Origin of the sequence: Stenotrophomonas sp. GD03958, assembly GCF_029839005.1 — a bacterium.
GTDB lineage: Bacteria > Pseudomonadota > Gammaproteobacteria > Xanthomonadales > Xanthomonadaceae > Stenotrophomonas > Stenotrophomonas hibiscicola.
This window is the reverse complement of record NZ_JAOBZT010000014.1, coordinates 1-57,671: the sequence shown is the minus strand read 5'-3', so window position 1 is coordinate 57,671 and position 57,671 is coordinate 1. Positions and strand designations below refer to the sequence as shown.

The following is a 57,671-nucleotide window of genomic DNA, read 5'->3' as shown; positions in this document are numbered from 1 at the left end:
ATGAAGCGCTGGACGCGGGTGCGCAGCTGTTGATCAGCACCGGCGCGGTGTCGGCCGGCCGCTACGATTTCGTTCCCGACGCGCTGCGCGGCCGGGGTGCGCGCATCGTGTTCCACAAGGTGGCGATCCGCCCCGGCAAGCCGTTGCTGTTTGCGGTGCTGCCCAATGGCGCGCTGTATTTCGGCCTGCCCGGCAACCCGGTCTCCGCTGCCGTGGGCCAGCGCTTCTTCATCGAGCCAGTGCTGCGCCGCCTGCTGGGGCTGGCACCGGAGCCGGTGTTGACATTGCCCCTGCAGGCCGACGTGCGCACGCCGCCGGGCCTGCGCTTCCACGCGCGGGCGCGGGTGGAAGTGGACGCGCAGGGCCGCCTGAGTGCGCGCGTTCTGGCCGGGCAGGAGTCGTTCCGTTTGATGTCCATGCTGCAGGCCAATGCCTGGGTGGTGCTGGAAGGCGAGGGCGGCGTGGCCGCTGCCGGCACGCCAGTGCGCGTGCAGGGCTGGGGTCACCAGGACCCGGTGCAGCTGGCGAGCCAGGAGCCGTAATGAGACAGGTAAATCTGCAGTTGTTCGGCGCGTTCTCCGATCTGGATGCCAGCCGCGAGATTGCCGTGGAGGTGGCCGGCGGCACCGTGGCCGATCTGCGCCAAGCGCTGCGCGAGCTGCTGCCGCTGCGTTGGCCGGGTTTCCGTGCCGGGCTGCTGGATTACTCGGCGTTCGCCGACCAGCAACGCGTGCTGCGCGACCACGAGGCGTTGCCCGACGATGGCCGGGTGGCGATCCTGCCGCCGGTGAGCGGGGGCTGAGCGATGAGCGAGACGATCATCGCGAAGGTAGTGGACCGCGCGCAGGCGGCGATCGATCCGGCCGAAGGCGTCGCGGCGGTCTCCGATCCGGGCTTCGGCGGTATCGATGTGTTCATCGGCAAGGTGCGCGACGTCAATGTGGGCCGGCGGGTGACCGGGATCACCTACGACCTGTTCGAGCCGCTGGTGCTGAACGAGTTCAAGCGCCTGGCGGCCGAGGTCGAGGCTACGTTCGGTCCGAAGCTGAAACTGTATGTGGCCCATGCCAAGGGGCGACTCGGCATCGGCGATGTGGCGGTGGTGGTGGCCGCCGGCAGCCCGCACCGCGACGAGGCGTTCCGCGCGTGCCGGCAGCTGATCGAGGTGGTGAAGCACCAGTGCCCGATCTGGAAGCAGGAGCATTACGAAGACGGCGACAGCCAGTGGAGCGAGGGTTGCAGCCTGTGCCATGTGGACAGCGAAGCTTTGCACTCCCACGACCACACCCATGACCATGGGCATTGACCGCGCCCTTCGGGAGGGCGCCGGGTCCAGTAGATCCACGCCATGCGTGGATGAGGCGTTCCCGATGAATCCGGCCGACGCAGCCACGCATGGCGTGGCCCTACTGCGATGAGCATCAACGGCATCGTGCTGGCCGGTGGCCTGTCCAGCCGGATGGGCCGCGACAAGGCGCTGCTGCCCTGGCAGGGCCGCACCCTGCTGGAACACATGCGCGGCGTGTTGAAGCAGGCGGGCGCCGGGCGGGTATGGGTGAGCGGCAACTACCCGGCGTTCGGCGGCGTGCCGGACTGCGTGGCACGCTGCGGCCCGCTGGGCGGGCTCTACAGCGTGGCGATGCAGATGCCTGACGGGCCGGCCTGGGTGGTGCCGGTCGATACGCCGCGGATGACGCCCGCGCTGTTGCTACGTCTGCAGGCCTATCAAGCGCGCGCCTGCACGGTATTCGACGATGAACCGTTGCCGATGCGGTTGCAGATCGATGATCATTGCCGCCGCGTGCTGCGGGACTTGATTGATGATCCGATGGCGCTACGTTCACTGCGCGCCCTGCAGGAACGCCTGGGCGTGACCCGATTGCCATTGGCACCCGAGGATCAGGCGTTGCTGCTCAACTGCAATACGCCATCAGAGTGGGAGTCCATCACAGCATGAAGGTCCAGCTGCAACAGCAATCGATGCGCCTGCGCGTGGATGAGGAAGAGCTGGCACGCTTGCTGGCCGGCGAGTCGGTCGAGAACCTGACCCGCTTCGGCGGCAGCGGCGGCTGGGGCGTAGCGCTGTCGCTGCATGCCGGCGATCAGGCGGTGCTGCTCGATGGCGGGACATTCTGCCGGTTGGTACTGCCGCGCCAGGCCGTCGAGTCGCTGGCGGGGAGGCTGCCCTGCCGCGATGGCCTGGGCTTCGGTATCGCGTTGGATGACGACAGCATGCTGCAGCTGCAGTTCGACGTGGACGTGCGCGACAGCATGCGGCAGCGTGGCCCGCAGCGGCGTTCTGAACCTGCGCCCGAGTAGGCGCAGGTTGCGCAGGGCCGGGTGGTGCGCTGTCGTATGATGAGGGCCTTCGTTACTGCGTCGCTGCAATGCCCCTGAACCCCTCCGCTCCGCCCGCGTCCCGACCGGCCACGCCCAATCCGGCAGCGGCCGACGACGGAGACGCGCTGCACTTCTGCAGCACCTGCGCGTTCTCCGATGCCTGCATGTCGCAGGGCTACGACAAGACAGCGCTGGGCGAACTGCATGTGCTGGTCGACCACGTCGGCCCGTTCCAGGCCGGCGACTACCTGTTCCGTGCAGGCGATCCGTTCGACTCGATCGCAGCGGTCCGCGCGGGCATGGTCAAGACCTATGTCGATGACAGCCAGGGCAACGAGCAGGTGCTGGGGTTCAGCCTGCCGGGCGAGGTGATCGGGCTCAATGCCATCCATGGCGCGCGCTTTCCCTGCAACGCCGTGGCCCTGGACACCGTCTACCTGTGCCGGATCTCGTTCCCGCGATTGAGCCTGCTGGCCACCCGCATGCCGGGGCTGCAGGCACGGCTGTTCAGCCTGCTCAGTGCCGAGATCGGCAAGGTGGCCACGCTGGCTGCCAACCATCGCACCGAGGAGCGCATGGCGGCGTTCCTGCTGGATCTTTCCGAGCGCTATGCCCGGCGCGGATTCTCCGCCACCCGTTTCAACCTGAGCATGGCCCGTACCGAGATTGCCAACTACCTGCGGATGGCGCCGGAGACGGTGAGCCGGGTGCTGCGCCGGTTGAGCGACGAGGGTGTGATTGCGGTGAACCAACGTGAGATGCTGTTGCTGCAACCCGAGCGGCTGGCGGAACTGGCCGTGGCTCGGGAATCCGGACTGGACTGATCAGGCAGGCGAGGGGCCGACCCATGATGCGAGCGGGGCTGTTGGTGCTGGGAATGCTGGCTGCAGTGCCGGCCTGGGCGGCCGAGTTGACGGTGTCGGCGGCATCGAGCCTGACCGAGAGCTTCCGCGAACTGGGCAATGCCTATGAGAAGGCGCACCCGGGCACCAGGGTCGATTTCAACTTCGCCGCATCCGGCGTGCTGCTGCAGCAGATCAGCCGTGGCGCACCGGTGGATGTGTTCGCGTCGGCCGATGAAACCACGATGGACCAGGCCCAGCAGCAGGACCTGCTGGCGGCCGGTACCCGCGAGGTGTTCGCGGTGAACGCACTGTGGGTGGTGGTGCCGCCGCAGGCCAAGGCTGCGCCGCGTACCTTGAAGGACCTGGCCGGTGCCGGTGTGCGGCGCGTTGCGCTGGGCAACCCGGACAGCGTGCCGGTCGGCCGCTATGCCAAGGGCGCGCTGGAAGCTGCGGGCCTGTGGCCGTCGGTGCAGGGCAGGATCATCACGACGCAGAACGTGCGCCAGTCGCTGGATTACGTGGCGCGCGGTGAAGTGGATGCCGGCTTCGTCTATGCCACCGATGCACAGGCGATGCCCGACCGCGTGCGCCGTGCCTTCGCGGTTCCGTTGGCGGGGCGCATTGCCTATCCGCTGGCGGTGACCAGGGCCAGCGCGCAGTCGGCCGAAGCCAGGCGCTTCACCGCCTTCGTGCGTTCGGCGCAGGGCCAGGCGATCCTGGCCAAACATGGGTTCGGCAAGCCCTGACGCATGGATCTGGACTGGAGCGCACTGGGGTTGTCGCTGAAGGTGGCCGGCTGGGCCACCGCGATCAATCTGGTGCTGGGCGTTGCACTGGGCGCGCTGCTGGCGCGGCGGCGCTTTCCCGGCCGCGAGCTGCTGGATTCGCTGCTGACCCTGCCGATGGTGCTGCCACCGACGGTGCTGGGCTATTACCTGCTGGTGCTGATCGGCCGCAACGGCCCGATCGGCGCGTGGCTGCAGTCGTGGTTCGGCATCAACCTGGTGTTCACCTGGCAGGCCGCGGTGATCGCCGCGGCGGTGGCTTCGCTGCCGCTGGTGTTCAAGCCGGCACGCGCGGCGTTCGAGGAAGTGGACGGACAGCTGGAGCAGGCCGCGCGCACGCTTGGAGTGTCCGAAGCAGCGGTGTTCTTCCGCGTCACGCTGCCGCTGGCGTGGCGCGGCATTCTTGCCGGCCTGCTGCTGGCCTTCGCACGCGCGATGGGTGAGTTTGGCGCGACGCTGATGGTGGCCGGCAGCATTCCGGGCCGGACGCAGACGCTGTCGATCGCCATCTACGAGGCGGTGCAGGCCGGTCAGGATGGCAAGGCCAATGCGCTGGTGATCCTGACTTCGGTGGTCTGCATCGTGATCCTGTTGCTGGCTGCGCGGCTGGTGGGCGGACGTCGCCGGGAGCTGCGCGATGTGGCTTGACCTGCAGGTGCAGCGCCGCCTGCAGGCGGCCGGCCAGGATTTCGTGTTGGACGTATCGCTGCAGTGCACGCAGCGCCAGGTGGTGCTGTTCGGGCCTTCAGGCGCCGGCAAGAGCCTGACCCTGAAGGCGGTGGCCGGGCTGCTGCGGCCGTGCCAGGGCCATGTGCGCCTGCAGGGGCAGACCCTGTTCGACGCGGCCACCGCTGTGGATCTGCCGCCGCAGCGCCGTCGGCTGGGCTACGTGTTCCAGGATTACGCGCTGTTCCCGCACCTGAGCGTGCGCCAGAATGTGGCGTTCGGGCTGCAGAAGGGATGGCTGAATCCGCGGGTCGGCCAGCGTTTCGATGTGGTGGAGCAGTGGCTGCACGCATTCCGCATCGACACGGTGGGCGATCTGCTGCCCGCGCAGGTCTCCGGTGGCCAGCGCCAGCGCACTGCATTGGCGCGCGCCCTGGTGACGCAGCCGCAGGCGCTGCTGCTGGATGAGCCGTTCTCCGCACTGGACCATGACCTGCGCCACCACCTGCGTCAGGAGCTGGAAACGGTGCTGGACCGGACCGGCATCCCGTTGCTGTTGATCAGCCATGACCCGCAGGATGTGGCCATGTTCGGCCAGCAGGTGGCGCGCGTGGTGGACGGCCGCATTGTAGGCAATTGACCCGTGATGGACGCACCGGCGATGGTTGGTCACATCTGATGGTAGTGCCGGCCGCTGGCCGGCAACCGTGACGTCCGGAGCAGCCGGTCAGCGGCCGGCTCTACCGGTTCAAGGTCCGTGCGGTCCGGTGGCCATGGATCAGTACAGCTCACAGTGCGTGCGGCCTTCACCGCGCAGCGCGTCCCAGCGCCCTTCGCCAGCGATGTCATCGATGGCCTCGCGCACCGCGCTTTCCAGGTGGCGCTTGTTGCCGCACAGGTACAGATGCCCACCGCGGGCCAGCACATCGCGCACTTCATCGCTGCGCTGCCGCAGTACATGCTGCACATAGACCTTTTCGGCGCCATCGCGCGAGAACGCGGTATGCAGGCCGGCCAGCACGCCCCGGGTATGCCAGTCCTGCAGCTGGTCCCGGAACAGGTAGTCGTGCTTGCTGTGCTTCTCGCCGAACACAAGGTGCACCTCGCGTTCGCAGCCGTTGGCCTGCAGCTCCTGCATCAGTCCCATCAGCGGTGCAATGCCGGTACCGGTACCGACCAGCAGCAGCGGTGCCTCGCCGGTATCGGGTAGGTGGAAGCCAGGGTTGGAACGGCAGTACACACGGGCGTGGTCGCCACCGTGCAGCAGGCTGCCGGTAGCGGTGCCGAAGCGCTCGCGGCCGCGCAGGGTGTAATGCACTTCGCGCACGCACAGGCTCAGCTGGTCGTCGCACGGGTGCGAGGCGATCGAATAGGCACGCGGCAGCCGCGGTGACAGCAGTTCGCGCAGCCGGGCAAGTGGCACGCTGTCCGGCGTAGCGTGGTCCTGCAGCACGTCCAGCAGGTCCAGGCCGTGCAGGTAGGCCTCCAGCTCGCGCTTCTGGCTGACCTTCAGCAGGCCCTTCAGTGCCTCACTACCGCCCAGCCGGGCCAGTTCGCGCAGCACGCCCTTGCTCAGCAGGCGCAGCTCGCGGTCATGCAGGGCGGCCACGGCGGTGGTGTCGCCGTACCAGGTGGCCAATGCCTTCAGCAGGGCAGGATCGTTCTCGGGTACTACGTGCAGGGTGTCGCCCGCGCGATAGGCCATGCCACTTCCGGCAATGTCCAGCTGCAGGTGCCACGCGGCCGGGTCGCTGCTGTTCAGGCGGCGACGTTCGAGAATGGGGGCGGAAAAGGCATTGTCTTCGCCATAGGCGGTGACCTGCAGGTGCAGGTCTTGGCCAGCGCTGAGGTCGCCACCCAGCACCTGGCTTAGCACCGGCTGCCATTGCTGGAAGAACTGCTCGTAGCCCAGGTCGGCATCCACCCGGTGCAGCAGCGGCTGCGCCTGGCGCTCGCTCAGCGCGGCATCCAGCGCCTTGGTGAAGCCGCAGAAGCTCGGGTAGCCGGTGTCACCGAGCCCAAACACGGCATAGCGCAGGCCGCTCAGCGTCGGGGTCTGGCGCAGGGTTTCGAAGAACCGCTCGCCATTGGCCGGCGGTTCGCCATCGCCGAACGAGCTGGAAATCGCCAGCAGCACATCGCCGTGGCCGAGACTGGCCACGTCGATGTCGTTGAACGGGAGCACCTGCGGCGCGTGCGGCTGCAGGTCCGCGCCCAAGCGCTGGGCCAAGGCGCGGGCATTGCCCGACTCGGACGCGAAACCCACCAGCAGGCGGCTGAAGGGCGTACTGGTCGGGAGGGCGTTCACGCGGCCTCGTAGAAGTCGTCGAACTTTTCCTTGCTGAACTCGACCAGGTCGTAGTTCTGCATCAGGTCGTTCACCACGCGGCGGATGCTGATGTAGGAGGTTATGTTGCCGTTGGCGTCGAACAGCGGCTGCACGGTGGTGTCGACCACGTAGAGCACGCCGCCCTTGCCGAGGTTGGGCACGATCCCGGTCCAGGTCTTGCCGGCCTTGATGGTGTCCCACATGTCCTTGTAGACCGCCTTGGGCACATCCGGATGGCGCACGATGCTGTGCGGCTGGCCGATCAGTTCCTCGCGGGCGAAGCCGGTGAGCGTGCAGAACAGGTCATTGGCGTAGGTGATGTTGCCCTGCAGGTCGGTGGTGGAGATCACCATGACGTTCTGCAGCGCATTCAGGAGCTGGGCGTTGTCGGGGGAGTAGTTCATCGCGGGGGTCCTTGTAGAGGCCGGCAGCGCCGGTGTGTTCGGGTCCTGCATAGGAATACTCCCGCGTGGCGGCGGGCGATTTGACATTGGTCAAGCGCGTGGCGCGAAGGCCTGCGACCGGGTGTCGCAGGGAGAATCTCTGTAAAGCCGAGCCCATTTTCGGCTCGAGCGGCAACGGGACTGCCCGCAGCCGAGCGTGGGCTCGGCTCTACAGGAGAGGCACGGGCGGCTGGCGGGCGTACCTCATGCGTACTGAGCTCATGACGCCTTGTCACAAAGAAATCGCCATGGCTTCACGGTTGATTGATCGCATGGAGGGCTATTGTCGTCCTGAGCCTCTCGCTGGCGTCCCCCACGTCCTGCGTCGACTTCCTTCCCAGCACCAGCGCCCGTCCGGGCGCCGCTGGCGTCTGTCTGCCTGAAGCATCCGAGATCATCCCCATGGCCCGCGCCGCCCAGTCCGCTTCACCCGTTGCGATCTCTCCGGTCACGCCCGTGCCGATCGGCACCCGCCGCGGCCACTCGCAACCGCTGGAGCTGCCGGAACTGGTGCAGCGGGTGTTGTTCGTTGCCACCGAGATGGCGGACTTCGTCAAGGCCGGTGGCCTGGGCGACGTAGCTGCGGCCCTGCCGCGTGCGGTGCGCGGTGCGTGTGATTCGCGCGTGCTGCTGCCCGGCTACCCGGAGGTACTGCAGCGCCTGCCACAGTTGCAGCGGGTGGGGCAGGTCAGCGCGCGGGCCGGCTTGCCAGCGTGCGCGATCGGCATGGCGGTGCAGGCCGACGGCCTTCCGATCTATGTGCTGCTGTCGGCGGAGCTGTACGAGCGTGAGGGCTCGCCCTACGTGGACGGGCAGGGGCAGGAGTGGAAGGACAACGCGGTTCGATTCGCCACGCTTTCGCATGCGGCTGCGGAGATCGCGGCAGGGCGTGCCGGGCTGGACTGGTCGCCGCAGCTGCTGCACCTGAATGACTGGCCGGTGGCCATGGCGGCCGCCTACGTACGTTGGGACCGGACGGCCGTGCCGACTCTGCTGACCATCCACAACCTGGCTTACCAGGGGCTGTTCCCCTACGCGCTTGCGCCGGTGCTAGGCGTGCCGGCCGAACACCTGGATGAACTGCACTTCCATGGGCAGATGTCGTTCCTGCAGGGCGGCATCACCAATGCCACGCGCCTGAACACGGTCAGCCTGCGCTATGCGCAGCAGATCACCGCCCCGGATGACGGCTGCGGGCTGCATGACCTGTTGGCGCGTCGCGCAGCCGGCGGGCACCTGAGTGGCATCGTCAACGGCATCGACGCCAGCTGGGACCCGCGCCGCGACATCCATCTCAAGGCCCACTTCGGCATTGGCGAGTGGACCGGGCGCGCCACCAACGCCCATGCGGTGCGCAAGGCGTTCGGGCTGGCGCCGTCGACCGGGCCGCTGTTCGCGGTGGTCTCGCGGCTGGTGCACCAGAAGGGCCTGGACATCACCTGCGACGTGGCGCCACAGATCGTGGCGGCCGGCGGCCAGCTGGTCATCATCGGCGGTGGCGAGCCGCAGGTGGAAGCGCAGGTGCAGTCGCTGGCCCGGCGCTACCCGGGGCGGGTGGGCGCCTTCATCGGGTTCGAGGAAGCGCTGGCCCGCCAGATGTTTGCCGGCGCCGATTTCCTGCTGATGCCTTCACGCTTCGAACCCTGCGGACTGAGCCAGATGTACGCGCAGCGCTTCGGCTGCCTGCCCATCGCACACGCGACCGGCGGGCTGGTGGATACCGTGGAGGACGGCGTGACCGGTTTCCTGTTCCATGGCGCCAATGCCGATGGCCTGCGCCGCTGCGTGGAACGGGCGATGCGCACCTTCCGCCTGCCGGGGCTGCTGCAGGCCATGCGCCGCGCGGCCATGCTGCGGCCAGGTGGCTGGGATGCGGCAGGGCGCGCCTACCTGGCGTTGTACCAGCAGACCTGCCAGGTGGCCGCATGAGCCACGACAGCCTGCATCTGGCCGCCCTGGAGGATGAAACCATCGCGGAGGCGGGATTGGAGCAGCGTGTCGCGCCGGCGCTGGAGGACCTGGTCCATGCACGCCCGGCCGATGCATTCGCCTGGCTGGGCCCGCATCGCCAGCCAGAAGGCGGACGCCAGCTGCGCGTGCTGGTGCCGCACGCGCAGCGCGTCGAGGTGATTGCAGGCGACGGGCGGCGCTGGGACCTGTCCCCCGGCCCGTTACCCGGCCTGTTCGAGGGCGCGGCCGGCGACGCGGCGATACCGCTGCTTGCCCTGCATTTCGAACAGGGCGTGGAGCAGGTGCACGATGCCTATGCGTTCGGTCCACTGTTGGACGAAGCCCTGCTGCAGCGGTTCCATGCCGGTGATGCCGATGCGGCGCGGCAGCTGGGTGCGGTGCCGACGCAGGTGCAGGGCATTGCGGGCGTGCGCTTCGCGGTGTGGGCGCCCAATGCCCGGCGGGTCGCCGTGGTTGGCGATTTCAACGGGTGGGACGGCCGACGCCATCCGATGCGGCTGCGTCACACCGCCGGCGTGTGGGAACTGTTCCTGCCGGGCGTGCAGGCCGGTGCCCGCTACAAATTCCGCATCGTCGGCGCCGACGGCCGGGTGATGCCCGACAAGTTCGATCCGATGGCGCGCTGGGCCGAGCTGCCACCGGCCACCGCTTCGCGGGTGCCTTCGGCGGCGCCGACGCAGTGGCACGATGACGCATGGTTGGCGGCCCGACGCCAGGCCGGAACCTGCGCACCGCTGTCCATCTACGAAGTACATGCGGGCTCTTGGCAGCGCAGCGACGAGGGCGCGCCGCTGGACTGGGATGCCCTGGCCGACCGGTTGATTCCGTACGTGGCCGGACTCGGCTTTACCCACATCGAGCTGCTGCCGGTCAGCGAGCATCCCTTTGGCGGTTCCTGGGGCTATCAGCCGCTGGGCATCTACGCGCCGACGGCGCGCCATGGCACGCCGCAGGCCTTCGCGCGCTTCGTGGACCGCTGCCACCAGGCCGGCGTAGGGGTGATCGTGGACTGGGTAAGCGCGCACTTCCCGAACGATGCGCATGGCCTGGCCGGGTTCGATGGGACCGCGCTGTACGAGCATGCGGATCCGCGCGAAGGGGTACACGCCGACTGGGACACGCTGATCTACAACTATGGCCGCAATGAAGTGGCCGCCTACCTGATCGGCAGTGCCTTGGAGTGGGTGGAGCGGTTCCACATCGACGGTCTGCGCGTGGACGCCGTGGCGTCGATGCTGTACCGGGATTACAGCCGGGCCGAGGGGGAGTGGATACCTAACGAGCAGGGCGGGCGCGAGAATCTGCAGGCGGTCGCGTTCCTGCGGCGGATGAACCAGGCGCTGCGCGAGCGCTCCCCGGACGTGCTGGTGATCGCCGAGGAATCCACCGCGTGGCCGGGCGTGACCGCGCCGGTGGAAGCGGGCGGGCTTGGCTTCACCCATAAATGGAACATGGGCTGGATGCACGACACCCTGCAGTACCTGGGGCGCGATCCGGTCCATCGCCAGCATCACCACAGCGAGATCAGCTTCGGCCTGGTCTACGCCTTCTCCGAACGGTTCGTGCTGCCGCTGTCGCATGACGAGGTGGTGCATGGCAAAGGCGCGCTGCTGGCCAAGATGGCGGGCGAGCCGGCGCAGCGGCTGGCCCAGCTCCGCGCGTACTACGGTTTCATGTGGGCGCACCCGGGCAGCAAACTGCTGTTCATGGGCGGTGAGTTCGGCCAGGGCCATGAGTGGTCGCACGATGCGGCACTGGACTGGGCACGGGCGGCCAGCAACGAGGGCCAGGGCCTGTCGCGCCTGGTGCGAGACCTCAACGGCGTGCTCCGCGCCGAACCCGCGTTGCATCGCGACGAGCGCGACGAACGCGGTTTCGATTGGAGCGTGGCCGACGACAGCCGCAACAGCGTTTACGCGTTCATCCGCCGGGATCCGGCCGGTAGCGGCCGCACCCTGCTGGTGGTGAGCAACTTCACTCCGGTACGTCGCGACGGCTACCGGGTCGGCGTGCCGCACCCGGGGCGTTGGAGCGAACGGCTCAACACCGACAGCGCGTATTACGGTGGCGGCAATGCGGGAAACCTCGGTGCAGTGCATACCGAGTCGAGGCCGATGCACGGCCACGCGCAGTCGCTGCGGCTCACGCTGCCGCCGCTTTCCACGCTGTACCTGCAGGTTGATGCATGACCACAGTGGCCCCGCGCCTGGGCGCTTGGCCGGTGGCCGGTGACGGGGTGGAGTTCCGCGTGTGGGCACCGGACGCAAGGACGATGGCGCTGTGCCTGCGCGGCACGCAACAGCCCATGCAACGTGACCCGGACGGCTGCCACTGGCTGCGGACACCGGCATCGCATGGCGACCGCTACCGTTTTCGCCTTCCTTCCGGTCAGGACGTGCCCGACCCGGCCTCGCGCTGGCAGCCGGACGGCATCGACGGAGACAGCGCGGTGGTGCTGGACACGGCCATGGCGCAACCCGCTTGGCGCGGGCATGCCTGGCAGGATCTGGTGATCTATGAAGCACACATCGAGGCCGGCGGCGGCTTCGCGGCGTTGACCGCGCAGCTGCCGATGCTGGCCGCGCTGGGCATCACCGCCATTGAACTGATGCCGGTCGCGCAGTTTCCCGGCCAGCGCAACTGGGGCTACGACGGCGTGTTCCCGTATGCGCCGGCCCATGCCTATGGCGGGCCGGCAGCGCTGAGGGCCTTCATCGAAGCGGCGCACGATGCAGGGCTGTCGGTGCTGCTGGATGTGGTCTACAACCACTTCGGACCACAGGGCAACCACTTGCGCGACTACGCGCGCGGGTTCTTCCGTGACGACCGCAGCACGCCGTGGGGCGAGGCCATCGACTTCCGCCAGCCCTGGGTGCGGCGCTTTTTCATCGACAACGCGCTGATGTGGTTGCGCGACTACGGCTTCGATGGCCTGCGCCTGGACGCGGTGCACGCCATTGACGATGACCGTTTCCTCCAGCAGCTGGCCGATGAGGTACGTGCGGTGGCCCCGCACGCGCACCTGGTGCTGGAGAACGAGCGCAACCAGGCGCGGTGGCTGCGCGGCGCCTACCAGGGGCAGTGGAACGATGACTTCCACAATGCGCTGCACGTGATGCTGACCGGCGAGCAGGAGGGCTATTACGCGGCCTATGCCGGTCGCGCCGAAGCACTGCTGGCGCGCTGCCTGGCCGAAGGATTCGCCTGGCAGGGTGAACCGGACCTGCGCGGCGATCCCCGCGGCGAACCCAGCGCCGACCTGTCGCCCGCGCGTTTTGTGGTATTCGCGCAGAACCACGATCAGGTAGGCAACCGCGCTCTCGGCGAGCGCCTGTCGATGCTGACCGATCCTGCGCGGCTGCGTGCGGCGCTGGCGTTGACCCTGCTGACGCCGATGATCCCGCTGCTGTTCATGGGCGAACCGTGGCAGGCGCAATCGCCGTTCCTGTTCTTCACCGACTACGCGCCGCCGCTGGACGAGGCGGTGCGCGAAGGGCGTCGCCGCGAGTTCGCTGGTTTCAGCGCCTTTGCCGACGCCGCCTCGCGCGCGCGTATTCCCGACCCGAACGACCCGGCCACCCTGCAGGCGTCCTACACGTCGCCGCCCGGCGATGATCCCTGGTCGCAGGACTGGCTGCGCTGCACGAGCGGGTTTCTGGCACTGCGCAGGCGCTATCTGCAGCCCGGGTTGCTGCAGGCGCGGTCGTTGGGTGCGCGCGTGCTGGGCGAAGGCGCGGTGCAGGCGGGCTGGCAGCTGCCGTCGGGCCAGTGGTGGATCGCGGTCAATGTCGGCCCGTCGCCGGTGGTGCATGCGATGCCGGCCGGGGAGCACGTTGTAGGGCCGGACGCTGCCACGTTGCTGCCCGCAGGCGGCGGCGTGCTTGCCTGTTGGGTCGCCGCATGAGGACCGATGCGGCGGTTCTGGAGGCGGCACGGCGCGCGGGCCTGCTGGTTCGCTGGACCGACGTGGCCGGTGTCGAGCGCGAGGTCGCACCGGACGTGCTGCGCGCGGTGCTGGAGGGGCTGCAGGGCGATGCAGCGCCCGAGCACGGTGGCCTGCGCACGGCCTGCTGTGGACAGCTGCTGGCGATGCCGGACGCAGCCGGCGCAGCGTGCTGGGTGGATGAGCATGGCGCAGTGCTGCCGGCACGCGCCGATGCGCAAGGGCGCTGGCGCGTGCCGGACCAGCCGGGTTACTGGCAGTGGCGCCGGGGCGACCGGCAACAGGCGGTTGCGGTGGCGCCACAACGTGCCTGGTGGCCGCAGGGCACGCTGCGCGGCTGGGGCCTGTCGGCGCAGGTCTACAGCCTTCGCGCCTCTTGCGACGCTGGCATCGGTGACAGCGCCGGCTGTGCACGATGGAGCGAACTGCTGCACCGTCACGGCGGCGATGCAGTGGCGTTGAGCCCGCTGCATGCCGGCTTGCCACCTGGGCCAGGTTACAGCCCCTATTCGCCCAGCGACCGGCACTGGCTCGATCCACTGCAGGTGTCCCTGCCGCAGGTACTGCCGGAGGCAGCCGACGCCGTGCTGGCTGAAGACCAAGCACTGGCGACGGCAGTTGCAGCCGCCACCGCAGCGCGCCGCATCGACTGGCCGCACTCGGCGGCGTTGAAGTGGCGCTGGCTGCGCCAGGTGCACCAGTGGCTGCGGCAGCAGGCGCCGGCACAGTGCGAACAGATGCAGACGTGGCGCGATGCGCAAGGCGAACCCCTGCTGCGCTATTGCCAGCACGCCGCCGACCGTTTCACTGGAAGCGCCGACGACCATGCGTTTGCGCAATGGTTGGCGCGGCACGGCTGGGCGCAGGTGCAGGCGGGATTGCGCAACGACGGCGCGTCGATCGGGCTGATCGCGGATCTGGCGGTGGGTTGCGCACCGCAGGGCGTCGAGGCGCGGACCGGCGGCGATCAACTGCTGCAGGGCCTTGAACTGGGCGCGCCGCCGGATGCGTTCAATCCGCTGGGCCAGGCCTGGGGTATCACCAGCTGGTCACCCTTCGCCCTGCAGCGCGAGGGCTTTGAGCCGTTCATCCGCGTGCTGCGCGCTGTGATGGCCGGCCGTGGCGGGCTGCGCATCGACCATATCCTTGGCCTGCAGCGCCTGTGGGTGCTTCCCCGCGGGGCGGGCGCCGGGCAGGGCGTTTACCTGCGCTATCCGTTCGATGATCTGATCAACCTGCTGGTGCTGGAATCGTGGCGGCATCGCTGCGTGCTGATTGGTGAAGACCTGGGCGTGGTGCCGCCGGGCGTTCGCCAGCGGCTGGCAGCCCGCGGCATCCTGGGCATCGAGGTGCTGCCGTTCGCCCGCAACGGTGAGCGCTTCCTGCCCGCGCCACGGTGGCGCCGCGATGCGGTGGCCATGCCCTCCACCCATGATCTGCCACCGCTGTCCGGCTGGCTGCACGGGCGCGACCTGCGCTGGCGTGCCCGCCTGGGAGAGCTGAGCGGGCTTCCGTCGGCGCTGCACGCGCGCTCCAGAGAGGTCCAGGCGCTGTCCGCAGTCGCCCGGGGCGAGGGGGCCACGCTTGAAGCGCGTGCGCTGTCGCTGGTCGCGCACGCATCGTCACGGCTGGCGCTGCTTCCGCTGGAAGACGCCCTGGGCAGTCGCGCGCAGGTGAACTTGCCGGGCACCGTCGACGGCCATCCGAACTGGCGCCGGCGGCTACCGCTAGCGTGGGACCAGGACGCGGCCGACGCGCGTATTGCCCGGTTCAGCGCCACGCGGCGCAAGGAGCGGCGATGACTCCGTTGCGTGCCACCGTGCGCCTGCAATTGCATGCAGGCTTCGACCTCGGGGACGCCGCGGCGCAGGTGCGGTATTACGCCGCGCTGGGCGTCAGCCACCTTTACCTGTCGCCTGTCGCCGCTGCGCTGCCCGGGTCTACGCATGGCTACGATGGCATCGACCCGGCCCGCATCAATCCGGAACTGGGCGGCGAAGAAGCCTTCCAGCGGCTGGCGACAGCGGCGCGTGCGCAAGGCATGGGCCTGATCCTGGACATCGTACCCAACCATCTTGCGGCTTCCCCGCACAGCCATTGGTGGAGCGATGTGCTGATGCACGGGCGTCGGAGCCCGCACGCAGATTGGTTTGACATCGACTGGGAGGCGCCGGGCTGCGAGGGCCGGCTGTGGCTGCCTGTGCTGGACCGGCCGTTGCACGACGCGGTGCGCGATGGCGTCGTGCGCGTGGTGGTGGACAAGGCGCGGCCCGTGCTGCGCCACCATGGGCTGGCGTTGCCGTTGTCGCCGCGCAGCCATCCACTGGACCCCGCGCAGTGGCCGGCGTGGGTCGAGCGCTGCAACCGCAGCGTTGAACGGCTGCATACCCTGCTGCAGCGGCAGCACTACCGGCTGGCCTGGTGGCGCACGGCGGGCGATCAGGTGAACTACCGGCGCTTTTTCGATATCAATGAACTGGCCGCGCTGCGGGTGGAGCGCGACGACGTGTTCGAGGCGGTGCATGCGCTGCCGCTGCGGTTGGTACGCGAGGGACAGGTGGACGGCCTGCGTATCGATCATGTGGATGGCCTGTCCTCCCCGGGCGCCTACCTGCGGCGCCTTCGTGAATCGCTCGACGCAGCCTGTGCGGCCGGCGGTCGTGATCCGCAGGCGGTGAGCCTGCATGTGGAGAAGATACTGGCCGAGGGCGAGCAGCTGCCCGACGGCTGGGCCTGCGAGGGCACCACCGGCTATGACTTCATGGACCAGACCGGTGCCTGGTTGCACGATCCGGCGGCTGCGCCCGCGCTCTCGCGCACGTGGCAGGCACTGGGCGGTGACCCGCGCAGCTTTGACCGGATTCAGCAGGACGCTCGCGGCATGATCTTGCGCCAAGGCCTTCACGCAGACTTCCAGCGGCTGCTGCGCAGTGCGCAGCAGGTCCTGCAGCCCCGGCTGGCCGAGGCCGATATCGGACTGGCTGCGCTGGCGCGCGCATTGGCTTCATTGCTGCGGCATTACCGCACCTACCGGCCCTATTCGCTGCAGGGGGCGGGTGAACGAAAGGCGCTGGTGGACGCTGCCGGTGCTGCGCGCGAGGCGCTGGACGGTGCCGCACGCGCCGCGCTGGATCTGCTGCTGCAGGCACTTCCCGGCCAGGCGCCGGCTGAAACCGAGCTGCGCGTACGGTTCGGGCAGCTGGCCGCGCCGCTGAATGCCAAGTCGGTGGAAGATACCGGGTTCTATCGCTATTTCAGGCTGCTGTCGCGCAACGAAGTCGGCAGTGATCCACAGCGGCTGGGCATGGAGGGGCGCGAGCTGCTGGAACATGCAGCCGGGCGCCTGCGGCGCCATCCCAGGGCGCTGCTTGCGCTGGCGACCCACGATCACAAGCGCGGGGCCGACAGCCGGGCACGGCTGGCGGTTCTCAGTACCTGCACGGTCGAGTGGCGGGACGCGGTGCGGCGCTGGAGCCGGATGGCGACCCACGCCGGCGCGCCGATGCCGTTGCCGGGTGCCGAGACCTATGCGCTATGGCAGGCGCTCGTCGCCGCGTGGCCGATGCACGGTACCCCCGGCGCCGGCTTCGCATCGAGGATGGTGCAATGGCTGATCAAGGCATTGCGCGAGGGTAAACGGGTCAGCAGCTGGTCCGATCCCAACGTGGCCGTGGAGGAGGCCGCCGCGCAGTGGCTGCACGCGCTGCTGGATGGAGCGCCATTGCAGCCGGTGCGGGAGGCGCTGGCGACGTTCGTGGCGCGCATTGCGCCGGCGGGCGCCTGCAACGGCCTGGCACAGCTGTGCCTGCAGCACTGCCTGCCCGGCGTGCCCGACCTCTACCAGGGCGGCGAAGGCTGGGACCTGAGCCTGGTGGACCCGGACAACCGGCGTGCCGTGGACTATCCAGTGCGGCAGGCGTGGCTGCGTGATACGCGCGGGTGGCCCGCCCTGCTGGAGGACTGGCGGGACGGTGGCATCAAGGCATTTCTGCTCAGGCGCTTGCTGGAGTGCCGCCGCAGGCACCCGCAGCTGTTCCTGCACGGCCAACTGCAGCCGCTGTCCGCACCGGCGCGTTCGCCCTGGCTGGCATTCGCGCGCAGGCATCAGGCGCAGGTGCTGCTGGTGATCGTGCGGCGTGGTTCGCCCACCGCCGTGCCCGGGCCCAGCCTGCACGCAGCACACGACGTCGGCACTGGCGTGATGCTGCACGGGCTGCCGACAGGCCCCATGCGCAACCTCCTGGACGGGCGCATCGAACATTTCAACGCAACCGCGGACGTGGCCGGGCTTCTGGCTGGCAGCCCGTTGGCGATATGGATCAACGAGGAGACAGGTAGGGATGGACAGCAGGGAACGACGGCAGCGGATTGAGGCATTGGCCCATCAGATATGGGAAGCTGAAGGGCGGCCGGACGACCAGCAGCAGCGGCATTGGCACATGGCCGAGCGCTTGGTGGAAGCCGAGATTGCCGCTGCGCGCGACGAGGAGGGAACCGATGGTCAGCCGTAAGTGGACGCAGACTTCGCGGGTGCGCGAAGGCCGGCCGTTCCCGCTGGGGGCGACCTGGGACGGATTGGGTGTGAACTTCGCGCTGTACTCGCGGCACGCCACGCGGGTGGAACTGTGCCTGTTCGACGCGCGCAACCGTGAAGTCGAGCGTATCGCGCTGCCCGAGTACACCAACGAGATCTGGCACGGCTACCTGCCGGACGTGCGGCCCGGGCAACGTTACGGCTACCGGGTGCACGGCCCGTATGCCCCGGAAGAGGGCCATCGCTTCAATCCCAACAAGCTGCTGCTGGACCCCTACGCCAAGCAGATCGTCGGCGAACTGAAGTGGGCCCCACACCTGTTCGGCTACACCCTGGGTCACCGCGATGGCGATCTCAGTTTCGACCGCCGCGACAGCGCCAGTTACATGCCACGCTGTGCCGTGATCGATCCGGCTTTCAGCTGGGGCGTCGAGCGTGCACCTGCCACGCCCTGGGACCGGACCGTGATCTACGAAGCCCACGTGCGCGGACTGACCATGCAGCATCCCGACGTCCCGCAGGCCGAGCGCGGTACCTTCTCCGCGTTGCGGCACGATGCGGTGGTCGACCACCTCAGCCATCTGGGGGTGACCGCCATCGAGCTGCTGCCGGTGCATGCCTACGTGGATGACCAGCAGCTGCTCGAGCGCGGGCTGCGCAACTACTGGGGATACAACACCATCGGCTTCTTCGCGCCGCAGGCACGCTATCTGTCGCTGGGCACCGTGGCCGAGTTCAAGCAGATGGTCGCGCGCCTGCACAACGCGGGCATCGAGGTCATCCTGGACGTGGTCTACAACCACACCGCCGAAGGCAACGAGCTGGGCCCTACGCTGTCGTTCAAGGGCATCGACAACGCCAGCTACTACCGTTTGGCCGATGATCGCCGCTACTACATCAACGATACGGGTACCGGCAATACGTTCGACCTGACCAATGCCGGTGCGCTGCGCATGGTCATGGACTCCCTGCGCTACTGGGTGACCGAGATGCGGGTGGATGGGTTCCGCTTCGACCTGGCAACCATCCTCGGCCGCGAACGGCATGGCTTCGACGCCTCGGGCAGCTTCCTCGATGCGGTACGCCAGGACCCGATCCTGAGCCAGGTGAAGCTGATTGCCGAGCCATGGGACATCGGCCCGGGCGGCTACCAGCTGGGCCAGTTTCCGCCGGGCTGGGCCGAGTGGAACGACCGCTTCCGCGACACGGTGCGCGCGCTGTGGCGTGGCGATGGCGGGCAGCTGCCAGAGTTTGCCACGCGCTTCACCGGCTCGGCCGACCTGTTCGAACACCACGGCAGGCGACCGTCGGCCAGCATCAATCTGGTGACCGCGCATGATGGATTCACCCTGCACGATCTGGTCAGCTACAACGATCGCCACAACGAGGCCAACGGCGAGGACAACCGTGACGGACACTCGCACAACCTCTCCAGCAACCACGGCGTGGAGGGAGACACCGATGATGCGGCGATCCTTTCGTTGCGTGCGCGGCAGATGCGCAACCTGCTGGCCACGCTGCTGCTGGCGCAGGGGACGCCGATGCTGCTGGCCGGCGATGAGTTCGGCCATTCGCAGCGAGGCAACAACAACGCCTACTGCCAGGACAATCCGCTGAGCTGGATCGACTGGGAGCGCGCAGCATTGCCGGCTGCACAGGCGCAGGTGGCGTTCGTGCGGCGGGCGCTGTCACTGCGCCGGCGCTACGGCCTGCTGCGCCGGAACCGGTTCCTGCGCGGCGAGTACGATGAGGCGCTGGGCCTGCGGGATATCGACTGGCGGCATCCCGATGGTCGCGGCATGGAGGAAGCGGACTGGCATGACGCAGGGCTGCGTGCGCTGGCGATCGTGCTGGACGGTCGCAGTCCGGACAGTGGCCTGCGCGAGCCCGGGCGGCATGTCAGCCTGGCCCTGCTGTTGAACGCCGGGGAGCAGCCGCAGCGGTTCTGTGTGTCAGACGATGCCCTGTCGTTCCGGCGCGTACTCCTGCAGACCGACGAAACGCCGTTGGAGCCGGATGAGGAAGGCGCCTGGACGCTGCCGCCGCGCAGCCTGTGCCTGCTGGCGGCAAGCAGCAGCGCGTGATTGCACTGCTGCGCCACTACGGACCGCCGGGCATTGCCCGGCGGTCCGGTGGCTACCCCATCAGATAGCGCAACACACCCGCCGAGACCACGCCGATCAGCACAGTCGGGAGCATCGACAGCCGCGTGGCGGCCAGCAGGGTAATGGCCAGCGCGGCCAGGTCGGCGGGTTTGTCGGCAACGAAGTCCGGGGCGATCACCGAGATCAGCACGCAGCCCGGCGCGGCTTCCATCACCGTCACCGCACGTTTGCTCAGGGTGCGGTTGCGCAACGCCAGGAAGCCGACGATGCGGGTCAGGTAGGTGGCAGCGGCCATCAGCACGATGGTCAGCACCGAGGTCCACTGGATCAGTCCATTGAAGATCATGCCGCGTCCTCCGCCAGCAGCCAGGCCGCGGCCAGGCCCGCCAGTGCGCCGCTGGCCACGTACCACGCGCCCGGGACCAGCAGATAAGTGGCGGCGGCCACGACCAGGCTGACCAGCCACGGCCGCGCCGCCTTCATGCCCTGCCACATGCCGCGCAGCAGCACCAGGAACACGGCGGGGAAGGCCATGTCGAAACCATAGGCGCGGATGTCGCCCAGCATCGGCCCGATGATCGCGCCCAGCGCGGTGCAGGCCACCCAGACCGTGTACAGGCCTGCCGACACGCCCAGGTAGTAGGCCAGGCTGAAGCCAAGCGCGCGCCGGCGCGCATCGGCCACGCCCATCGCCCAGCTTTCGTCGCACATGAAGAACAGGGCCGGCAGCACGCGTCGGCGCGGCAGGTGCTGGAGCAGCGGGGCCAGGCTGGCGCCCATCAGCAGGTGGCGGCTGTTGACCAGCGCGGTGATGGCCACGATCAGCGCGATGTGCGGTGGCGAGGTCCACAGTTCGACGGCGGCGAACTCCGAACCGCCAGCGAAGTTGAGGCCGGTCATCAGCGGTACTTCCAGTGCGCTCAGGCCCTTCTGGGCCGCCTGCGCACCGAGCACCAGGGCAAACGGAATGAAGCCGATCATCACCGGCACGGCGGCGCGCAGGCCGCGTAGGAATTCGGCACGCGGGGCGGTATCGCAGGTGGCGGGCGGGGGGAGGGTGGTACGGGCGTCCATGGAACGGCACAACAAGGTGGGGGTGGCCCATGCTAGCGGTCCAATCACGAAATCGGGTTGCGTTGATGCCACTTGATTCTGGATGATTGATATTTCATGCGGCCAGAAGCGAAACGGGTGAAATTCCATGCAGTACCAGCTCGACAACCTCGATCGGCGCATCCTCGACGCCCTGCAGCGCGACGGTCGCCTGCAGAACCTGGAGCTGGCTCGCCTGGTCGGGCTGTCGCCGTCGGCCTGTCTGCGCCGGGTGCGGTTGCTGGAGGAGGGCGGCTACATCGACCGCTATGTGGCCTTGTTGAACGAGGCCAAGGTGGGCCGTGGCTTCACGGTGTTCGTGCGGGTGTGGCTGCGGGGGCAGGACGAGGACACCACCAATCACTTCATCAACAGCATCAAGTCGTTCCCGGAAGTGCTGGAATGCCATCTGATGGCCGGTGACTGCGATTTCCTGCTGCGGGTGGCGGTGGCGGACCTTGATGCCTACCGGCAGTTCCAGGTGCAGCATCTGAACCGGATCGCCGGGGTGCAGAACACCAAGACGGAGATTCCGATGCAGCGGATCAAGCAGACGACCCAGCTGCCGCTTTGAGGGATGGGGTTGCGGCCGGGTTGCACCCGGCACCCGCAGGTAGTGCCGGCCGCTGGCCGGCAACCTCAACAGCAACAGCAACAGCGGGCCTGTTGAGGGATGGCGAGGTGGGTCCGGTTGCGGGGGGCGCTGCAAGTACGTCCATGTAAGCTCGGTCGCCGCATCCATGCGGCTCACGCCCCCGCAACCGGACCCACCCCGCCTTCGACAGATTTCCACGATCTGGTGGAACGGCATGAACTGCTCCTGGTGGGTGTCGACCTTGGTCGACACGTTTGGGCCGGCACGGGGTCGGATCCCGTTGCTTCGCAACGGGCTCTGACCCCAGGGGCAGATGATCATGTCTGTTCGATTCATTGATTCCTGATGCATGACTGGCTCCACGGAGTCTGCCTCGACGTCGGCCGTGGGCGGCGGTCATCGCAATGACATGTGACCCCGGTACGGTTTGAGCCCGCTTGTGGGTCGCGCGCGGGCCGGGGTTCCGGTCTTGGCGCGCGTCCACTGCAGCTGCTGTCGCTGCCGAGGGTCATGTGTTCTACGTCAGGGGGCTGAATGGACACCACGCGGTCAGAACTCGGAAGGTGGCCATCGCCGCATGGCTGCTGCTGTCCTTTGCCGCTGCCGCGCAGGACGCTGTTCATGCCTACGACATCCCTGCGCAGCCGCTGGAACAGGCGGTCGAGCGCTTCAGCGTCATCAGTGGGTGGTCCGTGATGTATCCGGGTGACCTGGCCGCCGGCCGCAGCAGCCATGCGCTGCGCGGCAGCCTGGCGCCGCTGCCTGCGTTGCAGGTGCTGCTGCAGGACTCCGGTATCGAGGCCGAGGTGATCGGCGAGCAGCGCGTGGTGCTGCGCCGGGGCGCGCCCTCGGCAGCCGTACCCGGTGTTGGCGCCGAACTTCCCGAGGCCGAGCGTCGGCGTCGCTACGGCGGCCTGCAGCAGCGGCTGCGTGCGGCGTTCTGTGACGACCCGGAGATCGCGCCCGGCCGCTATGCCGCGACGCTGCGCTTCCGCATCGACGGCGCGGGCCAGGTGAGCGAGCCCGAGCTGCTGTCAGGCAGTGGCAGCGCCCGCCGCGATGCGCGCCTGCTGCAGGCGCTGCAGGGCCTGGTGCTGGCGCCCGATGCCGCTGCGCTGCCGCAGCCGGTAACGCTGCAGATCCGACCTTCCGGCACCGACCACGACTGTGGCCGGCGCGCGCCCCTTCCATGACTTCAAGGATTCGAACATGAGCAACGGTACGGCTGGGGCAGTTGACCTGATGGACCACCTTCTGGGTGCCTACGATGAGCTGAAGCGCCGGCTGGTGCGCAAGCTGGGCTCGGAGGAGCTGGCCGGCGACGCGCTGCAGGACACGTGGATGCGCCTGAGCGCGCGGCGTGACCGCCTGGATGCCGTGCAGAACCCCGCGGCCTACCTGCTGCGCATGGCAATGAATACCGTGATCGACCGCCAACGTGCTGACCACCGCCTGCTGAGCCTGGAGGAGGTGGATACGCTGATGGACATGGCCGACCCTGCACCCGGCCCGGCGCAGGCGGCCGAACTGGACTTTGCGCTGGAAGACATGGTCGGCCTGCTGCAGCGCATGCCCGAGCGCCGTCGCCGCATCCTGCTGGCGATCCGCGTCGATGGCCTGCAGCAGCGCGACGTGGCCGACCACCTCGGTGTGTCGCTGCGGCTGGTGCAGCGTGAGCTGAAGGCGGCCCAGGACTACCTGGCCGAGCGCAGCGGGCAGGGGCGCCAGGTGCGGTTCTGAACGGCGGCATCCGTCTACACTTTGACGCCGAGCAGAACCCCGCAGCGTGCGGGTCCGGCATGAGCCCCCATGGATCCTGACGATCGCCCGCAACGCCCGCTGGATGCCGTCGAGCGTCAGGCGCACGCGTGGGTGGTGCGGCTGACCTCGGGCGAGGCGACCGCTGCCGACGGGCGCAGGTTCCGTGCGTGGTGCGAGTCGGATCCGCGTCATCGTGAGGCGTTCGGCCGTGCGCGCCGGCAATGGGAGCAGGTACGGCTGGCCGGCGAGCAGCTGCCCGCCGCCGCCCGCCAACCGGTGGCGCCGACGCCGGCCCAGCGCTGGAGCCGGCGCGCCTTCCTGGGCGCGGCGATTGCCGCCCCGGCCAGCCTGGTGGTGGTGGCGGCGATCCGCCCGCCGCTGGGATTGTGGCCCTCGGTGACGGCGATGACGGCCGATTTCCACACCGGCACCGGTGAGCGACTGCAGATCGCGCCCTCGCCGCAACTGAAGATCGAACTGGATACGCAGAGCAGCCTGCGCCGCCGCGCGGACGCGCAGGGCGAAGGCTTCGAGCTGATGCAGGGCCAGGCCGCGATCGAAACCGGGGCTGGCCTGCGCCTGGCGCTGTTCGCGGGCCCTGGTTGCGTGATTGCCGATGAAGGCGCGGTGCGCCTGGATGTGCGCAACACCCACGGCCAGGTACGGGTGACCTGCCTGCAGGGCAGCGCCCGCATCGAGCATCCGCAGGGCCGGCTGCAGCTACAGGCGGGTCAGCAGACCCAGTACGACGAGCGCCTCAGTGGCGTGGTGGCCGAGGCCGTGGCCTCGGAAGTGAGTGCCTGGACGGAGGGCATGCTGGTGTTCCGCCGCGCACCGCTGCGTGAGGTGGTGGACGAGATCAACCGCTACCGCCGCGGCAAGGTGCTGCTGGGAGAATCGGCGTTGGCGCGCGCGCCGGTCAGCGGTCGCTTCCGTATTGATGATCCGGACGCGGCACTGGAGCAGCTGCGACTGACGATGTCGCTGGATCTGCGTCGCTTTCCGGGTGGCATTGCCGTCCTTGGATAGATGAAGACGCTGGCCGTGCGCGCCGCGCAGGGCTGTTGCAAGCGAGGAGAGGCCAAGGATGCGCAACGAGACCATCGGTGTGCTGGATCTGCGTCGCAATCTGTCGGCGCTGCTGGAAACCACGCAGCGACGGCCATTGATGGTGCATCGCTATGGCTCACCTTGGGTGTGCGTGGTGTCCGATGCGCAGTGGCAGCAACAGGCGGTGCTGCTGGACTTTGATCCGCAGTCGCACCCGCTGGCGATGCTGCTGCGGCTGCAGCAGCAGGAGATGCCTTTGGTCGAATCCGGGGCGCTGCCGCCTGCGGTGCTCGCACGCGCACTGCTGTTGGCGGGCATGCATGGCATCGACGATCTCACGCAGCTGCATGAGCAGGTACTGCATCATCGGCTCTGGCACTGGTTCGTGGCGGGCGCCCATGGGGTGATGGAGGGCTGGCAGCTGCCCGCACTGCGCGTTGCGCTGGCGTCATGGTGCGATGAAGTGGACATGACCGATGCACTGGTCGCATTCGCTGCCCGCAGCGACGTGGCGGTACTGGCCCGCCGTTGTGGGGGTGACGCACCGCGGCTGCAGCGCGAAGCCTGCAGGCGGATGACGCTGCGATGACGTTGCCGATGAAGCGCCACCCCGTGCACAGAGTTGCATTCGCGGTGTCGCTTCACCTGCCTTGCTGACGTCTTCTCCAGAGTACGACGCACCACGCGTCGTGGAGCACGGGCGGCGCAGATGGAAGACAGTCGCAGGATCAGCATGCTGGAGCTGGATCGCCACCTGAGCCAGTCGCTGGAGCAGGCACGGCACACGCCCCTGAACGTACAGCGCTATGGGCGCTCGTGGGTCTGGGTGCTGTCCAGTGACGCCTGGGCGGATGCGGCGCGCTGGGCGGCACTGGACAGCAGTGCGCATCCACTGGCGGCACTTCGAAAGGCCCTCGACCTGCGGCTGTGGCCCTGGCCCGACGCGGCCATCAGCGCGCTGCCGCTTGGCGCAGCCGATGCGCGACTGCTGCAACGTGCGGCCCTGCTGGTGATCGTGCGTGATCTCAACACTGCGCAGCGCGTGTACGACGACCTGCGCTACCACCAGGCCTACCGCATGTTCATCGGCCTCGACCACGGCACCGCGTGGTCGCCGACGCAGTGCGTGCGCCTGCTGCAGGCGTGCGTGCATCCGTTGTTGCGCGAGTGCATCGACCAGACACTGGCCAGCGTGCCGCCACACCTGCTCGAGGCGGCACGCGTGCCGGCTGCACGTGCGCCCGCACAGGCAACCGCGCAGCGAATCGCAGGCGGATGTTTATCGTACTGACACATGCACCGCTGACCATGGTGCAGCGGTCTCTTCCAGGATGACGAGGGCGGAACAATGGCAAGGCAGGCAGGTGGTTGCAGGGCTCGGCAGCAGGGCTTCAGCCTGATTGAGATCATGGTGGTGGTGGTGATCATTGGCATCCTTGCCGCGCTGATCGTGCCGCGGTTGATGGACCGTCCGGACCAGGCGCGCGTGGTGGCAGCGCGCCAGGACATTGCCGCATTGATGCAGGCCTTGAAGCTGTTCAAGCTGGACAACGGTCGCTATCCCAGTGCCGAGCAGGGCCTGCAGGCGCTGGTGAAGCCGCCGCAGGGCAGCGGTGCGTTGCCGGTGACGCCGTATCTGGATCGCCTGCCGAATGACCCGTGGGGCCATCCGTACCAGTACCAGGTTCCAGGCACTCATGGCGACATCGATGTGTTCTCGCTGGGTGCGGACAGCAAGCCCGGTGGCGACGCCGGGAATGCGGACATCGGTTCCTGGCAGCTGTGAGGCAGGCCGATGCCAGCCCGGATGCGTTCTGTTTCGAGTGTCCGCCAACGTGGCATGGCGGTGATCGTCGCCCTGCTGGTGGTGGCACTGGTGGCGGTGATTGCCACCGCACTGCTGACCCGGCAGTCGGCCCAGCTGCGTGCGCTGCGTGGCGACCAGCTGCGCGTACAGGTACGCATGGCGGTGGACGCAACGCTGGAGCGTGCGGCACAGCAGCTGCGTGAGGATGTAAAGGAACAGCTGACCACGGTGCGCAGCGGGCGCTGGGCGCGCCCATTGGAGCTGCAGGCGCCGTTGCCGGTGCAACTGCAGCTGGTCGATGCCCAGTCGATGTTCAACCTGCGCAATCTTCTTGCGCATGGCAGGCCGGACCCCGAGGCGCGGCGCGCGTTCATCGCGTTGTGTGCCGGGCAGGGGCTGGGCCAGGGCGCCTGCGCATCCGCCGCCGACCACATCCAGACGCGCCTGCGCGATGGCGACATGCAGGCGCAGGCGCCGCTGCCGCGCGAATCACTGATCGAACAGGCCTTGCCTGGCGCCGATCCGGTGGCGTTGCAGGCGCTGGCGCGGCGCACCGTGGTGTTGCCGGCGCAGACCCTGGTCAACGCCAACACCAGCGACCTGCGCGTTCTGCAGGCGGTGACGCCTGCGGTCGAGCCGCCACGGCTGCAGGCGCTGCTCGGTGAGCGCGATGCTGGCCATTGGCTGCTCAATCGCGGCGACATCGCCAACCGACTCCAACTGAGCAACGAACAGATGGCCGTGCTTCCGCTGGGTATCCATAGCGAGTGGTTCCTGGCCGTCGGCCGGGTGCAGGCCGACGGCAGCGCGGTTGATTTCCGCGCGCTGCTCTGGCGCGAGTACCGCGACGACGGGGTGCGTGTACAACGGGTGTGGACGAGGATCGGCGCATGACCGTGCAGCTTCGGGTGCGCCTGCCGGCGCTGGCGCATCTGGGCGCTGACAGCGCGGTGCACTGGGCGCAGCTGCACAAGGGCGAGGTGCTCGCCCACGGCCGCGACACGCTGGCGGCGCTGGGCCTGCGGCATCCGCGGGCCACGGTGCATGCCTGCCTTGATCCGAACGACCTGATCCTGCTGGAACTGCAGCTGCCGCCGCTGTCCGGGCGCCGCCTGCACGCGGCGTTGCAGGGCGAGGTGGAGGCCATGCTGCTGGATGATCTGCAGGAGGTGGCGCTGGCCCACGGTGCGCAGGCGGCAGACGGTACGGTTCCGGTGGCCTGGCTCGGCCAGCAGGCCATTACGCAGGCGCAGCAGCTGCTGGCCTCGTGCGCGCTGCAGCTGCAGGCGCTGTATCCGACGCCACTGCTGCTGCCCTGGCAGGACGGCCATGCCACGCTGCAGGTCAGCGGTGAGCACCTGCTGGTACGCAGCGGGCGCGATCGGGGTTTCGTTCAATGGCATGGCGGACGTGACGCCTGTGCGGTGATGCAGGCGCTGGCCGTGCGTCTGCAACAGGCGGGCGTGCTGGCCGTGCAGTGGATCGATAGTGTGCCGCCGACGTGGCCGGACAGCCTGCCGGCCACCGCCGTCACGCATGAACGGCAGACCTCTGGCCCCTTGCCAGGCTGGTCATTGCCGCTGCCCGGCGCAGGCCGGAAAGCACCGCGACTGGCGATCGGCCTGGCACTGGCAGCAGTGCTGTTGGCCGCACTTGGGCTGCAGTGGCAGGTCTCGCGTTGGCGGATCGAGGGCGAGGCCCTGCAACAGGACATGGCGCGCCAGTTCAGCGCGCGCTTCCCGGAGATCACCGATGTGGTGGACCCGGTGTTGCAGGCAAGGCGAGCACTTGCGGTGCCGCTGCCGGCGCCGCCGTTGCCGGCGCTGCAGCGTCAGGTTGCCAGCACGCTGCAGGCTGTTCCGGAGCTGGCGGGTCAGGTGCACAGCCTGCACTACCAGCCCGGGCAGGTGTACCTGGAGCTGGACGCTGATGCTCGGGCATTGGCCGACGATCCACAGCGGCTTGAGCGCTGGCAGCAAGCGGTGCAGGCGCAGGGGCTGCAGCTGGTGCGCGATGCCGGTGGACGCCTGCGGGTGAGCGGAGCGGGACAGTGACGACGCGAACCTTGCGGCTGAGCGAGGGGCTGGCGGGCGTGCAGCAGCGCTGGCAACGCCTGCCACCGCGCGACCGGCTGATGCTGTGGGTGATGGCGGTGGCGCTGCTGGTGGCGGGCCTGTGGTCGTTATGGCTGGAGCCCTTGCTGAAGCAGCGCACGCACTGGCAGGCCGAACTCCCACGGCTGCAGGCGCAGCAGCGCGCACTGGCACCGCTGCTGCACGCCCGTGAGCGCCAGCAGCTGGCGCAGGGCCAGCATCCGACCCTGGCCGGACTGCGTGACCAGATCAAGGCCGCCGGTCTGGCTGGCGGCCTGCATATCGAAGCGCGCGACGGGCGCTGGCACCTGCAGGTACGGGCCGTACCTGCCGATGCGCTATGGAACTGGCTGCTGCCGCTGCTGGCCGACCCGGCCATCGAGCTGCAGCAGCTGCAATTGACACGCACAGGGGATGCGAACATGCCGGCGGCACGGATTTCAGGACACATCGTGATGGTGGCCCCTGCGGGTGCCCATCCATGAGGGCGATGCGCAGCCTTGCCTGCAGTGCCGCATTGGCCCTGATCGTGGGGGTGGCCCACATGCCGGCGCCGGTGGCGGCGCAGGACACAGGCGATGAGCCGGTGCAGCTGAACCTGGTGGACACCGATATTGGTGGCGTGTTGCGCATGGCAGCGCGCTTCACCGGCCGCCAGTTCCTGGTCGATCCGCGGGTGACCGGCAAGATGACGGTGGTCTCCGACGGCCCGGTCAGCCGCACCCAGGCCTATCAGCTGCTGCTCGGGGCGTTGCGCATGCGCGGCTTTGCGGTGGTCGAGAACGGCGGCGTGAGCCGGGTGGTGCCGCAGGCCGACGCCAAGCTGCTTGGCGGCCGGGTGGGCGCCGGTGGTGCAGGGGGCGAGATCGCCACGCGCACCTTCCCTCTGCGCTACGAGAATGCTGCCGCGCTGGTGGCAGTGCTGCGGCCGATGATCAGTCCGGACAATCCGATCACTGCCAACCCCGGCAACAACACCCTGGTGATCACCGACTATGCCGACAACCTGGAGCGCATCGCGCGGGTTATCGCCAGCGTCGATACTCCGGCCGGCATGGACACCGATGTAGTGAAGTTGCAGCAGGGAATCGCTGTGGACGTCGCGGCGATGGTCGCGCCGCTGCTGGATGCGCAGGGCGCCGAGCCCAGCCAGAAGGTGGTGGTGATGGCCGACCCGCGCAGCAACAGTGTGCTGCTGCGTTCCAGCAGCCCCGGCCGCACCCGTCTGGCGCGGCAGCTGGTGGAGAAGCTGGACCGCGCCCAGGACGAGTCCGGCAACCTGCATGTGGTCTACCTGCGCAATGCCCAGGCCAATCAGCTCGCCGGCGTGCTGCGCGGCGTGGTTGCGGGGCAGAGCGATGCGCCGGCAGTGGGCAGCAATGAAGGCATCACGCCACTGCCTGGCGATGCAAGCCGTTCCGCACCGGCGCAGCCGTCGCAACCGCAGCAGGCCAAGACCGGAAGCAATGCGCTGGAATCGCAGCGGCTGGACCCGAGCCGGCGTGACCCGATCGATGCGGGAAGCACCGGCTTCAGCCAGAACGGCATCTCGGTGCAGGCGGACGTGGCCACCAACACGCTGCTGATCTCGGCGCCGGAGCCGGTGTACCGCAACCTGCGACGGGTGATCGACCAGCTCGACCAGCGCCGTGCACAGGTGCTGGTCGAGAGCCTGATCGTGGAGGTCAACCAGACCGATGCGGCCGAGCTGGGCGTGCAGTGGATGCTGGGCAATGGACGCACCTTTGGTGGCACCCACTTCGGTGGCGCCACCGGCGGCAGTGGACTCAATTCCGGTGCCCGCACCACGCTGGACGTGCTTCCCCGGGATGGCCTGAAGATCGGCGTGATCGACGGCACCATCAACCTTCCAGGTGTCGGCCAGATCCTCAACATGAAAGCGCTGGCCAACGCACTGCAGAGCAAGGGCGGCGCCAACATCCTGTCCACGCCGAACCTGATGACGCTGGACAACGAAGCGGCCAGCATCATGGTCGGCCAGACCGTGCCGTTTGTCAGCGGGCGCTACGTGACCGACGGAGGTGGCGGCAGCAACAACCCGTTCCAGACCATCGTGCGCGAGGACGTGGGCCTGAAGCTGCGCGTACGCCCGCAGATTTCCGAGGGCGGTACGGTGAAGCTGGACATCTACCAGGAAGTCAGCAGCATCGACGCGCAGAGCGCGAACAGCACGGCCGGCATCATCACCAACAAGCGCGCACTCGATACCAGCGTGCTGCTGGACGATGGCCAGATCATGGTGCTCGGTGGCCTGCTGGAAGACAGCGTCAGCCATGGCCGTGATGCGGTGCCGGGGCTGGGGAAGATCCCGGTGCTGGGCGCCTTGTTCCGCAGCGACACGCGCAAGCGCGCCAAGACCAACCTGATGGTGTTCCTGCGCCCGCACGTGGTACGCGACCCGGCCGCCGGACAGCGCCTGACCCGCGACCGCTACGACTACATGCGCAATGCGCAGGCCGGCGCGCAGCCCGTACAGAGCTGGGCCTTGCCCGCGCTGTCGGCGCCGCAGCTGCCACCGCAGGACCTGTCGGTACTCGGCCAGGGCAATGCGCGCGATGGCCACGGCCAGCCGTTGCAGAACACCAGCCTGGCAGCGTTGTATCCGGCCGGTGACGGCGATGCGCAGCTGGTGCAGTTCGCACAGGGGCTGGAGCCGAGCCGTGCCAGCGAGAGCGTGGCGCAGGTGCGGGCGCTGGGCCTGCAGGCCTACGCGGAGGCGACGCCGGGCGAGGGTGGGCAACGCCTGCGCGTGCGGCTGCCGCGTGATCCGGCGAAGTTGGATCCGGCATTGCAGCAGCTGCGCGGGCTGGGCTACACGCCGGAACTGGTGATCGGGCCGTGAGCGCCGTTGTGCCGCTGCCATACGCGTGGGTGCGCAGCCACGGCGTGATGCTGTCCGAAGCCGGTGGCGAGCCGGTGCTGCTCGGCACGGCCGACACGGCGGCGTGGGCCGTGGCCGAGCTGCGCCGCCGGCATGGCCCGCTTCCGTTTCAGGCCCTGGATGCGGCGACCTGGCAGCAGCGGTTGGGTGAGCAGTACCGTGACGGTGGTGATGCCGCGGCCGTGGTCGGTGCCGCCGAAAGTGAAGTCGATCTGGACCGGCTGATGCAGGACATGCCGGAGGTCACCGACCTGCTGGATGCGCAGGATGATGCGCCGGTGATACGCATGATCAACGCGCTGCTGGCACAGGCTGCACGCGATGGCGCCAGCGACCTGCATATCGAGCCGTTCGAGACCCATTCGGTGGTGCGCTACCGGGTGGACGGCACGCTGCGCGACATGGTGCAGCCGCGGCGCGCCCTGCATGCGGCGCTGGTATCACGCATCAAGATCATGGCGCACCTGGACATCGCCGAGAAACGCCTGCCGCAGGACGGTCGCATTGCGATCCGCGTGGGCGGGCGGCCGCTGGATATCCGTGTTTCAACGGTGCCAACCGGGCATGGCGAGCGCGCCGTGCTGCGATTGCTGGAAAAGGATGCCGGCCGCCTGCAGCTGCAGCGCCTGGGCATGGCCGATGACACCCTGGCCACGTTCACCGGATTGATCCGGCAGCCGCATGGCATCGTACTGGTCACCGGGCCGACCGGCAGCGGCAAGACCACCTCGCTGTACGCTGCGCTGGGCCAGCTCGACAGCAGCACCAGCAATATCCTGACGGTGGAAGACCCGGTGGAGTACGACTTCGCCGGCATCGGCCAGATCCAGGTCAACACGCGCATCGGCATGAGCTTTGGCACCGCCCTTCGCGCGATCCTGCGCCAGGATCCGGACACCATCATGATCGGTGAGATCCGCGACCTGGAGACCGCGCAGATCGCCGTGCAGTCGTCGCTGACCGGCCATGGCGTGCTGGCCTCGCTGCACACCAACGATGCGATCTCGGCGGTGACCCGCCTGGCCGATATGGGTGTAGAGCCGTTCCTGCTGGCGTCCTCGTTGCGCGGCGTGCTGGCGCAGCGGCTGGTGCGGCGGCTGTGCACGCAGTGCCGGCGTGCCGAGCTGGATGGCGAGGGCCGGACCGTATGGCGCGCAGTGGGCTGCACGGCCTGTGCCAACAGTGGCTATCGGGGACGCACCGGCATCCATGAACTGTTCGTGGTGGACGACCGGGTACGCGCACTGATCCATGAAGGGCAGGGTGAGCCTGCGCTACGCGAGGCGGCGCGGCGGGCCGGCATGCGGACCCTTCGACAGGACGGCCAGCGCTGGGTCGACAGCGGGGTGACCACGCTGGAAGAGATCCTGCGCGTCACTGGCGACGACTGAGGCTTGCATGGCGCTGTTCGATTACCAGGCTGCCAACGCGCAGGGCCGCATCAAGAAGGGTCAATTGGACGCCGACAGCCCGCGCGGTGCGCGCCAGCTGCTGCGTGGGCGCGGGCTGACCCCAGTACAGGTGAGCGCGGCGCGCAATGCCGGCAGTGGCTGGGCTGCTCGGCGGTTGTCCGCCAGCGAGTTGGCCTGGGCCACCCGCCAGCTGGCCAGCCTGCTGGCGGCCAGCCTGCCGTTGGAAGGCGCCTTGAGTGCGGTGATCGAGCAGGCCGAACGCCCGCACGTGGCCCAGGCACTCACCGCCGTACGCGCCGACGTGCGTGCCGGCCAGCGCCTGACCGTTGCGCTGGCCGCGCGGCCGCGCGACTTCCCGCCGATCTATCGGGCGCTGGTGGGCGCAGGTGAAGACTCCGGTGACTTGGCGCGGGTGATGGAGCGCCTGGCCGACTACATCGAAGAACGTAATGCGCTGCAGGCCAAGGTACTGACCGCCTTCATCTATCCAGCGGCGATCAGCCTGGTATCGGTGGCGATCGTGATCTTCCTGCTCAGCTACGTGGTGCCGCAGGTGGTGACCGCGTTCGTGCAGGCGCGGCAGACGCTGCCGATGCTGACCCAGGTGATGCTGGCCGCCAGCGCGTTCGTGCGCAGCTGGGGCGTGTGGGTGGGGCTGGGCATCGCTGCGCTGGTGGTGGCATGGCGGTTGGCCCTGCGCAAGCCCGAGCTGCGCCTGCGATGGGACGCGATGCTGCTGCGGGTGCCGATGGTCGGGCGCTTCGTGCTGGGCGTGAACAGTGCGCGCTTCGCCTCGACATTGGCGATCCTGCTGGATGCTGGCGTGCCGCTGCTGCGTGCGCTTGAAGCTGCCCGGCAGACCCTGGGCAATGCGTTGCTGGCGCGTTGTGCAGATGATGTGTCCGCGCGGGTGCGTGAAGGTGCCGCGCTTGGCTCTGCGCTGAAGGTGCAGAAGGTGTATCCGCCGATCCTGGTGCACCTGGTGGCCAGTGGCGAGAAGACCGGTTCGCTGGCGGCTCTGCTGGATCGCGCCGCGCAGACGATTTCGCGCGAGATCGAGCGTCGCGCGATGGCACTGACTGCGTTGCTGGAGCCGACCATGATCCTGGTGATGGGTGGCGTGGTGCTGACGATCGTGCTGGCGGTGCTGATGCCGATCATGGAAATGAACCAGTTGGTGCAGTGATGCGCAACGCGCATCACGGCTAGAGTCGACTGTTAGTCGACTAGCGCGCAGCGCGCGTGCTTCGTACTGCTGCTGCGTGTGAAGAGCAGTCGACTAACAGTCGACTCTACCCAGTCGATTCGATCCAGCCGATCCCATCAAATCGATTCGATCCAGTCGATTCCATCGAATCGATCCCATCCAGTCGATCGGACGGCGTCGTTGGAATGTGGCATGGGCCGATTCTCCACACAATCCTCCACACCTTTTTTCGATCTTCCACAGGTTTCTTAAGCGGCCTGTCATCGGTGCGGACCAGCATGGACACGTCGCCGCAGAGTGGGCTGGGAGGCCCTCGGCGGCAGCAGGCGTGTAGTGACCGTTCCTCCCTTGGTGTTTCCCTTCGCAGTAAACCCTTCAGGAGAAGATCATGAACAAGTACAAGACCCTGGCCGCGCTGGTTGCTACCGCGCTGCTGGCCACTGCTGGTGCCGCCTCGGCCCAGACCGCCGTCACCGGCGGCGGCGCTTCGCTGCCGGCCGACCTGTACAAGGGCCAGGCCGACAGCATCCTGCCGGCCAACTTCAGCTATGCCGTGACCGGTTCGGGCACCGGCAAGAAGGCCTTCCTTGAAAACAATTCCAGCCTGTTCCAGGCCACCGGCACCGTGCATTTCGCCGGTAGCGACTCGGTGCTGAGCGGCACCGAGCTGAGCACCTACAACAGCACCTACAACGTGTCCGGCGACGCCAACCGCTATGGCGCACTGGTGCAGATCCCGTCGGTTGCCACCTCGGTCACCATTCCGTTCAACAAGGCCGGTTCGGCGGTTGACCTGTCGGTCACCCAGATCTGCGGCATCTTCTCCGGCAAGATCAACAACTGGAGCCAGCTCGCGGGCCTGGGCCGTACCGGCGCCATCCAGGTCGTCTACCGCGGCGAAAGCAGCGGCACCAGCGAACTGCTGACCCGCTTCCTGACCAGCGCCTGCCAGCCGGCTGACGTGTCGGGTACCAACCTGAAACTGACCAACGGCGTGCCGGCATTCTCGGTGCAGTCGACCTTCGCCAACCTGTTCACCAGCGTGCCGTCGAACTTCATCGCTGCCCCGGCCACCGGTGGCACCGCGCTGTACAACGCCGTCTATGCCGTTGACGGCCGCGTCGGTTATGTCGGTCCGGACGTGATCCCGAGCCTGACCGATGCCACCAAGATCGCCAAGGTCAAGGGCTTCTCGCCGGATGAAGTGAGTGTGCAGGCCACGCTGGAAACCGCTGCGCCGCCGACCGGTGCCGCCGCCGAGAACCCGGCGAACTGGGTGCCGGTGTTCGGCAACCCGAACGCGGGTTATCCGATTGCCGGTTACACCAACTTCGTGTTCGGCCAGTGCTACAAGAATGGCACTGTGGGCGCCAACGTGCGTGCCTTCCTGGCACGTCACTACGGCAGTGTCGTCGATGCCAACGGCGTCGAGAAGGGGCCGAACGACGACGCGATCCGCGCGCACAAGTTCATTCCGCTGACCAAGACCTGGCGTGATGCGGTCCGCACCCGCTTTGCGACCGCCACCAACGCCGGTGCCGTGAACAACCCCAGCACCTGCTCGGGCATCGGCCGTCCGCTGTAACTGCAATTGCTTTGGTAGTTGCAGGAAATGCACAAGGGCGCCGGCAGCAATGCCGGCGCCTTCTGCGTATGTCCGCTGCATGACCGTGATGCGCCTGTCGTCTTCACGCCGCCGCCACCGTCTATGAGGTGCAGGGCGTGCCTCGCGCAGGCCCATCCGTACACACGCCGCCGCCGACGCGGCCCATCAGGTTGACGAGGTCCCCGATGTCGCACCCGCATTCGCCCACCGCCCGTTTCCCTGCTGCCCTGTGGCGCAGCCACCCGATGGCCTGGGCCGTCGCAGTGGCCCTGGGCAGCGTGGTGGCTCCGGCCACTCAGGCCCAACAGGCATTCAGCCCCGGCTGGTTCGCCGAGCGCGGTGCGGCGCAGGGCGCGGCGGCACAGAGCGGGCGCATGCCCAACGGCGTGCCGATCCAGTTCCAGCTGCCCGCACAGCAGCAGGATGCAGCGCGGCAGAAACTGCAGCAGTCCATCGACAACCTCGGCACAGCCGCGCAGGCCATCGCCCTGCAGCAGCGCCTGCAGGAGCAGGCACGGCAGGCGCGCCGCGAGGCGGGTTTCGTAGTGGCCGATGGCCTGGGCAAGGATGGCCTGAAGGTTGACGAGAATCCATTGACGCGTGGCTGGATCAATGCGCGCGAAGCGATCCAGTCGCGGGCGGCCGACGGGCGGGTGCTGGTCAACATCGAGCAGACCGCCGACCAGGCGATTCTGAACTGGGAAACCTTCAACATAGGTGGCAACACCACGCTGAATTTCCTGCAGAACCCCGACTGGGCCGTGTTGAACCGGGTCAATGATCCCGCCGCAAGGCCCAGCCAGATCCTTGGCCAGCTGAAGGCCAATGGCACGGTGTTCGTGGCCAACCGCAACGGTGTGGTGTTCGGCAACAACAGCCAGGTCAATGTCCGCAACCTGGTGGCGGCGGCCGCGCGCATCAGCGACGCGCAGTTCCGTGAGCAGGGTCTGTACAGTGCCGAGGCGAACACCTCGGCGCTGACCGACGCCGTAGGCAAAGTCATGGTCGAACGCGGTGCACGCATCACCACGCACGAACCGACCACGGCAACGCGGGGCGGTGGCTATGTGCTGCTGGCTGGGCACAGCGTGGAGAACGCGGGCCAGATCGAGACGCGCAAAGGTCAGACCCAGCTTGCCGCCGGCGACAGTTTCGTGATCCGTCGTGGCGTGGGCACGGCGCAGAACACTGCATCGACCACCCGTGGCAACGAGATCGCACCGCGCTTCGTCGCTGACAGCACGGCCGGCAGCGTTCGCAACAGCGGTCTGATCCAGGCACGCGAGGGCGACATCACCCTGGCCGGCCGCACGGTCGAACAGGCCGGCGTTGCGGTTGCGACCACCACGCTGAATCAGCGCGGCACCGTACACCTGCTGAATTCGGCGTCCGATGCGGCGGGCAGTGTGACCCTGGCCTCCGGCTCGACCACTGCAGTACTGCTGGAAGACGATGGCAAGAGCACGGCGCTGGACAGCCAGCGCGATGCCCTCATCAGGGAATCGGCCGAGCAGGACAAGCTTCGCGGTGGCAGCAACAGTGGCACCTTCGACAATCTCTCGCGCCTGCAGGACCGCCGCGAGCAATCGCGCATCGAAGTCGTCTCCGGCGGCGATGTGAACTTCCAGGCCGGCGCGCTGGCGGTAGCCACCGGCGGCCAGGTAATCGCGGACGCCAGCCGACGCAGCTATCTGGATGATGGCGCGCGCGTGGACGTCTCCGGTGCGGTGGGCGTGCAGGTGGCGATGGAAAGCAACAACGTCAAGGTGAAGGTGCAGGGCAACGAGCTGCGCGACTCGCCGGACAATCGTGACAGCGGCAAGCTGATCAGCAGCGAGGTGTGGATCGACCGCCGCCAGTTGATCGAAGTCGCCGCCGGTACCGGTGGCTATGACGGCACGCGCTGGTATGCTGGCGGCGGCCTGCTGGAAGTGGGTGGCTACCTGGACAATCAGGGGCATTCGATCAGCGAATGGGCGGCGCAGGGCGGCACTGTCCAGCTGGCAGGCAAGGAAGTGGTGAGCCACGCCGGTTCGCGCATCAATCTGGCCGGCGGCAGCCTGGATGTGCAGTCCGGCGTGGTGCAGCAGAGCTGGCTGCGTGGCCGCGATGGCCAGTTGTACCGGCTTGACGATGCACCGGCCGAGATGCTGTACGACGGTCTGTACCAGGGTTATGAAGTGAAGCAGGAACGGTGGGGAGTGACCGAATCGTTCCGCAATCCGCTGGTGGCGCCCACCCAGCGTTTCGACAATGGCTATACCGTGGGACGCGATGCTGGCCGTCTGCTGATCTCGGCGCCCACGGCTGTCCTGCAGGGCCAGGTGGATACGGTGGCCTTTCAGGGCCTGCAGCAGACGCGCCGCCCCGACCAGGGGCAGGACGGATACGCGCAGGCACAGACGGCGGCGGCCCGCAACGCCCAGCTCTGGCTGGGGCGTTTCGACAACAACGGCCGAAGTGCAGTGTTCGATTCGCGGATCCGCATCGGAGCGCTCCAGGCCGACACCCGGTCATGGACGTTGCAGGCGCCGATCGGGGAAGCACAGCGCAATACCGTGTGGTTGGACAGTGAGGTGCTGAGCGCCCAGCGATGGGGGCAGGTGGACCTCGCTTCGGCCGGCCGTATCGACCTCGATGGCACGCTCAGGTTGCAGGAGGGCGGCCGGCTTGGGCTCACCGCAAGCCGCGTCAGCTTCGGTGGAACGGTGCAGATTGCCGGCGGGCAGGTGGAAGCCGGAAATCTGCTTGCGGCGCTTGGCGGGCCCACGGCATTGCTGACGTCCGGACGTGGTGCGGTGGATGTCGCGGCCGGCGCCCGGATCGATCTTGGCGGTGGCTGGAGCAACGCGCTTGCAGCGCCGGAGGGCGGTCCCGCACAGGCGTGGATCGACGGCGGGCAGGTGCGCTTCAACAGCAGCCACGATATCGACGTGGGCCAGGGAGCAGCGATTCTGGTTGATGCCGGCGGTGCGATCGATGCCAACGGCAAGGGGCGCGTCGGCAAGGGCGGCAGCGTCAGTCTGCTCGCGGCCAGCACCGAGGTCGCCACCGACGGCAGCGGCCGGCTGGGCTTCGGCGAGGGCGCGCGCTTCAGCGCGCTCGGCAATGGCAGCGGCAACTTCATATTGGCAACCGGCGGTGCGGTGTCTATCGGCGTGCCTGGCACGGAAGCATCGGCAGCCTCGCTGCGATTGCAGGCAGCGCTGTTCAACAGCGGCTTCGCCGGCTATGACATCGCCGGTCACAACGGTTTGACGGTTGAAGAGGGCACCCCGCTGCAGGTGCAACGACCTGCGCTGCGCTTGGCCGACGGCGCAGCACAGGCTCTGGTCCGCGAGCAGGGCGTGCAGGCCTGGATGCCATCGTTGTACGAGGCCGATCCGAGCAGTGGTCGCGTGTCGCAGCGTGGCGGCGCGAGCCTGACACTGCGCGCGGGGCATCTGCTGTCCACGGCCGACCTGCGCGTTGGCAAGGGGGCCAGGATCGAGGTCGACCCGGGCCAGTCGATCGAACTGTCCAGCGCCGGCAACCTGAGCGTGGCCGGTCATCTGAAGGCAGCCGGCGGCCGCATCCGCCTGGATGAGGCGTTCGATCCATCCGGTGTACGTGGTGATGCACGCCGCGAGCGCCAGTGGACGATCGCCGATGGCGCGCTGCTGGACGTGAGTGGCGATACCGTTTCGCTGCGCGACGCGCGCGGGACGTTGCGCGGGCAGGTGCGCAAGGGCGGAACGATCGAGATCGGGGGCGCGCTGGACTGGGAAGACCAGGACAACGTACGCCACCTGCCACCCGATACCTTCGTGGTGGTGGAGCGTGGGGCGCGGCTGGATGCCTCCGGTGCGTCGGCGCTGCTCGATATCGATGGCAGCGGGCGCACCCGCGTGGACAGCGATGGCGGCAGCATCGTGCTGCGCAGCGGCAATTCCCTGTACCTGCAGGGTGAACTGGACGCAGCGGCCGGCGGCGACGGCGCGCGCGGCGGCACCCTGGGGGTTGCCTTCGGTGGTGGCACCTACGGCAGGACGGCAAACGGCAAGGACGTGCTGGCACCGCGGATGATCTCACTGACCCAGCACGCCGCGCAGACGGCGGACCTGCCTGCACGCCTTGAGTACGGCCATGCGGCACTGTCGGTGGAGCAGATCGAGGCCGGTGGTTTCGATCATCTGTCCCTGTTCGGTGACATCCGTGCGCAGGGGGATGTCAATCTGCGCATGGACCAGAGCCTGCGCATCCAGGGCTTGAACGAGCGTTACCTCGGCTTCGTCCCGGGTGGCAGCGAGGGCGGCCACCTGCAACTGGCCGCGCCGTATGTCCGCCTTGCGCAGGGCCGCTGGTGGCAACCGGCCGGCGAAGGCACGTTGCGCCCGCTGGAGGCGCCCCTCGACGCCGGCCGGCAGCATCGCCTGGAGGTGGGCGCCGATCTGATCGACCTGCGCGATGTGACCTGGCTGGCGGGCTTTGATCAGGTCGCGCTGCGCAGCCGCGGTGACATCCGCTTGCTGGCCCCGGTCGCCAGCAGTTCGCTGGTCTCCACGCTGGCAAGCCCGGGGTCTATCGACATCAGCGCCGCACGCCTGTACCCGGCAGCCCGGGCCAAGGGACGCATCGTGGCCGGCGTCCCCGACATCGGACCTTCAGGCGAGCCGTTCTGGCAGAACCCCGACGCCGTGCTGCGCATTCATGGCATTGCAGGCGGCGCGCAACCGGCACCGGATTCTGCGTTCGGAAGCCTGGCGCTGGTGGCGGCGACGGTGGTGCAGGGCGGCAATGTGCAGGTGCCGTGGGGCCATGTGCAGCTCGGCGGCCGGAAGTTCAACGCCGATGTGGCCGGCCGCGTCGACCTGCTTGCAGGCAGTGTGACGTCGGTGAGCGGAGCGGGCCTGCAGCTGCCGTTTGGCGGCACCGTGGATGGTGTTGGCTGGCGCCGCAACGGTGCCGACTTCGATGTGCTGGGCCCCGGCTCGAACAACATCCCGATCGGTATCGACATCGTGGCCAACGCCTTCAATGGCGTGGCGGGCAGCGTGCTGGACATGTCCGGCGGCGGCGAGCTGTCCGGCGCTGCATTCGTGGCCGGACGGGGTGGCTCGGTGGACGTCCTGCGGCATGCGCTGGCGGATGCGAACCCGCGCTACCGCTTCAGCGGCAGTGACAATGCGGTCTACGCGATCATGCCGGGACGCTCGGGCACGCAGGCGCCGCAGGCGCTCGCTGACGGCAGCGCCGATCCGCGCGTTGGCCAGCAGATTGTCATCCCTGCCGGGGTTCCAGGCCTACCGGCGGGAACCTACACGCTGCTGCCGGCCAGCTACGCACTGCAGAAGGGCGCATTCCGCGTCGAAGTCGGGGCTGAAAGCGCCGTCGGCAGCCGACAGCCAGTGGCGACCGGCACCGGTTCCTGGCGCGTCAGTGGACACCAGGCGCAGAGCCTGGGGGGTGGAGTCTCATCGCTGCTCACTGATCTGGTGCTGACGCCGGCGGATGTGGTGCGCCGCCATGCCAGCTACAACGAGACCTCCTACAGCGCGTTCGTACAGGGCGTGGCCGAGCGGCGTGGTGAAGCACTGCGCTGGCGGCCAACGGATGCCGGCAACCTCAACCTGGTGCTGGGTGATGGCGCCGGACGTTCGAGCGTGCCAGCCGCGATCTTCCAGGGCGTGTCACGCTTCAACGCCGGCAGCAATGACGGACGGGGCGGCACGCTTTCGGTCAATCTGCTCGCTTCCAATGAGGCGATGCTGGAGATCGCCACCCAGGGCGTTAGTGCCGGCAGTGGAAGCGGTGCCACCCTCTTCGATTCGGCGCTCAATGCGTTCCGCCCGGAAACGATGCTGATCGGCGGCGTGCTGCGACGTGACGCGACGACTTATTCGCTGGAGGGCAGTGCGCAGCACATCGTGGTGCGCAACGGCGTCACCCTGACGGCGCAGGAAGTGCTGCTGTCGGCTGCGTTCGGGGGCAAGGGGATCCTGGTCGAGCAGGGCGCTTCGATCGATACCTTGGCCGGAGCCGATCCCTCGCGCGCGGCGCAGCCCACGGCGCCCTATCTGGTGTCGGGCGGCCTGCTTGCCGTGTCCAACCAGCGCTTGACGGCGCTTAGTGCGCAGGGCGGCAGTGCCGCCGGTCCGGTGGCGATCGACATCGGCGGATGCGAGTTGGACTGCAGTGGCCAGACCCGGTTGCTGTCGGCAGGCAGCATCAATGTGGTCACCGACGGCGCCTTGAACATTGGCGACGCAGTGAGCTATGGAACGCGCCAGCTCGGCCTGGGCATGTCGGCCCTCAACCTCGGTAGTGCCGAAGCCATTGCGACGGCAGCGGCAGCTGGTGGCCTGCCGGCCGGCATGACCATGAACCAAGAGGTACTGCAGCGATTACTGCGCGGAAACACCGCCACCGGCGCGCCGGCGCTGGAGGCGCTCAGCCTGACCGCGCGCGATGCCATCAATGTGTTCGGCAGCGTGGACCTGGATACGCGTGACAGTGCGACCGGCCGCAGCAGTCTGCGCAGTCTGGTGCTGGGTGCCCCTGCCATTCACGGCTACGGCAGCGCTACCGACCGCGCGCGCATCTTCGCCGATACGCTGGTCTGGGACGGTACGCTGGCCGGCACCGCATTGGCCGGCGGTGAGCAGACCCAACCAGCCGGCGAGGCGATGGTGGGCCGGCTTGGCCAAGGGCAGCTGGAGATCAATACGCGGGTGCTGGAGCTGGGGCGTGCGCCCTTCACCCGGTCCAGCTCGACGGTGGCCGCAGATCGCCAGGTGCTCGGCTTCGCCGGCGTAACGCTGGCGGCGTCGGATCGCATGCTGTTCTCCGGCAAGGGCAGCCTGGACGTCTTCCAGCGCCAGGGCGACTACGTGGCAGGCAGCGGCTGGCAGTTGAATGGCGGCGCGCTGGATATCGTCACCCCGCTGCTGACCGGCAACGCGGGTGCGCAGCTGGCCATCCGCAATGGAGGAACGGTGCAGCTGCGCGGTGCTGCGGCGACCACGGGCAGCGATGCGTTGGGTGCAGAGTTGTCGATCACGGCCGAACGGATCGGTATCGACAGCCGCGTGGCGCTGGCGTCCGGCCGGTTCGAAGCCAATGCCCGCCAGGGCATGACGCTTGGCAGCAACGCGGTGCTTGACATGGCCGGCCGCAAGGTCAGCCTGTTCGACGTGGACAAGTACAGCTGGGGCGGCGACGTGGCGCTGACGAGCCGCGAAGGTGACATCGTTGCCGACGCCGGGTCGCGTATCGATCTTTCCGCCCGCAACAACCGCGGCGGCCGCCTGACCGTTGCTGCACTGGGCTCGCAGGGCGGCCGTATCGATCTGGCCGGGACCCTGCTGGGCGGCGCCAGCGGTCGCTACGATGCCGGTGGAACCGAAGTGCCCTATGACGGTGGCGAGCTGGTGGTGCGTGCACGCCAGTTGCAGGACTTCTCCGGCCTGAACGCTCGGCTTACCGCCGGTGGCATCACCGGTGGCCGGACCTTCCAGTTGAGTGAAGGCGACCTGGTGATCGGCGATGAGGTGAGGGCCCGAAACGTTGATATCAGCGTCGATGGCGGCAGCCTGCAGGTCAATGGCCGCGTTGATGCCAGTGGCGAACAGGTCGGCAGCATCCGCCTGTCCGCCCGCGACGTGCTGCGTATCGATGGCACATTGGACGCGCATGGCAGCGGCCTGCGCGTGGACAGCTACGGCAAGATCATCGACAGCCCGAACCGGGCCATGATTGAACTGACCTCGGCCAACGGCAGCCTGCAGCTGGGTGCGGCTTCCTCGATGGACCTGCGCGCCGGTACGTCGGTGGCGACCGGTAGCGGCCCGGGCCAGAACGACGGCCGCGCACGCGGCAGCGTCAAGCTCAACGTGCCCCGTGTGGGAAGCAACGATGCAGCAATCGAAGTAGCCAGCGGCATCCGCATTGCCGGCGCCGGCGACCTCCAGGTCAACGCCTTCCGCAGCTACGATTCGGCGCCGCTGGCCAGCGCTCCAGACGTGCACGGCCATCGTCCGCAGGTGATCAACCAGCAATGGCTGGATACGGTGGTGGACCCGGACAACAGCCTGTGGATGAATGCCGCGCTGGCCAATACGGGATTGCAGCAGCGCACCGGCGCCCTGGGCAGCTACCGCCTGCGCCCCGGCGTGCAGCTGGTGGCGCGGAGCAGCGGTGACAATCCGCGTGGCGACCTGGTGGTGGCCGGTGATATCGATCTGTCCGGCTACCGCTATGGACCGCAGTCGAACCGGACTGATCCAGCGCGCCGTGGCTTCGGTGAATCGGCCGCGCTGGTGCTGCGCGCCGAGGGCGATATCAACGTCTACGGCAGCATCAACGACGGTTTCGCACCGCCGCCTGCCAACCCGGATGAAGACGGCTGGGTGCTGCTGGAAGGGCGGAGCGCGGGCTCGCCGAACACCGCATTTGGTGGCGATCTGATCGTGCCCGGCGAGGGCGTCAAGCTCCAGATCGGTACTGAGTTCCGCGCCGGTGCGACACTGAATTACGACCTGCCGTTCCAGGCGCTGACATTGCCGTCGGGTACGGTGCTGCCGGTGGCCATGACACTTTCCGCAGAGCTCACGCTGCCCGCCGGCAGTGTGCTGGGGGCGGCGGTGACCACCGATGGCGGCCAGGTGCTGGCAGCAGGCACCGTGCTGGCCCAAGCGCTCACCCTTCAGGCAGGCGCACGGCTGGGCGCCGGCTTCCGCCTGCGCAATCCGGCACCGGTGGCGGCCCAGGTCTGGCCTGCCGGAGTGGCGTTGCCGATGGTGATGCGGCTCTCCGGCGCGCTGGATCTGCACGCCGGTGCCATCATCCCCTCGATGACCAAGGTGGAACTGGCCGGCGACGCTCCGGTGAAGCTGCGGGTGGCCGACGCCAGCGGCCGACAGGGGCGCAATTGGGCGTTGGCCTCGATGTTGCCCGAAGGGACCACGTCATGGGACCTGACTGCGGTGGCTGGTGCAGATACAGCGTCTGCCGATCCGCGCACGCGTCGCTGGGGCAGTGACGGCAGCATCGTGCTCGCCGACAGCCACTACAGCACCATCGGTACAGTGACCACCACGACGGAATGGAAAGGCGATCGTGTCGTCAACCTGGAAGGTTCGCTGTTCTGGTGGGGGGACGACAGTCTGGTCGGCAAGTCGCCCCGGGAGGCGGCTGAAATGCTGGGTGTCGCCGAAGGTGACATCTGTGAACTGGGACCGTTCTGCGGCGCGGCGCCGCGCCTGGTGGACAAGGAGGGTTCGCTGATGTGGTGGGGGGACGAGTCCTGGGTCGGCAGGCCTGCGTCGGAACTTGGCGCCGAGATGGGCATGTCCGAGGAAGATATCTGTGCAGTCACCGGTTACTGCTACGGCGGCGGCACGCTTACCGAAGTCACCACCTACGGCAAGCGCCTGGGCTCGCCGGCCTGGAGCGTGTTGCGTACCGGCAAGGGAGACCTGGCGCTGCTGGCGGCGCAGGACGTGCGCATGAAATCCGGCTTCGGTGTCTACACCGCAGGTACGCCCACCCATCTGGGTGATGGCAGCGATCCGCGCTTCAACGCGGCGCGTGCGCCGAAGCCGGAGAACACCTTGCTGCTTGGTTCGACCCAGGCCTCCGGGGCCTACGACGCGGCCCTCGCCAGCTATCAGGCGTGGTATCCGGACCAGGGCGGCAATCTGCGCATCGAGGCGGGGCGCGACATCATCGGCGATACATGGAGCTTCCGCGCGGAATCGGGCACGGTCCAGCGCGACCAGGCTGGCCACTCAAGCGCAGCGGTGGGCAACTGGTTGTGGCGGCAGGGAACGGGCACCACCGGCGGTGTCGTGCAGACGCCGACCAGTTGGTGGATCAATTTCGGAACCTACAGCACGGTGAGGCCCGAACTGGATGCAACCCCCCGCCTGGTGGGCTTTACCGGGTTCGGGACGTTGGGGGGCGGCAATCTGAGCCTGGACGCAGGCCGCCATATGGGCATGCTGGACAGCATGGGCAACGCGCTGGGATACGAGATCTCGCCGCATTCGAGTGCGCTTTCGGTCGCGGTCGGATCAACCGGGCGCGTGGTCGATGGCCAGTTGCATGTCACCGGCGGTGGTGACATGGCCCTGCGCAGCGGAGGTGCACTGAATCCGGGCCTGCGTGCCAGCAGTCGTGGCAGCACATCGGATCAGCAGGACCTGGACGTCAATGGCGTGGTGACCAATGTTCGTGGCAACACCCGCATCGACGCTGCGCGCATTGGTGGCCTCAGTGCAGTCCAGGCCAGCTATGGGCAACTGGGCCTGAAGGATCCGCTGGTGGCCGACAGCCCGGTTGCGATGGCCGGACCGGTGCTGGTGCTGGGCGACTCAACCGCGCAGTTGCAGGCGCGCGGCGACGTGGTGCTGGGTAGTGCCGCCGATCCAGGCCGGGTTCCCGTGGCCAATTTCAACACGATCGGGCTGGATGATGGCAGCCGCGCGTCTGGCACGAGCTGGTTCTCGCTATGGACGCCGCGCACCGCGCTGGACCTGTTCTCCGCCGGCGGGAATCTGTCGCCGGGCCTGGTGGGCACGCAGCATGCGAGCGGCAGCAATCAGGCCAGGGAGGTGGTCGAAATCAACGCCAGCAATGGCGACATCTATCTCAACTACTGGTTGTATCCCTCCCGGTTCACCGCCATTGCAGCCTCCGGCAACATCAATCTCGCCAATCTGCGCAGCGGCAGTGTGCCTGATGCCCAGGACGTCATCCTGCTGGCGCCCTCGGCGTCGGGACGGCTGGAGGTGCTGGCGGGAGGATCGATCCTGGCCGCCAACCGAGCGACACAGATCGCGCGCTCCAGCAGTGATGCCCGCATCCCTGGTCCGTTCGATCCCGGCTTCATCGCGCAGGGGCCCGGAGACGCGGGAACGGTGCGCAGCAATGTATCCGTCGATGGGAACGCCGCCAGCCCTGACACCGTGCTGCCGTATTTCGCGTTCGGTCCCAATACCGCGCTTGGTGTGTCGTTGCCGGCTACGCCGACGGCGGTCAGCCGGTTCTATGCCGTGGCCGGCGATATCATCGGGCTGGGCAGCGGCAGCAGGCGGCAGCTCTCGCGCAATGGCCAGAATGGCGGACGTACCGTATTTGACTGGTTTGAGGCGGGTTCGGCGGTACGGCTGCGCGCCGGCCGCGATGTCATCAGCGCCGATGTCACCGCGCTCAACACCCGCGGAACCGATATCAGCGGGATCGAGGCGGGCCGGGACATCATCCGCAGCAATCTGACGGTGGCCGGCCCGGGCAATGTCGAGGTCAGCGCCGGTCGCCAGCTGCGCCAGGAAGAGGCAGGAAGCATCGTCAGCCGGGGCGGCATCGTGCAGGGCGATACGCGCCCGGGCGCAAGCATTGCCTTGACGGCGGGCAATCAGGCCATTGATTTCGATGCACTGCGCACGCGCTACTTGGATCCGGCCAACCTCGCCGATCCCTCGCAGTCGTTGGCTGCGCAGCCGGGCAAGGCGGTGAAGACCTACGACAAGGAGTTGAAGCAGTGGCTGCAGCAGCGCTTCGGCCTGGCCGCCGACGGCGCCGAGGCACTGGCTGCGTTCGACCGGTTGCCGAAGGAGCAGCAGCGGATCTTCCTGCGCCAGGTCTACTACGCCGAACTGCGCGAAGGTGGACGCGAGTACAACGATCGGAATGGGCCACGCGTTGGTTCTTACCTGCGCGGCCGCGAGGCCATCGCCACGCTGATGCCGGACAAGGATGCGACAGGTGCAACGATCCAGCGCACGGGCGATATCCTGATGTACGGAGGCTCTGGCGTGCGTACCGAAGCCGGCGGCAACATCGAGCTGATGGCGCCGGGCGGACAGATCGTGGTGGGTGTGCAGGGCGTGGTGCCGCCGGCCAGTGCCGGGCTGGTGACCCAGGGGCAGGGTGATATCCGGCTGTTCAGCCAGGACAGCGTGCTGCTGGGCCTGTCGCGGGTGATGACAACGTTCGGCGGTGACATCCTGGCCTGGTCGGAGCAGGGTGACATCAATGCCGGCCGTGGTTCGCAGACCACCTTGTTGTACACGCCACCGCGCCGCGTCTATGACGGCTGGGGCAATGTGCTCCTGTCGCCGCAGGCCCCGGCCAGTGGTGCAGGCATCGCAACGTTGAACCCCATTGCCGAAGTGCGGCCGGGCGATGTCGACCTGATCGCGCCGCTGGGCACCATCGATGCGGGCGAAGCTGGCATCCGCGTGTCGGGCAACATCAACCTGGCCGCGCTGCAGGTGCTCAACGCCGCCAACATCCAGGTACAGGGTGAAAGCAAGGGCCTGCCCGTGCTGGCCACGGTGAACGTCAACGCGCTGGCCTCGGCCAGTGCAGCAGCCAACAGCGCCAGCCAGGCGGCACAGGATGTGATGCGCAAGAGCCAGGATGATGCGCGGCGCAACCAGCCATCGGTGATCAGCGTGCAGATCCTCGGTTTCGGCAGCGGCACCAGCAGCATCAACCCGCCGGCGCGTGGCAATACTGCCAACGCTGGCTATGACGCCAACAGTGCCTTCCAGTTCCCGCAGGCAAGTCGCGACGAGGGCACGCAGCGCCGTTAGGCCTCTTGCAACGGTGCCGACCAACGGTCGGCACCCACCAGGGCAGGCCGGGCAGTAGAAGCCGCTCGGCGGTAGATCCACGCAATGCGTCGATGGCTTGGCCAGCTTCAGTGCCGACCAAGGTCGGCACCCACCAGGGCAGGCCCGGCAGTAGAAGCAGCTCGGCAGTAGATCCACGCCATGCCTGGATGCTTTGCCTGGGCAAAAGCCTAAAGCTCCAGCACCCGCCGGTAACTCAACGGCTCACGCCCATCGCGCAGGCCCAACCGCAGTTCAAGTCCCGTGGCCGGCATTACCTCGCCTTCGCTCGGCAACACGGCCCATCCCGTTCCTGGCTGCCAGGCCCGCACCTCGAACCGCTGCACGCCGTGCGCCACGGCAATGCCCTTCGACAGTTCCGGCGCCGGCAACGGATACTGGTCCGTAGCCGTACCACTGGCCCGCCACAGCGTATTGCCCTGCCGCCACCAGCGTACCCGTTGCCAGTGCAGCCCATCGCTGCCGACACTGCGGGTGATCTCCAGCGCGAAGCTCCCATCCGGGTGCCGCTCGCTCACCAGCGACGGCGGTAGCAACCGCTGCGGTTGATCGGCCGGCCGCACTGCGCCATTCATCAACGCATCGTCTGCGCGCATTTCGATATCACGCTGGAACTGCTGCAGCACGCGCAGCGCCGTCGTGGTCTCGGCATCGGCCTGGCGCAGGCGCTGATTGCTGTTGGCCACGCTGTCGAGCGCCCGCCAGCAGATCAGCGCCAGTACGCCCATGATGGTGATCGCAATCATCACCTCGATCAGGGTGAAACCGCGCACGGCGCGCGTCATTGCGCCGCCGTCCATGGCAACTGCATTCGCGCCAGCGACTGCCGGGGTGCATCTTCGGCAACCACGCTGAGCTCCAGCTGTGGCTGTCCGTCACTCCCGGTGCCGACATGCTGCAGCACCAGGAAACTGCTGCGCCCCTGCACGCAGCGCTGCCGTGCATCCTGCGGAGGCTGCCCGGCCAGGCGCAGCTCCTGCCAGCGGTCCTGCGCACACATTAGTGCCAGCCGGCGGTCGCGCAGGCGCGACTGATCATCGGTCGCCACCGCCACTGAACGCATCACCGCCGCCAACGCAATCGAAACGATCGCCAGTGCAATCAGTACCTCGATCAGGGTGAACCCGCGCATGTTCCGCTTCACTGCACGACCTGCAACTGTCCGCTGCCATCATCACGAAGACGCAGTTTGCGGCCATCCAGCGACAACCCAAGCTCCCAGGCGATACCGATCCACTCCGGGCTCAGCTCAATGGGGCTGGCGGGCTGCACCGCGATACCCGTTGCCTGCCACTTCTGCGGTCGCAGCAGATCATCGCGTTCAATGATCACCCAACCGCTGCCTTCGCGGCGGCTGAAACGATAGCCGTTGGCGTCGGCCTGCCAACGCAGGGGGCGGCCATCGATGCGTGCCTCATCGCGCGCCACCTGCAGGCGCTGCGCCAACCGCTCGGCTTCCTGTCGCAGCTGCCGGCCCGGGTCGAGCAGGCTGCCCAGGCCCAGCCCGATTCCGGCCGTGCAGATGCCGATGATCACCAGCACCACCATCAGTTCCAGCAGGGTGAAACCACGCTGCACGCGCTGCATCGACGTTGCCTCCTGTCCGTGTCGACACCTGCCAGCGTAGGCCTGCATGATGAAACAAAAGCGTCAGCCACAGCTGCTAGCGTAGGCGGAGACGAACGTGGCGGTGGTGCGGAACATGGATGGCAGGCGCTGGGATCGCAGTCGCATGTTGACCCTGCTGGCGGCGACGCTGCTGCTGGCCGTGGTGGCCTATTGGAGTGTCACCCTGTCTGCCGTGGCGCCAGCGGCCGCGGCCAGCGAGGCGAAGGCCGTGGCGCCGGTACGGCCGATGTTCGATGCAGTGGCGAGCCTGCCGCTGGTACGGCTGCTGTCCCCCGGTGCAGTGCAGACCGAGGTGGTGGTGCTGGGCGTGATGGCCGGTGACCATGCGCCATTGGCCCTGCTCTCGGTGGATGGACGCCCGGCGGAAGCGTATGCGCCCGGCCAACGGCTCGGACCCTGCACGGTGCTGGCCAGCATCAGTGCCAGCGCGGTGGAACTGAACCAGGCCGGGCAATCGCGTAGCCTCCCGGTGCCCGAGCTGCCGCCGGTGCCGAGCGATGGCATCGTGCCCGCGGTACCGTAGAGCCGAGCCTACGCTCGGCTGCGCCTGCGCGGCATCGCCGATGAATGCAAAGACAGCCGAGCATGGGCTCGGCTCTACAAAGGCGCTGGCTCAGCGCGCAGGTCGCTGCGGCACCACCGCGCGCCCGAACGCATCGCCCATGCGCTGTCGTGTGCCTTCCAGGTTGTACTGCATCAGCTGGTTGCCGGGCTGCCGCATCAGGCGCTCGGCTTCAGGAAGCGCCGGTGACTTCGCCGATTTCGGCGCCGCCGCCAGTTTGCGTTGCAGGCACTCCCAGGCGGGGATGCGCTCGCGGTTGACCTGCACTTCGATGCACGGCGCGGCCTCGTCCTGTTTCTTTGCCTCGTCGGCCCAGGCCGATGGCAACGCCAGCAACAAGGCAAGGGCAAGGGCAGGGCGAAGGCCCGCCTTCAACGGCTCACTCATCTCGAATCTCCTGCGACAACCGACGTTCTGCAATGAAGACGTGTGGCACGGGCAGTCTCCGCCGCTGGACGTTCCGGCGCTGTCAAAAGATGACAGTGCTGTCACAAAACTGTTGGCGGTTTTGACGCGACGTACACGTCCTGTTGGTAGACCCACGCGCCGCTCCATGGCCATTTCCTTCGATACGACGCGATGCCTTCGATGACTCCTGTTCCGTGCCGAGCCGTCCGCCTTCCGCTGCGCCTGCATCCGCTGGTGCTGGCCCTGGCGGCGCTGCCGCTGACATTGTTCGCGCAGGAGGCGGCGCCTGCGCCCAGCGTGAACATCAATGAATACATCGTGCGCGGCAACACCGTGCTCGATCCGCGCCAGATCGAGCGCGCGGTGGAGCCGTTCCTCGGCCCGGGAAAGACTCTGGCCGATGTCGAGAAGGCACGCGATGCAGTCAATGCGCTGTACCAGCAGGCGGGCTACCAGTCGGTCTACGTGGAGTTGCCCGAGCAGCAGGTCAGCGGTGGCGTGGTACTGCTGAAGGTACAGCAGACACCGATCGGCCAGCTGCGGGTCGTGGGAACGAAGCACGAATCGCCCGCGCGCATCCGCGAGCGCGTGCCGGCGCTGGCGGAAGGCAAGGTGCCGGACTTCGACCAGGCGCAGAAGGAACTGACCGCGCTGAACGAAGGTGGCCGCCGCCAGGTGATGCCGCTGGTACGGGAGGGCCAGGTGCCGGGCACGATGGATGTGGACCTGCAGGTCGAAGAGAAGTCGCCGTGGCGTGCCAGCGCGTCACTCAACAACGACCACAGCGCCGACACCGAGAAGCTGCGCCTGAGTGCGTCGCTGGCCTACGACAACCTGTGGAAGCGGGGGCACAGCGCCAACATCGGCGTGTACCTGGCGCCGGAAGATACAAAGCAGGCCAAGGTGTTCTCGGCCTCGTACACGATGCCGTTCGAAGGCACGCCGTGGAGCCTGGAAGCCTCCGGCTACAAGTCCGACAGCCGCGTGCTGAACGCGGGCGGGCAGGTCGGTACCGGCACTGGCACCAATGTGATCGGCAACGGTCATTCGATCGGTGTCAAGCTCAACTATCGACTGGCCGGCAGCAGCCAATGGTGGCGCCAGCTGAGCCTCGGCGTGGATTTCAAGGATACCGAGGAAGACACGCAGATGGGCAAGGAGAGCCTGAAGACGCCGCTGAAGTACGCGCCGATCACCCTGGGGTTTGTCGGTGTGCGCCAGGGGGAGCAGGATCAGTTGAGCATCAACACCCAGCTGGTGGCCGGTACCCGCCGCCTGTTCGGCTATGGCAGTGACGCCACCGCCTTCGGCCAGAAGCGCTACTGGGCCGATCCGAGTTTCGTCGCCTTCAAGGCCGACGTGGCCAACACCCACACCTTCAGCAGTGACTGGCAGTGGTATGCGCGTGGCTCGCTGCAGGTAACCGATGCGCCACTGGTGTCGGCCGAGCAGTTCGCTGCTGGCGGCATGTACACCGTGCGTGGCTACCTGTCGGCCGAGGCGATCGGCGACTACGGCGGCCTGGCCAGCCTGGAATGGCGCACCCCGGCGTGGTCGCTGTGGAGCGGCACCGACCTGCGTGTCTACAGCTTTGCCGACGCGGCCTACCTGCGCCTGCGCCAGCCGCTGCCCGAGCAGCGCGACAAGTACAACCTGGCCTCGGTCGGCTTGGGCGCGCAGCTGCGCCTGGGTGAGCACCTGCAACTGCGCCTGGACTACGCCTGGCCTTATGCCGATGGCCCGGTCACGCGCAAGGACGACCCGCGCCTGCATTTCAACATCAGCACCAGTTACTGACCCTTCCCTTGAACATGCGTTCTCCGGAGACCCTTCGCATGGACCGTTTGCTTTCCCGAGTGTTGTTGCTGCTGGCCGCGCTGGTTGCGCTGCCGGCCGCTGCGGCCGATGCCAATTGGTGGCAGGCCGAATGGAAGTACCGCAAGCCAATCACTGTCGACGCCGGCCCGCAGGGCGCGGGCCTGGCCGGTGACCCGGGTCGCACACCGCTGCTGCTGCGCCTGCATACCGGCAACTTCGGCTTCGACGGCACCCAGGATGCGGGCAACGACCTGCGCTTTGTCTCGGGTGATGGCCGCACCGTGCTGGCCCACCAGATCGAACAGTTCGATCCCAAGCTGGGCCTGGCGCTGGTCTGGGTGGACGTGCCGGCGGTCAGCGCTGCGGCACCGCAGACGATCTGGATGTACTACGGCAATGGGAAGGCCCCCGCCAGCGGCAATGGCCAGCAGGTGTTCGACCCGGACTACACGCTGGTCTACCACTTTGCCGAGGCCAATGCGCCGGCACGCGACACCACCGCCTATGGAAACAACGCCGGGGCCGTGGCGCCGCCGTCGGAAGGCTCGGTGATCGGCCGCGGCGTTCAGTTGGGCGCAGCCCCGCTGCCGCTGCCTGCCAGCGCATCGCTTGCGCAGGAGGCGGGCGCGCCGCTCACCGTTTCGGCCTGGATCAAGCCGGGCAGCAACAATGCCGCACAGGCGATCTACGCCCGTCGCGACGGTGCGTCCGAACTGGTGCTGGGCATCGAAAACCGGGTGCCGTTCGTGCAGCTCAATGGCCAGCGCAGCACGCCGGCGCAGCCGATTCCGGAAGGGCAGTGGGCGCATGTGGCGCTGACTGCGGAGAAGGGCGCACTGCAGTTGTACCTCAATGGCCGCGTGGTCGCCCGGCTGAGCGGCGAGCTGCCGGCGCTGACCACCGCGCCGGTGGTGGGCGCTGATGCGCCGGGCGCGGTGCAGCCGCTGGCCAATTTCGAGGGCGCACTGGATGAGCTGCGTATCTCGCGCGTGGCACGACCGGCGGCACTGCTGCTGGTCGATGCCACCGCACAGGGCGCCGACTCGCGCCTGATCAGCTACGGTGCCGACGAGCAGTCCGCCGGGCAGAGCCACTTCGCCTTCATCCTCAAGGCGATGCCGTTCGACGCCTGGGTGGTAGTCGCTATCCTCGGCCTGATGATGCTGCTGTCGTGGGCGATCATGATTGCCAAGGGGCGGCACTTCGGCCGTACCAGCAAGGCCAATGCAGTGTTCACCGAGAGCTTCGGCAAGCTGTCCGGTGTGCCGCTGCGCACCCTGTCCGACATGGACCGCCAGGGCAAGGCACCCACCGCGATGCACGACGGTTCGCTGTGGCGCATCTACCAGGTGGCCATCGATGAAATGCAGCAGCGCCACCAGCGCGATGGCAACAGCGGTTACCTCAGTGGCGCCACCATCGCCGCGATCCGCGCCTCGATGGATGCGGTGATGGTGCGCGAGCAGGAAGCGATGGCACGGCGCATGAACTGGCTGTCGACCACCATCGAAGGCGCGCCGTACGTGGGCCTGTTCGGTACCGTGATCGGCATCATGCTGGTGTTCGTGGTGGCAGCGATGGCCGGCGCGGTGGACATCAATTCGGTGGCACCGGGCATGGCCGCGGCGCTTCTGTGTACCGCAGCCGGCCTCGGCGTCGCGATTCCGGCGCTGTTCGGCTACAACTACCTGGGAGCACGTGCCGAGGCGATCGGCGCCGACATGGCGGTGTTCATCGACGAGTTCGCCGCGCGCCTGGCCGAAGAGCAGGACGGGCGCGGCCCGGCCGCGGTCCAGGGCTGAGGGGCGCGCCATGGGCCAGAAGGCGAAGTTCGGCATCAAGAAGCGCGAGAAGGGCATCAACGTGACGCCCTTCGTCGACGTGCTGCTGGTGGTGCTGGTGATCTTCATCCTGACCAGCAACGCCTCCATTCCCGGCATCGAGGTCAACCTGCCGAAGGCCAGCAACAGCGTCGCGCTGGAGAAGCCGAAGACCAAGGCGATCACCATCGACCCCAGTGGTCAGGTGTTCCTGGATGCCTATCCGGTGACGATGGCCGAGCTGGAAGACCGCCTGCGCACCGAGCGCGCGACCACGCCGGATTTCCCGGTGATCGTGCGCGGTGACGCGCAGGTGCAGTACGCCCGCGTGGTCGAGGTGCTGGACCTGCTGCGGCGGCTGGAGCTGGCCCAGGTTGGCCTGGTCACCGGCAAAGCGCAGGGCTGAGGCATGACGGCCCATCAACCCCCTCGGCCGGAGCCCGGCATGCGCGGTCGCCAGTTGCTGGTGACCGTCGCGTTGGTGCTGGCCGCTTTGCTGGTGCTCGGCATCGCCGTGTGGTGGATGCTGTTCAAGGACACCGCCAGCACCCGCCGGCCGGTGGTGCAGCCGCCGATGCTGGCGCTGCCACCACCCCCGCCGCCGCCGCCACCGCCGCCGGAAAAGCCACCGGAGCCGGAGACGCCGCCGGAAGAAGCGATGCCAGAGCCGGAACCTCTGGATCCGCCGACGCCGGCTGAAGAGCCAACGCCAACGCCGGACAACGCCGACCCGGTGACGATGAATGCTGATGCGCAGGCCGGCGGTGACAACTTCGGTATCCAGTCCGGCAGTGGCGGCGGCTCGTCCGGCGTCGGCCGCGGTGGTGCCGGCAATGCCACCTACGGGCGCTACCTCGGCTACCTGATGCAGCAGGCGATCTCGCGCGACGACAAGGTCAAGCGCCTGGCGTTCCAGCTGCAGGTGAATGTGTGGCTGTCCAACGATGGCCGCCTGGAAAAGGTCGAGCTGGTGCGCGGCAGTGGCAACGAGGAGGCCGACGCGGCCGTGCTCGATGCGCTGCGACGCATCGGCAAGGTCGACCAGGCACCGCCTCCGTCGCTCGATTTCCCCGCCCGCGTGCTGATCCAGGGCCGCCGGCCCGGGGCCTGATTCCCGACCTCCGTGATTTCCCTTCTTTCGATGAGAACCGTGATGAACGACCACGTCCGCGCACGAACCGACTCCCGCTGCTCGCGCCCGGCCCGACGGGCGCTGCTGTGCTGCGCCGTGCTGCTCAGCCTGGCCGCCCCGGCCGGTGCGAAGGCCGCCGAAACCACCATGGTCAAGCTGATCAAGGGCCTGATCGCCAGTGGCGCGCTGAAGCCCGAAGACGGCCAGGCATTGCTGGTGCAGGCCGAGGCTGAAGCAGCGGCCGCGTCGCGCACCGCGACCACCGTACCTTCGGCCGCCAGCGGTGGCGTGGCCCTGGAGGCCGGCGACGTGCGCGTGCCCTACGTGCCGCAGAGCGTGCGCGACGGCATCCGTGACGAAGTGCGCCAGGACGTGATGGCGCAGGCCAGGTCCGAGGGCTGGGCGGCACCGAACGAAGTGGCTGAGTGGACCAAGCGCATCAAGGTCACCGGTGACATGCGCGTGCGCAGCGAGTCGCGCTTCTTCTCCGAACGCAACAGCGACATCGTGAGCAACTGGTCGTCGATCAATTCCGGCAACGGCTTCGACACCAACACCAACACCAACCTGCAGCTGCCGCCTCTGCTGAACACCCGCCAGGACCGCCGCAACCTGTGGCGCATCCGCGCGCGCCTGGGCATCGAGGCCACCATCGGCCAGCACACCACGGCCGGCGTGCGCCTGGCCAGCGGCAGCAGCAATGGCCCGGTGTCGACCACCGAGCAGCTGGGTGGTGGCCTGAGCAAGAAGGACGTGTGGCTGGACCAGGCGTGGCTGGCCTACAGTCCGGCCGACTGGTTGACGGTGCGCGGTGGCCGCTTCGGCAATCCGTTCTGGACCAGCGACACGCTGTTCTCCAATGACCTGAACTTCGACGGTCTGGCCGCCAACCTGAAGTACGACTTCGACGGCGGTGATCTCGATGTGTTCGGCAACCTTGCGGTGGTACCGCTGGAGTACACATCCGACAATTCGCCGAACCGCAACCAGGTGAAGACGCCGAACGAGAACAAGTGGCTGTCCGGCGCACAGGTGGGCGTGAACTGGCGTTTCAACGATGACAATGCACTGCGCGCCGCGCTGGGCTACTACGATTTCAAGAACATCAGCGGCCGCCTGTCCTCGCCCTGCCTGCTGTACGCCGGCGCGGACGGCTGCGACACCGACTGGTCGCGCCCGGCGTTCATGCAGAAGGGCAACACCCTGATGCTGATCCGCGACATCGCGCGCAATCCGCTGGACCCGGCCAACACGCCGACCCCACAGTATGTCGGCCTGGCATCGGCCTTCCGGCTGGCTACCTTGAACCTGCGCTGGGACACGCAGCTGGCACAGGGCATGGGCCTGCGCCTGGATGGCGACTACATCCGCAACCTGGCCTACGACAAGCAGGCGATGTTCAGCCGCGCCAACAACGGCATCGTCAACAACTACGGCGCTGGTGGTACCGCCAGCATCGAGACCTTCCGCAGCGGCGACACGGCGTGGATGGTGCAGGCCACGTTCGGTGCTACCGACCTGAAGGAGAAGGGGCAGTGGCAGGCGCTGCTGGGCTACAAGCACATCGAGGCCGATGCGCTGCCCGATGCCTACAACGATCCGAACTTCCACCTGGGCGGTACCAACGCCCGCGGCTACTACGTGGGCGGCGCCTACGCGCTGGACGCGCGCAGCTGGATCAGCGGCAAGTGGATGGCGGCCAAGGAAGTGTCCGGTGCTCCACTGTCGATCGACGTGTTCCAGCTGGAGTTCAATACCGGCTTCTGAGTGGCGGCGTGATGCGGTTCACGGAGTGCGTGGCGGGGGCGCAGCGATGCGCCCGTCTAGGGAAAGGAGACCACGCGTTGTTCAGAAGGAGGAGTGGATGAGCCGTCGCAAACTGTTCGAGAGTCCCGAACCGTCCAGCCACGTGCTGGGCGTTGGACCGGCCTATGTTTCCGTCGAGGGCCTGCGCCAGCACCTGGCCGAGTTCCTGTTGTATGCGGGCCGCCCGGTGGTGATCATGCGCGGGCGCAGCGAAGTGGGCTATTTCCTGCCGGCGCGCTGCTGGCGCCAGCGTGACGACGATCCGCTGGCGGCGGCCGCCGCCGACCAGCTGTTGGACGCGGCCGGGTTCCAGGCCGAGGATATCCAGCAGGTGGAGCAGGAATTCAACGCGATGCGCCAGCGCACCGTGCTGCATTCACGGCGCTGAGCGGC

The 57,671-nt window shown here is 68.0% G+C and carries 46 protein-coding genes (1 of these 46 running past the window's edge); 38 read left to right on the top strand and 8 right to left on the bottom strand.

Annotated features, from left to right (window positions below):
* The 9 genes from glp to N5C25_RS06590 form a co-directional block, all read left to right on the top strand.
* A protein-coding gene (gene glp / locus N5C25_RS06630; RefSeq protein WP_279936650.1) for a gephyrin-like molybdotransferase Glp crosses the window boundary here: on the top strand, nt 1-542 show its 3' end. It extends 712 nt beyond the left edge of the window; only the last 542 of its 1,254 coding nucleotides appear in the window; its start codon lies beyond the left edge, outside the window; the stop codon is at nt 540-542.
* Nucleotides 542-802 carry a MoaD/ThiS family protein gene (locus N5C25_RS06625; protein WP_005413671.1) on the top strand — a complete coding sequence of 87 codons (261 nt, stop codon included), beginning with the start codon at nt 542-544 and terminating at the stop codon, nt 800-802. Before glp ends, N5C25_RS06625 begins: the two co-directional genes overlap by 1 nt.
* Nucleotides 803-805: 3 nt before the next feature.
* Nucleotides 806-1,306 (top strand): molybdenum cofactor biosynthesis protein MoaE, encoded by a 501-nt coding sequence (locus N5C25_RS06620; protein ID WP_279936649.1) that lies wholly within the window; start codon nt 806-808, stop codon nt 1,304-1,306.
* 108 nt (nt 1,307-1,414) lie between these two features.
* The gene (locus N5C25_RS06615) at nt 1,415-1,957 is read left to right on the top strand and encodes a molybdenum cofactor guanylyltransferase (RefSeq protein ID WP_279936648.1); all 543 of its coding nucleotides are present in this window, start codon (nt 1,415-1,417) and stop codon (nt 1,955-1,957) included.
* Nucleotides 1,954-2,319, top strand: coding sequence for a hypothetical protein (locus N5C25_RS06610; RefSeq protein WP_005413668.1), 366 nt, complete (start codon nt 1,954-1,956; stop codon nt 2,317-2,319). Before N5C25_RS06615 ends, N5C25_RS06610 begins: the two co-directional genes overlap by 4 nt.
* A gap of 68 nt (nt 2,320-2,387) precedes the next feature.
* The gene (locus N5C25_RS06605) at nt 2,388-3,164 is read left to right on the top strand and encodes a helix-turn-helix domain-containing protein (RefSeq protein WP_279936647.1); all 777 of its coding nucleotides are present in this window, start codon (nt 2,388-2,390) and stop codon (nt 3,162-3,164) included.
* 23 nt (nt 3,165-3,187) lie between these two features.
* Complete coding sequence (gene modA, locus N5C25_RS06600; protein WP_279936646.1) at nt 3,188-3,931, top strand: molybdate ABC transporter substrate-binding protein; 744 nt, start codon at nt 3,188-3,190, stop codon at nt 3,929-3,931.
* A gap of 3 nt (nt 3,932-3,934) precedes the next feature.
* Nucleotides 3,935-4,618, top strand: a complete 684-nt coding sequence (gene modB, locus N5C25_RS06595) for a molybdate ABC transporter permease subunit (protein ID WP_005409908.1) — start codon at nt 3,935-3,937, stop codon at nt 4,616-4,618.
* Entirely contained in the window at nt 4,608-5,276 is a 669-nt protein-coding gene (locus N5C25_RS06590) for an ATP-binding cassette domain-containing protein (protein ID WP_279936645.1), read from the top strand. The genes modB and N5C25_RS06590 overlap by 11 nt, the downstream gene beginning before the upstream one ends.
* Nucleotides 5,277-5,414: 138 nt before the next feature.
* Here the strand turns inward: N5C25_RS06590 and N5C25_RS06585 are convergent, their stop codons facing one another.
* Nucleotides 5,415-6,944, bottom strand: a complete 1,530-nt coding sequence (locus N5C25_RS06585) for a sulfite reductase flavoprotein subunit alpha (RefSeq protein WP_279936644.1) — start codon at nt 6,942-6,944, stop codon at nt 5,415-5,417.
* A complete protein-coding gene (locus tag N5C25_RS06580) occupies nt 6,941-7,369 on the bottom strand; it encodes a PAS domain-containing protein (RefSeq protein ID WP_279936643.1) in 429 nt (142 codons plus the stop codon). The genes N5C25_RS06585 and N5C25_RS06580 overlap by 4 nt, the downstream gene beginning before the upstream one ends.
* A gap of 441 nt (nt 7,370-7,810) precedes the next feature.
* Here N5C25_RS06580 and glgA point away from each other — a divergent pair, with 441 nt between their 5' ends.
* From glgA to glgX, 7 genes are read left to right on the top strand one after another with little or no spacing between them, the layout of a single operon-like run.
* Nucleotides 7,811-9,337, top strand: a complete 1,527-nt coding sequence (gene glgA, locus N5C25_RS06575; protein ID WP_279936642.1) for a glycogen synthase GlgA — start codon at nt 7,811-7,813, stop codon at nt 9,335-9,337.
* Nucleotides 9,334-11,568 (top strand): 1,4-alpha-glucan branching enzyme, encoded by a 2,235-nt coding sequence (locus tag N5C25_RS06570; protein ID WP_279936641.1) that lies wholly within the window; start codon nt 9,334-9,336, stop codon nt 11,566-11,568. The genes glgA and N5C25_RS06570 overlap by 4 nt, the downstream gene beginning before the upstream one ends.
* Entirely contained in the window at nt 11,565-13,283 is a 1,719-nt protein-coding gene (treZ, locus tag N5C25_RS06565; protein WP_058981738.1) for a malto-oligosyltrehalose trehalohydrolase, read from the top strand. The genes N5C25_RS06570 and treZ overlap by 4 nt, the downstream gene beginning before the upstream one ends.
* Entirely contained in the window at nt 13,280-15,124 is a 1,845-nt protein-coding gene (locus tag N5C25_RS06560) for a 4-alpha-glucanotransferase (protein WP_279936640.1), read from the top strand. Before treZ ends, N5C25_RS06560 begins: the two co-directional genes overlap by 4 nt.
* A complete protein-coding gene (gene treY / locus N5C25_RS06555) occupies nt 15,121-17,694 on the top strand; it encodes a malto-oligosyltrehalose synthase (RefSeq protein ID WP_279936639.1) in 2,574 nt (857 codons plus the stop codon). The genes N5C25_RS06560 and treY overlap by 4 nt, the downstream gene beginning before the upstream one ends.
* Nucleotides 17,663-17,833 (top strand): DUF2934 domain-containing protein, encoded by a 171-nt coding sequence (locus N5C25_RS06550; protein ID WP_005413658.1) that lies wholly within the window; start codon nt 17,663-17,665, stop codon nt 17,831-17,833. Before treY ends, N5C25_RS06550 begins: the two co-directional genes overlap by 32 nt.
* On the top strand, nt 17,820-19,940 hold the full coding sequence (gene glgX, locus N5C25_RS06545) for a glycogen debranching protein GlgX (RefSeq protein ID WP_279936638.1): 2,121 nt from the start codon (nt 17,820-17,822) through the stop codon (nt 19,938-19,940). The genes N5C25_RS06550 and glgX overlap by 14 nt, the downstream gene beginning before the upstream one ends.
* Before the next feature lie 52 nt (nt 19,941-19,992).
* On the opposite strand, the gene N5C25_RS06540 is transcribed toward glgX, so the two are convergent.
* On the bottom strand, nt 19,993-20,307 hold the full coding sequence (locus N5C25_RS06540) for an AzlD family protein (protein ID WP_058982748.1): 315 nt from the start codon (nt 20,305-20,307) through the stop codon (nt 19,993-19,995).
* The gene (locus N5C25_RS06535; RefSeq protein WP_279936637.1) at nt 20,304-21,035 is read right to left on the bottom strand and encodes an AzlC family ABC transporter permease; all 732 of its coding nucleotides are present in this window, start codon (nt 21,033-21,035) and stop codon (nt 20,304-20,306) included. The genes N5C25_RS06540 and N5C25_RS06535 overlap by 4 nt, the downstream gene beginning before the upstream one ends.
* A gap of 127 nt (nt 21,036-21,162) precedes the next feature.
* Between N5C25_RS06535 and N5C25_RS06530 the strand changes: the two genes are divergently transcribed.
* From N5C25_RS06530 to N5C25_RS06460, 15 genes are all read left to right on the top strand, one after another.
* Nucleotides 21,163-21,627 (top strand): Lrp/AsnC family transcriptional regulator, encoded by a 465-nt coding sequence (locus N5C25_RS06530; protein WP_279936636.1) that lies wholly within the window; start codon nt 21,163-21,165, stop codon nt 21,625-21,627.
* A gap of 533 nt (nt 21,628-22,160) precedes the next feature.
* Nucleotides 22,161-22,841, top strand: coding sequence for a TonB C-terminal domain-containing protein (locus N5C25_RS06525; protein WP_345781915.1), 681 nt, complete (start codon nt 22,161-22,163; stop codon nt 22,839-22,841).
* A gap of 16 nt (nt 22,842-22,857) precedes the next feature.
* On the top strand, nt 22,858-23,388 hold the full coding sequence (locus tag N5C25_RS06520) for a sigma-70 family RNA polymerase sigma factor (protein WP_019337777.1): 531 nt from the start codon (nt 22,858-22,860) through the stop codon (nt 23,386-23,388).
* Nucleotides 23,389-23,457: 69 nt separating this feature from the next.
* Complete coding sequence (locus tag N5C25_RS06515) at nt 23,458-24,438, top strand: DUF4880 domain-containing protein (RefSeq protein WP_279936635.1); 981 nt, start codon at nt 23,458-23,460, stop codon at nt 24,436-24,438.
* 58 nt (nt 24,439-24,496) lie between these two features.
* On the top strand, nt 24,497-25,048 hold the full coding sequence (locus N5C25_RS06510) for a hypothetical protein (RefSeq protein ID WP_279936634.1): 552 nt from the start codon (nt 24,497-24,499) through the stop codon (nt 25,046-25,048).
* 120 nt (nt 25,049-25,168) lie between these two features.
* Nucleotides 25,169-25,750 (top strand): hypothetical protein, encoded by a 582-nt coding sequence (locus tag N5C25_RS06505; RefSeq protein WP_058980538.1) that lies wholly within the window; start codon nt 25,169-25,171, stop codon nt 25,748-25,750.
* A 57-nt stretch (nt 25,751-25,807) separates the two neighbouring features.
* Complete coding sequence (gspG, locus tag N5C25_RS06500) at nt 25,808-26,245, top strand: type II secretion system major pseudopilin GspG (protein ID WP_049440019.1); 438 nt, start codon at nt 25,808-25,810, stop codon at nt 26,243-26,245.
* A 9-nt stretch (nt 26,246-26,254) separates the two neighbouring features.
* Entirely contained in the window at nt 26,255-27,160 is a 906-nt protein-coding gene (gspK, locus tag N5C25_RS06495) for a type II secretion system minor pseudopilin GspK (RefSeq protein ID WP_058980540.1), read from the top strand.
* A complete protein-coding gene (gspL, locus tag N5C25_RS06490; protein ID WP_279936633.1) occupies nt 27,157-28,320 on the top strand; it encodes a type II secretion system protein GspL in 1,164 nt (387 codons plus the stop codon). The genes gspK and gspL overlap by 4 nt, the downstream gene beginning before the upstream one ends.
* Nucleotides 28,317-28,844: a type II secretion system protein GspM gene (gene gspM / locus N5C25_RS06485; RefSeq protein WP_058980542.1), complete on the top strand. Its 528-nt coding sequence runs from the start codon at nt 28,317-28,319 to the stop codon at nt 28,842-28,844. The genes gspL and gspM overlap by 4 nt, the downstream gene beginning before the upstream one ends.
* Entirely contained in the window at nt 28,841-31,222 is a 2,382-nt protein-coding gene (gene gspD, locus N5C25_RS06480) for a type II secretion system secretin GspD (RefSeq protein WP_279936632.1), read from the top strand. The genes gspM and gspD overlap by 4 nt, the downstream gene beginning before the upstream one ends.
* Nucleotides 31,219-32,652 carry a type II secretion system ATPase GspE gene (gene gspE, locus N5C25_RS06475; protein WP_262213800.1) on the top strand — a complete coding sequence of 478 codons (1,434 nt, stop codon included), beginning with the start codon at nt 31,219-31,221 and terminating at the stop codon, nt 32,650-32,652. Before gspD ends, gspE begins: the two co-directional genes overlap by 4 nt.
* Before the next feature lie 7 nt (nt 32,653-32,659).
* Nucleotides 32,660-33,859, top strand: a complete 1,200-nt coding sequence (gene gspF / locus N5C25_RS06470; RefSeq protein WP_279936631.1) for a type II secretion system inner membrane protein GspF — start codon at nt 32,660-32,662, stop codon at nt 33,857-33,859.
* A 409-nt stretch (nt 33,860-34,268) separates the two neighbouring features.
* Complete coding sequence (locus tag N5C25_RS06465; RefSeq protein ID WP_058980545.1) at nt 34,269-35,465, top strand: substrate-binding domain-containing protein; 1,197 nt, start codon at nt 34,269-34,271, stop codon at nt 35,463-35,465.
* A 206-nt stretch (nt 35,466-35,671) separates the two neighbouring features.
* Nucleotides 35,672-48,064 carry a filamentous haemagglutinin family protein gene (locus N5C25_RS06460; protein ID WP_279936630.1) on the top strand — a complete coding sequence of 4,131 codons (12,393 nt, stop codon included), beginning with the start codon at nt 35,672-35,674 and terminating at the stop codon, nt 48,062-48,064.
* 209 nt (nt 48,065-48,273) lie between these two features.
* Here N5C25_RS06460 and N5C25_RS06455 read toward each other — a convergent pair whose 3' ends face one another.
* Genes N5C25_RS06455 through gspH form a run of 3 tightly spaced genes read right to left on the bottom strand, consistent with a single transcriptional unit; the run spans nt 48,274 to nt 49,690 of the window.
* Nucleotides 48,274-48,888 carry a prepilin-type N-terminal cleavage/methylation domain-containing protein gene (locus N5C25_RS06455; protein WP_279936629.1) on the bottom strand — a complete coding sequence of 205 codons (615 nt, stop codon included), beginning with the start codon at nt 48,886-48,888 and terminating at the stop codon, nt 48,274-48,276.
* Nucleotides 48,885-49,235, bottom strand: coding sequence for a type II secretion system minor pseudopilin GspI (gene gspI / locus N5C25_RS06450; RefSeq protein ID WP_169448451.1), 351 nt, complete (start codon nt 49,233-49,235; stop codon nt 48,885-48,887). The genes N5C25_RS06455 and gspI overlap by 4 nt, the downstream gene beginning before the upstream one ends.
* 8 nt (nt 49,236-49,243) lie before the next feature.
* Complete coding sequence (gene gspH, locus N5C25_RS06445; protein WP_058980548.1) at nt 49,244-49,690, bottom strand: type II secretion system minor pseudopilin GspH; 447 nt, start codon at nt 49,688-49,690, stop codon at nt 49,244-49,246.
* Nucleotides 49,691-49,805: 115 nt separating this feature from the next.
* Here gspH and N5C25_RS06440 point away from each other — a divergent pair, with 115 nt between their 5' ends.
* A complete protein-coding gene (locus tag N5C25_RS06440; protein WP_279936628.1) occupies nt 49,806-50,255 on the top strand; it encodes a general secretion pathway protein in 450 nt (149 codons plus the stop codon).
* A 90-nt stretch (nt 50,256-50,345) separates the two neighbouring features.
* Here N5C25_RS06440 and N5C25_RS06435 read toward each other — a convergent pair whose 3' ends face one another.
* Nucleotides 50,346-50,681 (bottom strand): hypothetical protein, encoded by a 336-nt coding sequence (locus N5C25_RS06435; RefSeq protein WP_058980549.1) that lies wholly within the window; start codon nt 50,679-50,681, stop codon nt 50,346-50,348.
* A gap of 201 nt (nt 50,682-50,882) precedes the next feature.
* Here N5C25_RS06435 and N5C25_RS06430 point away from each other — a divergent pair, with 201 nt between their 5' ends.
* The 6 genes from N5C25_RS06430 (at nt 50,883) to N5C25_RS06405 (ending at nt 57,666) form a co-directional block, all read left to right on the top strand.
* Nucleotides 50,883-52,499 (top strand): ShlB/FhaC/HecB family hemolysin secretion/activation protein, encoded by a 1,617-nt coding sequence (locus N5C25_RS06430; RefSeq protein WP_279936627.1) that lies wholly within the window; start codon nt 50,883-50,885, stop codon nt 52,497-52,499.
* Nucleotides 52,500-52,537: 38 nt separating this feature from the next.
* The gene (locus N5C25_RS06425; protein WP_279936626.1) at nt 52,538-54,322 is read left to right on the top strand and encodes a MotA/TolQ/ExbB proton channel family protein; all 1,785 of its coding nucleotides are present in this window, start codon (nt 52,538-52,540) and stop codon (nt 54,320-54,322) included.
* A 10-nt stretch (nt 54,323-54,332) separates the two neighbouring features.
* Entirely contained in the window at nt 54,333-54,746 is a 414-nt protein-coding gene (locus tag N5C25_RS06420; RefSeq protein ID WP_005409874.1) for a biopolymer transporter ExbD, read from the top strand.
* Between the two features lie 39 nt (nt 54,747-54,785).
* The gene (locus tag N5C25_RS06415) at nt 54,786-55,451 is read left to right on the top strand and encodes a cell envelope integrity protein TolA (RefSeq protein WP_251102684.1); all 666 of its coding nucleotides are present in this window, start codon (nt 54,786-54,788) and stop codon (nt 55,449-55,451) included.
* Between the two features lie 42 nt (nt 55,452-55,493).
* The gene (locus N5C25_RS06410) at nt 55,494-57,239 is read left to right on the top strand and encodes a putative porin (protein WP_279936625.1); all 1,746 of its coding nucleotides are present in this window, start codon (nt 55,494-55,496) and stop codon (nt 57,237-57,239) included.
* A 97-nt stretch (nt 57,240-57,336) separates the two neighbouring features.
* Nucleotides 57,337-57,666 (top strand): hypothetical protein, encoded by a 330-nt coding sequence (locus tag N5C25_RS06405; RefSeq protein ID WP_279936624.1) that lies wholly within the window; start codon nt 57,337-57,339, stop codon nt 57,664-57,666.
* The last annotated feature ends 5 nt before the right edge of the window (nt 57,667-57,671 follow it).

What these genes read in the sequence shown, in the direction of transcription:
- gspF (WP_279936631.1), top strand. Translation starts at nt 32,660, where the DNA reads ATGGCGCTGTTCGATTACCAGGCTGCCAACGCGCAGGGCCGCATCAAG.
- N5C25_RS06505 (WP_058980538.1), top strand. Translation starts at nt 25,169, where the DNA reads ATGGAAGACAGTCGCAGGATCAGCATGCTGGAGCTGGATCGCCACCTG.
- treY (WP_279936639.1), top strand. Translation starts at nt 15,121, where the DNA reads ATGACTCCGTTGCGTGCCACCGTGCGCCTGCAATTGCATGCAGGCTTC.
- N5C25_RS06415 (WP_251102684.1), top strand. Translation starts at nt 54,786, where the DNA reads ATGCGCGGTCGCCAGTTGCTGGTGACCGTCGCGTTGGTGCTGGCCGCT.
- N5C25_RS06465 (WP_058980545.1), top strand. Translation starts at nt 34,269, where the DNA reads ATGAACAAGTACAAGACCCTGGCCGCGCTGGTTGCTACCGCGCTGCTG.
- N5C25_RS06550 (WP_005413658.1), top strand. Translation starts at nt 17,663, where the DNA reads ATGGACAGCAGGGAACGACGGCAGCGGATTGAGGCATTGGCCCATCAG.
- N5C25_RS06460 (WP_279936630.1), top strand. Translation starts at nt 35,672, where the DNA reads ATGTCGCACCCGCATTCGCCCACCGCCCGTTTCCCTGCTGCCCTGTGG.
- N5C25_RS06535 (WP_279936637.1), bottom strand. Translation starts at nt 21,035, where the DNA reads ATGGACGCCCGTACCACCCTCCCCCCGCCCGCCACCTGCGATACCGCC.
- N5C25_RS06570 (WP_279936641.1), top strand. Translation starts at nt 9,334, where the DNA reads ATGAGCCACGACAGCCTGCATCTGGCCGCCCTGGAGGATGAAACCATC.
- N5C25_RS06530 (WP_279936636.1), top strand. Translation starts at nt 21,163, where the DNA reads ATGCAGTACCAGCTCGACAACCTCGATCGGCGCATCCTCGACGCCCTG.
- treZ (WP_058981738.1), top strand. Translation starts at nt 11,565, where the DNA reads ATGACCACAGTGGCCCCGCGCCTGGGCGCTTGGCCGGTGGCCGGTGAC.
- N5C25_RS06625 (WP_005413671.1), top strand. Translation starts at nt 542, where the DNA reads ATGAGACAGGTAAATCTGCAGTTGTTCGGCGCGTTCTCCGATCTGGAT.
- gspL (WP_279936633.1), top strand. Translation starts at nt 27,157, where the DNA reads ATGACCGTGCAGCTTCGGGTGCGCCTGCCGGCGCTGGCGCATCTGGGC.
- N5C25_RS06440 (WP_279936628.1), top strand. Translation starts at nt 49,806, where the DNA reads ATGGATGGCAGGCGCTGGGATCGCAGTCGCATGTTGACCCTGCTGGCG.
- N5C25_RS06405 (WP_279936624.1), top strand. Translation starts at nt 57,337, where the DNA reads ATGAGCCGTCGCAAACTGTTCGAGAGTCCCGAACCGTCCAGCCACGTG.
- N5C25_RS06515 (WP_279936635.1), top strand. Translation starts at nt 23,458, where the DNA reads ATGGATCCTGACGATCGCCCGCAACGCCCGCTGGATGCCGTCGAGCGT.
- N5C25_RS06420 (WP_005409874.1), top strand. Translation starts at nt 54,333, where the DNA reads ATGGGCCAGAAGGCGAAGTTCGGCATCAAGAAGCGCGAGAAGGGCATC.
- glgX (WP_279936638.1), top strand. Translation starts at nt 17,820, where the DNA reads ATGGTCAGCCGTAAGTGGACGCAGACTTCGCGGGTGCGCGAAGGCCGG.
- N5C25_RS06620 (WP_279936649.1), top strand. Translation starts at nt 806, where the DNA reads ATGAGCGAGACGATCATCGCGAAGGTAGTGGACCGCGCGCAGGCGGCG.
- N5C25_RS06590 (WP_279936645.1), top strand. Translation starts at nt 4,608, where the DNA reads ATGTGGCTTGACCTGCAGGTGCAGCGCCGCCTGCAGGCGGCCGGCCAG.
- modB (WP_005409908.1), top strand. Translation starts at nt 3,935, where the DNA reads ATGGATCTGGACTGGAGCGCACTGGGGTTGTCGCTGAAGGTGGCCGGC.
- glgA (WP_279936642.1), top strand. Translation starts at nt 7,811, where the DNA reads ATGGCCCGCGCCGCCCAGTCCGCTTCACCCGTTGCGATCTCTCCGGTC.
- N5C25_RS06580 (WP_279936643.1), bottom strand. Translation starts at nt 7,369, where the DNA reads ATGAACTACTCCCCCGACAACGCCCAGCTCCTGAATGCGCTGCAGAAC.
- N5C25_RS06510 (WP_279936634.1), top strand. Translation starts at nt 24,497, where the DNA reads ATGCGCAACGAGACCATCGGTGTGCTGGATCTGCGTCGCAATCTGTCG.
- N5C25_RS06455 (WP_279936629.1), bottom strand. Translation starts at nt 48,888, where the DNA reads ATGACGCGCGCCGTGCGCGGTTTCACCCTGATCGAGGTGATGATTGCG.
- gspK (WP_058980540.1), top strand. Translation starts at nt 26,255, where the DNA reads ATGCCAGCCCGGATGCGTTCTGTTTCGAGTGTCCGCCAACGTGGCATG.
- modA (WP_279936646.1), top strand. Translation starts at nt 3,188, where the DNA reads ATGATGCGAGCGGGGCTGTTGGTGCTGGGAATGCTGGCTGCAGTGCCG.
- N5C25_RS06425 (WP_279936626.1), top strand. Translation starts at nt 52,538, where the DNA reads ATGGACCGTTTGCTTTCCCGAGTGTTGTTGCTGCTGGCCGCGCTGGTT.
- N5C25_RS06435 (WP_058980549.1), bottom strand. Translation starts at nt 50,681, where the DNA reads ATGAGTGAGCCGTTGAAGGCGGGCCTTCGCCCTGCCCTTGCCCTTGCC.
- N5C25_RS06410 (WP_279936625.1), top strand. Translation starts at nt 55,494, where the DNA reads ATGAACGACCACGTCCGCGCACGAACCGACTCCCGCTGCTCGCGCCCG.
- N5C25_RS06430 (WP_279936627.1), top strand. Translation starts at nt 50,883, where the DNA reads ATGACTCCTGTTCCGTGCCGAGCCGTCCGCCTTCCGCTGCGCCTGCAT.
- gspI (WP_169448451.1), bottom strand. Translation starts at nt 49,235, where the DNA reads ATGCGCGGGTTCACCCTGATCGAGGTACTGATTGCACTGGCGATCGTT.
- N5C25_RS06540 (WP_058982748.1), bottom strand. Translation starts at nt 20,307, where the DNA reads ATGATCTTCAATGGACTGATCCAGTGGACCTCGGTGCTGACCATCGTG.
- gspD (WP_279936632.1), top strand. Translation starts at nt 28,841, where the DNA reads ATGAGGGCGATGCGCAGCCTTGCCTGCAGTGCCGCATTGGCCCTGATC.
- N5C25_RS06560 (WP_279936640.1), top strand. Translation starts at nt 13,280, where the DNA reads ATGAGGACCGATGCGGCGGTTCTGGAGGCGGCACGGCGCGCGGGCCTG.
- gspG (WP_049440019.1), top strand. Translation starts at nt 25,808, where the DNA reads ATGGCAAGGCAGGCAGGTGGTTGCAGGGCTCGGCAGCAGGGCTTCAGC.
- N5C25_RS06615 (WP_279936648.1), top strand. Translation starts at nt 1,415, where the DNA reads ATGAGCATCAACGGCATCGTGCTGGCCGGTGGCCTGTCCAGCCGGATG.
- N5C25_RS06520 (WP_019337777.1), top strand. Translation starts at nt 22,858, where the DNA reads ATGAGCAACGGTACGGCTGGGGCAGTTGACCTGATGGACCACCTTCTG.
- N5C25_RS06605 (WP_279936647.1), top strand. Translation starts at nt 2,388, where the DNA reads ATGCCCCTGAACCCCTCCGCTCCGCCCGCGTCCCGACCGGCCACGCCC.
- N5C25_RS06610 (WP_005413668.1), top strand. Translation starts at nt 1,954, where the DNA reads ATGAAGGTCCAGCTGCAACAGCAATCGATGCGCCTGCGCGTGGATGAG.
- gspH (WP_058980548.1), bottom strand. Translation starts at nt 49,690, where the DNA reads ATGCAGCGCGTGCAGCGTGGTTTCACCCTGCTGGAACTGATGGTGGTG.